The organism is Vibrio pelagius (genome assembly GCF_024347575.1).
In the GTDB taxonomy this organism is placed as follows: Bacteria; Pseudomonadota; Gammaproteobacteria; order Enterobacterales; family Vibrionaceae; genus Vibrio; species Vibrio pelagius.
Genome location: NZ_AP025503.1, coordinates 3,056,591 through 3,114,261 on the forward strand (window position 1 = coordinate 3,056,591; position 57,671 = coordinate 3,114,261).

General features: G+C 46.8%; 42 protein-coding genes, 3 tRNA genes and 6 rRNA genes (2 of these 51 running past the window's edge). 18 read left to right on the forward strand and 33 right to left on the reverse strand.

The window, feature by feature from the left end; all coding sequences use genetic code 11:
* From vsple_RS13655 to lptM, 8 genes are all read right to left on the reverse strand, one after another.
* Nucleotides 1–1,432: the 5' portion of a bifunctional diguanylate cyclase/phosphodiesterase gene (locus tag vsple_RS13655; protein WP_261882253.1), read on the reverse strand. Its footprint begins 1,049 nt before the window's first position; the window shows 1,432 of its 2,481 coding nt (coding positions 1–1,432); it begins with the start codon at nucleotides 1,430–1,432; the stop codon falls past the left edge of the window.
* A 203-nt stretch (nucleotides 1,433–1,635) separates the two neighbouring features.
* On the reverse strand, nucleotides 1,636–4,131 hold the full coding sequence (locus vsple_RS13660; RefSeq protein ID WP_261882254.1) for a bifunctional diguanylate cyclase/phosphodiesterase: 2,496 nt from the start codon (nucleotides 4,129–4,131) through the stop codon (nucleotides 1,636–1,638).
* Between the two features lie 159 nt (nucleotides 4,132–4,290).
* Nucleotides 4,291–5,007, reverse strand: coding sequence for a 5-amino-6-(5-phospho-D-ribitylamino)uracil phosphatase YigB (gene yigB / locus vsple_RS13665; protein ID WP_261882255.1), 717 nt, complete (start codon nucleotides 5,005–5,007; stop codon nucleotides 4,291–4,293).
* 9 nt (nucleotides 5,008–5,016) lie between these two features.
* On the reverse strand, nucleotides 5,017–5,949 hold the full coding sequence (gene xerC, locus vsple_RS13670) for a tyrosine recombinase XerC (RefSeq protein WP_261882256.1): 933 nt from the start codon (nucleotides 5,947–5,949) through the stop codon (nucleotides 5,017–5,019).
* Nucleotides 5,915–6,616 (reverse strand): DUF484 family protein, encoded by a 702-nt coding sequence (locus vsple_RS13675; protein WP_261882257.1) that lies wholly within the window; start codon nucleotides 6,614–6,616, stop codon nucleotides 5,915–5,917. The genes xerC and vsple_RS13675 overlap by 35 nt, the downstream gene beginning before the upstream one ends.
* 29 nt (nucleotides 6,617–6,645) lie before the next feature.
* Nucleotides 6,646–7,476 (reverse strand): diaminopimelate epimerase, encoded by an 831-nt coding sequence (gene dapF / locus vsple_RS13680; RefSeq protein ID WP_261882258.1) that lies wholly within the window; start codon nucleotides 7,474–7,476, stop codon nucleotides 6,646–6,648.
* An 11-nt stretch (nucleotides 7,477–7,487) separates the two neighbouring features.
* The gene (gene lysA, locus vsple_RS13685; protein WP_255229618.1) at nucleotides 7,488–8,741 is read right to left on the reverse strand and encodes a diaminopimelate decarboxylase; all 1,254 of its coding nucleotides are present in this window, start codon (nucleotides 8,739–8,741) and stop codon (nucleotides 7,488–7,490) included.
* 48 nt (nucleotides 8,742–8,789) lie between these two features.
* Nucleotides 8,790–8,906 carry an LPS translocon maturation chaperone LptM gene (gene lptM / locus vsple_RS22030; RefSeq protein ID WP_408063558.1) on the reverse strand — a complete coding sequence of 39 codons (117 nt, stop codon included), beginning with the start codon at nucleotides 8,904–8,906 and terminating at the stop codon, nucleotides 8,790–8,792.
* A 75-nt stretch (nucleotides 8,907–8,981) separates the two neighbouring features.
* On the opposite strand from lptM, the gene cyaY reads away from it, so the two are divergent.
* A complete protein-coding gene (cyaY, locus tag vsple_RS13695; protein WP_032553345.1) occupies nucleotides 8,982–9,296 on the forward strand; it encodes an iron donor protein CyaY in 315 nt (104 codons plus the stop codon).
* A gap of 66 nt (nucleotides 9,297–9,362) precedes the next feature.
* Here cyaY and vsple_RS13700 read toward each other — a convergent pair whose 3' ends face one another.
* Nucleotides 9,363–11,891, reverse strand: a complete 2,529-nt coding sequence (locus vsple_RS13700) for a class I adenylate cyclase (protein WP_261882259.1) — start codon at nucleotides 11,889–11,891, stop codon at nucleotides 9,363–9,365.
* A gap of 342 nt (nucleotides 11,892–12,233) precedes the next feature.
* Between vsple_RS13700 and hemC the strand changes: the two genes are divergently transcribed.
* The 5 genes from hemC to vsple_RS13725 all read left to right on the forward strand — a co-directional run bounded on the left by hemC (nucleotide 12,234) and on the right by vsple_RS13725 (nucleotide 16,790).
* Nucleotides 12,234–13,172: a hydroxymethylbilane synthase gene (hemC, locus tag vsple_RS13705; protein WP_255229613.1), complete on the forward strand. Its 939-nt coding sequence runs from the start codon at nucleotides 12,234–12,236 to the stop codon at nucleotides 13,170–13,172.
* A gap of 2 nt (nucleotides 13,173–13,174) precedes the next feature.
* Entirely contained in the window at nucleotides 13,175–13,903 is a 729-nt protein-coding gene (locus vsple_RS13710) for a uroporphyrinogen-III synthase (RefSeq protein WP_261882260.1), read from the forward strand.
* Between the two features lie 19 nt (nucleotides 13,904–13,922).
* Complete coding sequence (locus vsple_RS13715) at nucleotides 13,923–15,143, forward strand: uroporphyrinogen-III C-methyltransferase (protein ID WP_261882261.1); 1,221 nt, start codon at nucleotides 13,923–13,925, stop codon at nucleotides 15,141–15,143.
* Entirely contained in the window at nucleotides 15,143–16,324 is a 1,182-nt protein-coding gene (locus vsple_RS13720; RefSeq protein WP_261882262.1) for a heme biosynthesis protein HemY, read from the forward strand. The genes vsple_RS13715 and vsple_RS13720 overlap by 1 nt, the downstream gene beginning before the upstream one ends.
* Before the next feature lie 133 nt (nucleotides 16,325–16,457).
* Nucleotides 16,458–16,790: a c-type cytochrome gene (locus vsple_RS13725; protein ID WP_261882263.1), complete on the forward strand. Its 333-nt coding sequence runs from the start codon at nucleotides 16,458–16,460 to the stop codon at nucleotides 16,788–16,790.
* 730 nt (nucleotides 16,791–17,520) lie between these two features.
* Here the strand turns inward: vsple_RS13725 and vsple_RS13730 are convergent.
* The 15 genes from vsple_RS13730 to trxA all read right to left on the reverse strand — a co-directional run bounded on the left by vsple_RS13730 (nucleotide 17,521) and on the right by trxA (nucleotide 34,629).
* Nucleotides 17,521–17,597, reverse strand: a tRNA-Asp gene (locus vsple_RS13730).
* Between the two features lie 41 nt (nucleotides 17,598–17,638).
* Nucleotides 17,639–17,754: ribosomal RNA gene (gene rrf, locus vsple_RS13735) — 5S ribosomal RNA — on the reverse strand.
* A gap of 118 nt (nucleotides 17,755–17,872) precedes the next feature.
* Nucleotides 17,873–20,763, reverse strand: a 23S ribosomal RNA gene (locus vsple_RS13740).
* 333 nt (nucleotides 20,764–21,096) lie between these two features.
* Nucleotides 21,097–21,172, reverse strand: a tRNA-Ala gene (locus vsple_RS13745).
* A gap of 40 nt (nucleotides 21,173–21,212) precedes the next feature.
* Nucleotides 21,213–21,289: transfer RNA gene (locus vsple_RS13750), tRNA-Ile, on the reverse strand.
* A 66-nt stretch (nucleotides 21,290–21,355) separates the two neighbouring features.
* Nucleotides 21,356–22,907 (reverse strand): 16S ribosomal RNA (locus vsple_RS13755).
* A gap of 345 nt (nucleotides 22,908–23,252) precedes the next feature.
* Nucleotides 23,253–23,368 (reverse strand): 5S ribosomal RNA (rrf, locus tag vsple_RS13760).
* A 119-nt stretch (nucleotides 23,369–23,487) separates the two neighbouring features.
* Nucleotides 23,488–26,378: ribosomal RNA gene (locus tag vsple_RS13765) — 23S ribosomal RNA — on the reverse strand.
* A 362-nt stretch (nucleotides 26,379–26,740) separates the two neighbouring features.
* A 16S ribosomal RNA gene (locus tag vsple_RS13770) occupies nucleotides 26,741–28,292 on the reverse strand.
* The 16S, 23S and 5S rRNA genes sit together here with 3 tRNA genes alongside, the layout of an rRNA operon.
* Nucleotides 28,293–28,796: 504 nt before the next feature.
* Nucleotides 28,797–29,510, reverse strand: a complete 714-nt coding sequence (gene fre, locus vsple_RS13775; protein ID WP_150895980.1) for an NAD(P)H-flavin reductase — start codon at nucleotides 29,508–29,510, stop codon at nucleotides 28,797–28,799.
* A gap of 20 nt (nucleotides 29,511–29,530) precedes the next feature.
* Nucleotides 29,531–29,800, reverse strand: a complete 270-nt coding sequence (locus tag vsple_RS13780; RefSeq protein ID WP_261882264.1) for a 2Fe-2S iron-sulfur cluster-binding protein — start codon at nucleotides 29,798–29,800, stop codon at nucleotides 29,531–29,533.
* Complete coding sequence (gene ubiD, locus vsple_RS13785) at nucleotides 29,797–31,641, reverse strand: 4-hydroxy-3-polyprenylbenzoate decarboxylase (RefSeq protein WP_261882265.1); 1,845 nt, start codon at nucleotides 31,639–31,641, stop codon at nucleotides 29,797–29,799. The genes vsple_RS13780 and ubiD overlap by 4 nt, the downstream gene beginning before the upstream one ends.
* Nucleotides 31,642–31,737: 96 nt before the next feature.
* Entirely contained in the window at nucleotides 31,738–32,733 is a 996-nt protein-coding gene (locus tag vsple_RS13790; RefSeq protein WP_261882266.1) for a hypothetical protein, read from the reverse strand.
* Between the two features lie 113 nt (nucleotides 32,734–32,846).
* Entirely contained in the window at nucleotides 32,847–34,106 is a 1,260-nt protein-coding gene (gene rho, locus vsple_RS13795) for a transcription termination factor Rho (protein WP_032552271.1), read from the reverse strand.
* A 196-nt stretch (nucleotides 34,107–34,302) separates the two neighbouring features.
* Entirely contained in the window at nucleotides 34,303–34,629 is a 327-nt protein-coding gene (gene trxA / locus vsple_RS13800; RefSeq protein WP_032552270.1) for a thioredoxin TrxA, read from the reverse strand.
* Between the two features lie 111 nt (nucleotides 34,630–34,740).
* Here trxA and rhlB point away from each other — a divergent pair, with 111 nt between their 5' ends.
* The gene (gene rhlB / locus vsple_RS13805) at nucleotides 34,741–36,051 is read left to right on the forward strand and encodes an ATP-dependent RNA helicase RhlB (RefSeq protein WP_032552269.1); all 1,311 of its coding nucleotides are present in this window, start codon (nucleotides 34,741–34,743) and stop codon (nucleotides 36,049–36,051) included.
* A 6-nt stretch (nucleotides 36,052–36,057) separates the two neighbouring features.
* Entirely contained in the window at nucleotides 36,058–37,551 is a 1,494-nt protein-coding gene (gene gppA / locus vsple_RS13810) for a guanosine-5'-triphosphate,3'-diphosphate diphosphatase (RefSeq protein ID WP_261882267.1), read from the forward strand.
* Between the two features lie 92 nt (nucleotides 37,552–37,643).
* On the opposite strand, the gene vsple_RS13815 is transcribed toward gppA, so the two are convergent.
* The 3 genes from vsple_RS13815 to recQ all read right to left on the reverse strand — a co-directional run bounded on the left by vsple_RS13815 (nucleotide 37,644) and on the right by recQ (nucleotide 40,716).
* Nucleotides 37,644–38,315, reverse strand: a complete 672-nt coding sequence (locus vsple_RS13815; protein ID WP_261882268.1) for a 7-cyano-7-deazaguanine/7-aminomethyl-7-deazaguanine transporter — start codon at nucleotides 38,313–38,315, stop codon at nucleotides 37,644–37,646.
* A gap of 232 nt (nucleotides 38,316–38,547) precedes the next feature.
* A complete protein-coding gene (locus tag vsple_RS13820; protein ID WP_150870696.1) occupies nucleotides 38,548–38,847 on the reverse strand; it encodes a DUF3630 family protein in 300 nt (99 codons plus the stop codon).
* 30 nt (nucleotides 38,848–38,877) lie between these two features.
* On the reverse strand, nucleotides 38,878–40,716 hold the full coding sequence (gene recQ / locus vsple_RS13825; protein WP_255229605.1) for an ATP-dependent DNA helicase RecQ: 1,839 nt from the start codon (nucleotides 40,714–40,716) through the stop codon (nucleotides 38,878–38,880).
* Between the two features lie 180 nt (nucleotides 40,717–40,896).
* On the opposite strand from recQ, the gene rarD reads away from it, so the two are divergent.
* The 4 genes from rarD (at nucleotide 40,897) to ggt (ending at nucleotide 45,295) form a co-directional block, all read left to right on the forward strand.
* A complete protein-coding gene (rarD, locus tag vsple_RS13830; protein ID WP_255229604.1) occupies nucleotides 40,897–41,805 on the forward strand; it encodes an EamA family transporter RarD in 909 nt (302 codons plus the stop codon).
* 85 nt (nucleotides 41,806–41,890) lie between these two features.
* Nucleotides 41,891–42,685, forward strand: coding sequence for a helix-turn-helix domain-containing protein (locus vsple_RS13835; RefSeq protein ID WP_261882269.1), 795 nt, complete (start codon nucleotides 41,891–41,893; stop codon nucleotides 42,683–42,685).
* A gap of 98 nt (nucleotides 42,686–42,783) precedes the next feature.
* Nucleotides 42,784–43,446, forward strand: coding sequence for a LysE family translocator (locus vsple_RS13840; protein ID WP_255229602.1), 663 nt, complete (start codon nucleotides 42,784–42,786; stop codon nucleotides 43,444–43,446).
* Between the two features lie 91 nt (nucleotides 43,447–43,537).
* A complete protein-coding gene (gene ggt / locus vsple_RS13845; protein ID WP_261882270.1) occupies nucleotides 43,538–45,295 on the forward strand; it encodes a gamma-glutamyltransferase in 1,758 nt (585 codons plus the stop codon).
* Between the two features lie 730 nt (nucleotides 45,296–46,025).
* Here ggt and uvrD read toward each other — a convergent pair.
* Nucleotides 46,026–48,203 carry a DNA helicase II gene (gene uvrD, locus vsple_RS13850; RefSeq protein ID WP_261882271.1) on the reverse strand — a complete coding sequence of 726 codons (2,178 nt, stop codon included), beginning with the start codon at nucleotides 48,201–48,203 and terminating at the stop codon, nucleotides 46,026–46,028.
* 265 nt (nucleotides 48,204–48,468) lie between these two features.
* Between uvrD and vsple_RS13855 the strand changes: the two genes are divergently transcribed.
* The 4 genes from vsple_RS13855 to vsple_RS13870 all read left to right on the forward strand — a co-directional run bounded on the left by vsple_RS13855 (nucleotide 48,469) and on the right by vsple_RS13870 (nucleotide 50,889).
* Complete coding sequence (locus vsple_RS13855; RefSeq protein WP_255229599.1) at nucleotides 48,469–48,729, forward strand: BufA1 family periplasmic bufferin-type metallophore; 261 nt, start codon at nucleotides 48,469–48,471, stop codon at nucleotides 48,727–48,729.
* Nucleotides 48,730–48,801: 72 nt separating this feature from the next.
* On the forward strand, nucleotides 48,802–49,665 hold the full coding sequence (gene bufB / locus vsple_RS13860) for an MNIO family bufferin maturase (protein ID WP_261882272.1): 864 nt from the start codon (nucleotides 48,802–48,804) through the stop codon (nucleotides 49,663–49,665).
* On the forward strand, nucleotides 49,659–50,420 hold the full coding sequence (locus tag vsple_RS13865; RefSeq protein WP_261883173.1) for an HvfC/BufC N-terminal domain-containing protein: 762 nt from the start codon (nucleotides 49,659–49,661) through the stop codon (nucleotides 50,418–50,420). Before bufB ends, vsple_RS13865 begins: the two co-directional genes overlap by 7 nt.
* A gap of 10 nt (nucleotides 50,421–50,430) precedes the next feature.
* On the forward strand, nucleotides 50,431–50,889 hold the full coding sequence (locus tag vsple_RS13870; protein WP_261882273.1) for a DoxX family protein: 459 nt from the start codon (nucleotides 50,431–50,433) through the stop codon (nucleotides 50,887–50,889).
* A gap of 69 nt (nucleotides 50,890–50,958) precedes the next feature.
* Here the strand turns inward: vsple_RS13870 and tsrA are convergent, their stop codons facing one another.
* Both tsrA and vsple_RS13880 read right to left on the reverse strand, forming a co-directional pair.
* Complete coding sequence (gene tsrA / locus vsple_RS13875) at nucleotides 50,959–51,240, reverse strand: H-NS-like global regulator TsrA (RefSeq protein WP_032552254.1); 282 nt, start codon at nucleotides 51,238–51,240, stop codon at nucleotides 50,959–50,961.
* Between the two features lie 104 nt (nucleotides 51,241–51,344).
* A complete protein-coding gene (locus vsple_RS13880; RefSeq protein WP_261883174.1) occupies nucleotides 51,345–52,490 on the reverse strand; it encodes a multidrug effflux MFS transporter in 1,146 nt (381 codons plus the stop codon).
* A 151-nt stretch (nucleotides 52,491–52,641) separates the two neighbouring features.
* On the opposite strand from vsple_RS13880, the gene vsple_RS13885 reads away from it, so the two are divergent.
* A complete protein-coding gene (locus tag vsple_RS13885; RefSeq protein WP_255229596.1) occupies nucleotides 52,642–53,583 on the forward strand; it encodes a LysR substrate-binding domain-containing protein in 942 nt (313 codons plus the stop codon).
* 204 nt (nucleotides 53,584–53,787) lie between these two features.
* On the forward strand, nucleotides 53,788–55,578 hold the full coding sequence (locus vsple_RS13890; protein WP_261882274.1) for an aminopeptidase P family protein: 1,791 nt from the start codon (nucleotides 53,788–53,790) through the stop codon (nucleotides 55,576–55,578).
* Nucleotides 55,579–55,707: 129 nt separating this feature from the next.
* Here vsple_RS13890 and thiH read toward each other — a convergent pair whose 3' ends face one another.
* The 3 genes in view from thiH to thiS are tightly spaced (at most 20 nt apart) and all read right to left on the reverse strand, a layout consistent with a single transcriptional unit that may run on beyond the window.
* Nucleotides 55,708–56,820: a 2-iminoacetate synthase ThiH gene (gene thiH, locus vsple_RS13895; RefSeq protein WP_261882275.1), complete on the reverse strand. Its 1,113-nt coding sequence runs from the start codon at nucleotides 56,818–56,820 to the stop codon at nucleotides 55,708–55,710.
* A 20-nt stretch (nucleotides 56,821–56,840) separates the two neighbouring features.
* On the reverse strand, nucleotides 56,841–57,608 hold the full coding sequence (locus vsple_RS13900; protein ID WP_261882276.1) for a thiazole synthase: 768 nt from the start codon (nucleotides 57,606–57,608) through the stop codon (nucleotides 56,841–56,843).
* A 4-nt stretch (nucleotides 57,609–57,612) separates the two neighbouring features.
* Nucleotides 57,613–57,671, reverse strand: the final stretch of a protein-coding gene (thiS, locus tag vsple_RS13905) for a sulfur carrier protein ThiS (RefSeq protein ID WP_261882277.1). Its footprint extends 196 nt past the window's final position; only the last 59 of its 255 coding nucleotides appear in the window; the start codon falls outside the window, past its right edge; the stop codon is at nucleotides 57,613–57,615.

Here is a 57,671-nt window from a genome sequence, read left to right on the forward strand (position 1 = left end):
GAGTCAATGAGCTTTGAAAGTGATCACTCAAGTCATTGAGCAGCTTATCTCCCACGCGATAACCGTATTTCTCATTAATCTGACTAAATGTCGTGATCTTCAGGGTAAGCAAATGGCTAGCACCACTCATTCGAGCCAACCTTTCGCGCAACACACTTCGGTTGGGTAAGCCAGTACGACGATCAACACGATAACTAGCCGTTAGAGCGTTGGCCTGCTGCTGAATTTTATTAACCATACTGTTGTTCATGTCATCGACATCCATTAAGGCATTGCGAATCAATGAAAACAACGGTGAGATATTGCTAGCAGGCTGACTACTTAACTGGCGGCAACTAGCGTTGTCGCCTTCACTCAGTGCCATATAAGTTAGGCTATGATGCAACAGGCGTTGCTGGCCTTGCTCATAGAACAGTTCACCCATGCAGTAGACACCGTAAGTGTCTGTCAATTTCTGGAAGATCTCGACCTCTTGATTTCCTTCAATGAAATCCAAACGAGAGGTGCAGTTATAGACAAAAAAGCATTCAGGTGAGTGTAAAGCCGTTTGCTCAACCTCCAACCTCACCTGCTCTAAAGTCAATGAGGGGTGATCGTAGCAAAAGCGCACCTCTTCACCGACTTGAAATTCACCACTGAATTCCATCTCTCCGTTTTCAGCAATCTTGATCGGTAAGTAGATATTCTGTTGTTTTGGGTCACCAACCATCAAAGGGAAGTTATTCAGTTGTTCGAAAGGGACTTCGAGACCATCGGCTAGATAGCGATTATAAAGCTCCCTAATGGGTACGCCATCCAGTTGAATCAAACGATGACCTTGTGCTGCGGTAACACGAAAGGTTTTGCCAATTGGGTTCCACTCGGTGAAATAACCTCGATTTACAACAAGCTTCTCACTGTGTAGCGCAGCCATCACATAGGCGCCTTGATAACAGCGTCCGTTCCTCATCACCCAACGTCCAGATGGGGTTATGGTCGATGCACCTCCACAGATTGGAATATTCAGAGCAGAACGATCAAAGGCATAAAAGAGGTTGTTTTTATCAAATGTCAGACAGTCAGCAAAACAGATTGCGGTTTGCGTACCATCGTGGCACTCCAGATGACGTAACATATCATCGCTATCACGAATCAAATCATCACTGTATGAAACCGTGGCGGAGCTTATGGTTGTCGAAGAGAACCAACTAAAGACCACCAGCAATCCTTGGTGCCTTAGCTCGCCCCTATCAATAAAATGTTCTGCACTGCAGCCGATGGAAGTACAGTCAGGGAAACGCGCGTGAATAATCTGGCACGCAGACTCCACTCTCTCTTGCTCAAAAGAAGAGAAAACCTGGACCAAAAGCGTATCGCTCGTTCGGAAACTCACAGTCTCTAACTCAACTGCAAGCTGCTTTAAATCATCTATAAAGAGAGAAAATGACTGCATAACCACATTAATCACTGCATTAATGACTCGTTATTGTGCTGATTATCGATAAGTCTTGCACGTATTAGTTACTATCACCCTGTGAGATCTGTGAACTCAGTAAAAGGTGGTTCCCTAATAAATCATAGAGTATGCAGCGAATTTCTCGATAACTGTATGCACATCACACTGTGTAGTGGGAGCATTTAATCGAAACATGTTCGTTAGAACAAACGTTTAGGTTCACCAAAGTAATAGCCTTGCAGGTAGTCAATGCCCATCTCTTCCGCTAGTTCACACACCTGTTGATTGTGAACAAACTCCGCAACCGTCTTAGCATTAAACACCTTACATAACTTGACCAACTGAGCGGCAATACTGCGCTGTTTTGGGTCTTTATCAATGTTACGGATCAGGCTACCATCGAGCTTAATGATCTGCGGTTCTAATTTGATGATTTCATCAATGTTAGAGTAACCAGAGCCAAAGTCATCAACGATAATTCGAGCACCCAAAGTTCTGAAGTGATCACACACTTCAATCATTCGTCCGTAATCTTTGATCTGCTCAGACTCCAGCACTTCTAAACCTAGCCTTGTTGGGTCGTTCATACCTTGAATCGCCGCCTCTAGAATCATCAAGGTTTTATCACTCAATAGATCTTGTGGTGACAAATTAATCGAGAATGCACCCTGCTTGTCTGCCATATAACCAATCGTGTTCTTAATCATATGACGACTCAAGCGCGTGTAGAGATGCGTGTCAGCAATGATAGGCAGAAACTTACCTGGAGGTACTATAGCCCTGTCGTCCATAATGCGTACCAAACACTCTTGGCTCACCTCTTGATGACTGCCCGCAGCGACGATAGGTTGTGTGTAAGTGATGATATTCTGACTTAAAATGGCACGACTCACACAAGAGAGCCAACCCAACTGGTCTTTACGGTCTTCTTCACTGACCTGAATGTCTTTGGCGTTAGTAATATGGGTATTGTTACGCACCCCATAGCGCCGTGCTTCAATGGCTTTTAGCAGGATCTCTTCACCAGTATCTTCAGTAAAGTCACAGCGGCTAGCAAAGCCACCACACAGCGACACTGAGAGATAATCTACATCAGCTAAACCGTAGGGTTCAAAGTTGATGTGCTCGATGTCATCGGCAAACTGAGCAAAACGGTATTTAATCCGCTCACTTTCTACCTTTGCATCAAAAATGATCGCCCACTCACCGATACCAATACTAAACAGTTCGACTCGCTCAAGAGAGTCTTGCTTCACATTGTTATGCAGTCGCTCAATAAAATGATTAGAGAGGTCTCTTAGCAGTTGGTCACCCACTTGGTAACCATACTTTTCATTCACTTGGTGGAAATTAGTCAGCTTTAAGGTGAGCAGATGCTCCGAACTCTTGATGCTATTGAGCTGCTCTTTAAGCACAATACGATTTGGTAAACCAGTACGCGAATCTACGCGATAACTTTCAGTAAGACGGCGCGCCTGTTGATGAAGCTTCTTCTCCATCTGGCTGTTCATATGGTCAAGATCAGCCACGGCATTTCTCACCAAATTAAGCAGTGGCGACACCATCGAATCAGTGTGAGCACCCGTTCGACTGTATTCAATCAACTCATGGGATTCACGCATCGCGACGTAGGTCAGGCTATGGTGTAAGATCTCTTGTTGAGTATCCGTTCGATACAACTCACCCATGCAGTAGGCACCGCATGCATCAACAATCCCTTCAAACGGCTTGAGTTCAGTTCGACTATCAATGAACTCTAATCGTGAAACACAGTTATAGATCATCACCGATTCCGGCTGGTGCATCGCCAGTACTTCCGCACCATGACGTACCTTTTCTGCCGTTAGTGACGGATGGTTATAGCAGAATTGAGCCTCTTCACCGACTTGCCAAGCACTATCAAATTCAATACTGCCATCATCATTGATTCGCAATGGAGTCGAGATCCCCTTCTTTTTGCCTGATTCACGATACAGTGGGAAGCTCATTAACTGACTAAAGGGGATGTCTTTACCATCGGCGAGATAGTGCTTGAACACGTCAATCGCGGGCTTATCATTGAGGCTGTACAACCGACGTCCCTCCGCACGAGTTACCTTAAGCTTCATGCCGATCGGATTCCACTCAGAATAAGCGCCCGACCACACCTTCAAATTGGGATTATGCAGCGCCACTGCAACACAGGCGTGCTGATAGGTCTGGCCGTTATACATCACCCATCGCCCATAAGTGTTCTCATGGCACAAACCACCAGCAACTGGCACTGAATAAGGCAGTGTGTCAAAGCCGGAATAGATTGGGTAGTCACAGCCCTCGACTTGGTCACAAATGCTGATAACGGTTTGGCTGATCTCAGTCAGGTTCAGTGCGTTAACTAGCGCTAATCCATCCAGCCCAGTTTTGCCGCTAAATGGTACAATAGTAGAACTTAGCGTCGTCTCTTCAAACTCACTAATCATCAACAAGCTGCCGCAGCTTACCTGACGGTTATTGTGAATAATATGCTGAGCGCTCTGACCTATTAGAGTCGCATCTTTGAGGTAAGTCAGTGTGATATCGGCTAGACGGCTCGCTGATTGACTGGAAAGTGTGGAGTGTAACTGGATTAGGTACTGCTTCTTGGCATGCCACTCTTTTTGTTGCAGATAGGATTCTAAGGACTCCTCAGAGGTTACGAGAAAAGTATAGGTATGCATGCCAAGCCTTGTTGTAATCGTATTAAGAGAGGACAACGGCTTTAGTGGATATTAATACGATGAAAGCAGCTGCCGATTAAAAAAGCTTCAATAGCTTCTTAAACGGCAGTTAATGTAGCAAGACCCTACAATAAATGCGACATAAGCTTATTGTAGCGATTAAATTAGTCGCATAAGATCTCGTAATTGTGAAATTTCGATATCAGGCAACACACGAGCTTTCGATGCTTGCTGAATATTCATATTTTTATCATTAAACCAGCACGCCTGATAGCCACTGACTTTAGCGCCGTAAACATCACTCACTAAGTGATCACCAACATGCAAAATATGTTCAGCTTTAATGCCTAGATGCTCTTGTGCTTGATTAAACATATCTGGGTATGGCTTGGCTCTACCATCAGGCCCAGCTTTCAATATCAACTGGAAGTAATCTCCTAGCCCAATTTTATGTGGGTCAACGTTACCGTTAGTGATTGCGACTAAAGGCAGTTTTTCACGCAAGGCTTGCATCACGCGATGCGTCTCTTGAGGGACATCGACTTGGTTTCTCAGCCACAACGCATGCTCAATACCCGACTTAGCCGCTGCTGTCGCCTGCGCTTCTGCGTAACCAAGCTGCATCAATCCTTGTTTGATCTGCGTTTCACGCCACAAAGTGACATCATGCTTTAGCTCAGGATTGGTCTGTGCAACTTGGACCTTCACTTGATGCCACTCATTCAGCGACAAAGAAGACGACACTGGATGCTCAGTGAACAGCCAATTCGCCATCTCCTTTTCCACTTTCATGATCACAGGCCAGTTATCGTAAAGCGTATCGTCTAGGTCAAACGTCATCGCCTTAATTGGGTTCAATCCACGGTAGAGTTGCATCAGTGCCTCTTATTCTTTGCTTCTTTTACGAGCTCTTGGGTGCGCCTGATCGTACGCTTGTGCCAAGTGTTGAAAGTCCAAGTGAGTATAGATTTGGGTTGTTGAGATGTGTTCATGCCCTAAGAGCTCTTGAACCGCCCTTAAGTTCTGACTGGATTCCAGTACATGAGTCGCAAACGAGTGACGAAGCTTGTGTGGGCTAATGTGACTAGCCACCGCCTGCTTCTTACCCCACTCTTCCATACGCTTCTGAACACTGCGATGCGAAATACGCGTACCGAGCTTAGAGACAAACAGTGCAGGCTCTCCAGGTGCGGCAAATTCACCACGCACTTTAAGCCATTTCTCAACACACTCTTTAGCCTGACCAGAAAAAGGTGCCTTACGCTCTTTATCACCCTTACCGATAACTCGAATCTCACCCTGACGCGCCTGAATATCTTTCAGATTGATGCCCACCAGTTCGGCAAGACGTAGACCTGCACCGTACATCACCTCCATCATGGCGCGATCACGAATCGCCAAAGGATCGCTTTCATCGACCTCAAGCAGCTGCCCTACTTCATCGACATCAAGGTTCTTGGGTAACGGACGCTGCTTACGCGGTGCTGATACGCCCTTGGCTGGGTTTGCCGAGATCTCACCTCGCAGTACCAAGAAATCAAAGAAACTGCGTAATGAGGAGAGGCGTGTCGCTAAGCTGCTCGCCTTAATCCCTTCACGCATGCCTTTACTGGCTAGCTGGCGCACCCATGCAGCGTCAACTTGCTGCCAGTCTTTAAGACCTAGAGTCACTAATTGGGCTGCCATGGTTTCTAGCTGCTGTTTATAATTGCGTTGCGTGTGCAGGCTCAGACCTTTCTCGCTTCTTAGGTATTCATAGAAGCGAGAAAGTGGTTTTTGAAGACTATTGGGAAGAGGTGTGTTGGGCTCTAGGCTCATTATCAATCTGCCAAGGTAAGGTCTCTGCCATATGAGCAACAACGAGTGCTAAATGACGCAAGAAAAGGGTGTCCATGTAGGGCTGAAAGTGACCACCATCTTCACTAGAGAAGGCCAGCAACCCAATCGGAGACTGTTTTGCCAATGGTAGCACTACATACGATCCTAGCTCAGGAGCCGATTGTTCGCCAAATAGGTCTTGGCGATCGGTCTTTCTCAAACGCCCAAGATACGCATCTTTCCCATTAAGGTGGTTCAACGAGAATTTCGCGTAACCCTCATCACTAAGCTGATAGAAACCGCTCTGAGAAAGAATACGCACATACGCTTTCAAGCCAAGTTCAGTCGCCTTCTGCTCTACCGCTTTGATCACCTGCATGAAGTCACGACACTTCAGTACTTGATCTTGCAGTGCCATAAACTCATAAAAGGTTTTATCGTTATTGGCTGCCAGTGACATTAAGCTGGTGATCTCTTCTTCAAGCTCTTCAATGCGCTGTCGCTGACGCTTCAACTGCACTTCGACCAAAGAGACAGCACCCTGCTCTACATTGTTAATCGCCAAGCGATCCACCAGCTCTTTCCTATCTTGGAAGAAATCTGGGTTATCACGCAAATATTCAGCAACCACTTCTGCCGTTAGCGCATCGGCTTCTACGTAAGACAAAACCTATCCTTATTTATTATTCATGGTGATCAGCAAGAGAGCTGACCATCAAAGACGTGTGTTGCAGGTCCAGTCATAAACAGTGGTTTACCTGGCCCTTGCCAACTGATCTGAAGATCACCGCCCGGTAGACTCACTTTAACGTTGCTAGACAGCAAGCCCTGAGTGATACCGACAGCGACCGCACCACATGCACCGCTACCGCACGCTTGGGTCTCACCCGCACCACGCTCGTAAACACGTAAGCGAACTTCGTCACGTGTTACTACCTGCATAAAGCCTGCATTGACACGTTCAGGGAAACGCTCATGAGACTCCAGCAGTGGTCCAAGAGTATCGACATCCGCAGTATCTACGTCATCGACGACTGTGACCACATGTGGGTTGCCCATGCTAACTGCACCACAGAATAGTGTGTGTTCGTCGGTACGCAGGATGTAGGTTTTCTCTGGCTGTTTGGCTTTGAAAGGGATCTTACTTGGTTCGAACTCAGGCACGCCCATGTTAACCGTGATCTGATCGTTCTCTTCAATCTTGAGAACCATCTTACCTTTCTTGGTACTCACGTTAATACTGTACTTGTTGGTCAGCCCTTTCATTCGCACGAAGCGAGCAAAACAACGAGCACCGTTACCACACTGTTCGACTTCACTGCCATCGGCATTAAAAATACGATAGTGGAAGTCCGTCTCTGGGTCGTACGGAGCCTCAACCACCAGCAGTTGGTCGAAACCAACACCGGTATGACGATCCGCCAAACGGCGGATCAAGTCTGGAGAGAAGAAGATGTTTTGAGTAATGCAGTCCACGACCATGAAATCATTGCCCAAACCATGCATTTTTGAAAAGTGGAAGTGCATAACGCTTAAACTTACTCCGGAAGAATGTTTTCAAGTTCCCACAAGCTCGTTAGCTCTTCACGCTGACGAACAAGGTGAGTTTTATCGCCATCAACCATCACTTCTGCTGCACGTGAGCGAGTGTTGTAGTTCGATGACATCACGAAGCCATAAGCACCTGCAGAACGCACCGCTAGGAGATCGCCCTCTTCAAGAACAAGCGCACGATCTTTACCTAGGAAATCACCAGTTTCACAGATAGGGCCCACTAAATCATAAGTCACTGCCTCACCTTCTCGAGGAACAACAGGGACAATGTCTTGCCATGCTTGATATAGCGCAGGACGCATCAAGTCGTTCATCGCAGCATCGATGATGGCAAAGTTCTTATGTTCAGTCGGTTTTAGGAATTCGACTTTTGTTAATAATACACCAGCGTTAGCCGCAATCGCTCGTCCAGGTTCGAAAATCAGCTCTAGATCAGCATGATTATCCAGTCGAGCCAGCAGTGCCTTCGCATAATCTGATGGTTGAGGTGGTAATTCGTCACGGTACACAACACCTAGACCACCACCAACATCAAGATGCTTAATATTAATACCATCAGCACGCAGTTGGTCGATCAGAGCCAACAAACGGTCCGTCGCATCAATAAAAGGTTCAATATCTGTCAGCTGTGAACCGATATGACAGTCGATACCGTGAATCTCGAGGTTCTCTAACTGCTGAGCAAACGCATACACGGCTGGCGCACGATCAAAGGCGATACCAAATTTGTTGTCACGTAGACCAGTCGAAATATAAGGGTGAGTATTTGCATCAACATCTGGGTTAATGCGCAGAGAAATAGGCGCCTTTACACCAAGCTCGCCAGCAACTTTATTTAGGCGTTCTAGCTCAGGCTCTGACTCAACGTTAAAACACTTAATCTTCAACTCAAGCGCACGCTTCATCTCCGCAGCTGTTTTACCCACTCCCGAGAACACAACCTTAGCTGGATCACCACCCGCTGCAATAACACGTTCCAGTTCACCACCAGATACAATATCGAAGCCAGAGCCCAATCTTGCCAATGTATTTAGTACACCTAGGTTAGAGTTTGCTTTTACGGCATAGCAAACCAAGTGAGGGTGCTCACCCACAGAAGAGTCGAACGCATTCCAGTGACGTTCTAGAGTGGCGCGAGAGTATACGTACAGTGGCGTGCCGTATTGCTCTGCCAGTTGTGAAAGTGCGACGTTTTCAGCCCAAAGCTGGCCATCATCCTGATAGTTGAAGTAATCCAAAATTCTTATCCCTTATCCGTTACGATTGCTACTACATTGTTGATTCACTTATTGCGATTGTTCATTTTGCTGCGCATCATCAGGTAAGTAGAGCGGACCAGTTTGACCACAGCCCGAAAGACCCATAACAGACAACATAAACAGAGCGGTAATTAACTTTTTCATTTTGCATATCGTGATTATTAACTCAATGCCCCCTATAATCGCACCACACTCAAGAAAAGCAATAGGATAGAAAGGATGAACGATACTGAATTTCATCAGCTAGTCGATATACAGATGCAAAACATCGAAGAAGCGATCGATGAATCAGAGGCAGACATCGATTATGAAGTAACTGGCAACGTGATGACGCTAGAGTTTGAGGACCGTAGCCAAATCATCATCAACCGCCAAGAACCAATGAAAGAGATCTGGTTAGCTTCTAAGTCAGGTGGCTTTCACTTCAAGTTGATTGAAGACAAATGGACATGCTCAAAGACAGGCATGGAGCTATTTGAAATGGTGAAAACTGAGTGTGAGAAGCACGCTGGTGAAGAGATCGACTGGGTTTAATCTAGCAATGGATACCCCAAAGCGACCAATGTAAAAAGGAGCGACTCAGTCACTCCTTTTTTGTTGCTAAACGTTAGCGATCTTAGAATTACGCGAAGAGAGCGTGGCATCGTTGCGATAAGGCACCACGTAAGACTGCCCATCATCGGGGTGAACAATCTGATAATACTGAGGAAGATTAAAATTAATCAGCTTCGACGCCACCTTAGAGTCATCTTTCACAGAGGTGTAGAAAGAGTTCACACTCGCAATCATCTCATCTTTCTGCCCACTGTATTGGTGGTAAACCTCAACCTGATTCGACTCATCTAACACGTAGATATTGAAGCCTTTATCGGTATCTTCAAAGAAGAACTGAATCAAACCCTCACTAGCAAAGCCATCCACCACTTCTGGTAGTTGGTACTCTTGCTCTTTATCCAGCATTAGCAACGGCGAGCCTTTGAGCTTATTGGTTGAAATACTGCGATAGAAATCGACCGAGTTTTCTAACATCTGCACAGATACGCCACGACGCTCGAAGAACAGACCAAACATCTTGTTCGCCAAACGAATCGCTTTGAATCGACGACGCTTCTCTTGCTCAATCGGTTTCAAGCGCAGGTCAATACACTCTGCCAACAGTTGGTAAACCATATTACGAATCACGCCGCGTAGGTTTTTGCTGTAACAGAACACATCCACCGACTCTGGTGGCAGCGCATCTTGGTGCATCTTACCCAATACTGTTTTTAGTGCGTCAAGCATTGCCGTCTCACCTTGGAAATGAAGCGTTCTCACTTCATGCCAGGAGTTACGGTAAACCAAATCGACACTACCCACTAGGCTCTGGCCTTCTTCACCAAAACTGAAGATATCTGCACTCTTCAAATCAACTTTTAAAGCGCGAGCACTCAATTCTGAGGTTGGGTCGTTCTCAAAGTTAATGAACATCGCCAACTGGCTGATCTCACACGGGCTCGCCAGTGCTTGCATACTTGGACGGCGCTTGCGTAGTGAGAAGGTATTACGCAGGTCGCTCACCATCTGATAGAACTTATCGATATCAATGTGGGCATCACGAACCACAGAATGCAGACGTGTTGATTCGGTGATCAATCCATTAAAGAACGACCACGCAACCAACTTACTCAAATACTCATGGTGCTCAAGCGATGGTTGACCAAGAATTCGATGTGCAATCAGCGGCTGCTTATACAGATACCAACCCGCTTTGTTGGTTTGGCCCTGTCTTACCTCAATAAAGCTCAGATCGGGCTCATGTAGATCAGGAGAAATCTGAGGGTTTAGAAGTGTGACCTTACCCGGCAGTACCTCAAACGCCGCATACAGCTTGCGAGCAAGAATACTGATGTCTTGAGGGCTGATTGCTGAAGTGATGTCGTTGCGACGTGCAAACTGAATCAGATTACGGTAGCTAAGCATCAACGCATCTAACAGGGCGTGGTGTACAACTTTAACTTGTTCAACCTTCCAGTTACGACGGTTATCCAGCTCAACGATGGTCTCATGATCCCAATTCCAAGCTTGAGTCATCTCAGTTAACGCTTCACGACGCCAAGCTACCGAGCCAGCTCCCGCTTCACGCGACAACTTCTCATGAGTTTTGAGATAGAAACAGCGGCGAACAAGATCGAGACGCGTGTCATCGTTAATGCGTTCAAGGTAACGAGTGACCTTCTCAAGCATCAGATAGTAGCTGTCCATCCCATATAGGTCTGGTTCATCAGCAAAGAAACGACGCTTAGTATCGATACTCAAAAGTTGAGTGTGTGGGTACTCCCACGAGTATGCCTCTAACAGGATCGCTTTTAACACCGATTTGTACGGAGAGTCGATACTCTTATACAGCTGCCACAGGTTAGAGCCGAAGTACTCTTCCGCTGGAATTCGGTTCAATTTGCCGAAATCAATCCACTGAGAGCAATCAATGTAACCCTTGTTACAAAGGTCATGGACATACTCGTCGTAACACTCTTCCATTTCTGGAGGAATGATCTGCCAAAGTAGGCGTTGGCCAGCCAAACGCACCGCCGAACGGTAGAACTCATCCAGCAGCAGTAGATGCTGAGAAGAACCGCAGTTATCACCGGTCATCTCTTCGGAATAGTTCGAGCGGAAGCGCTGCTCATCCATTAGGAAGAAGTTAGCTTCAACGCCAAGCGTCTGAGCCCAATCGGTGATCAATAGACACTTGTTGGTCAAACTATCGCGAGCACCACCATCCATATCCGGTGATACACACACCCAGATATCAAGGTCACTCGAAGTACTTTGACCAATAGAAGATGTACTACCCATGGTGTAGAGACCAAGGATCTCAGGGTTATTCGTTTCGGTGAGCTTACCGCCTAACGTCAGCTCGGTATCTTCGACAAATTGCTTTTGGAATTCATTAGGCGTGAAGCTACGAATTCCAAAAGGAACTTGTTGGTCATAAAAACCAGGCATCATTGGGTGATTGTAGTGAAGCAGTGCAGGGATAAGATGGAATACGCGCTGACTTTGCAAATCCATCAACGCCAACGCACGATCAATGCGCTGTTGATTTAGATTATCCAATCGCTGAATCAAAGTCTGAGTGTATGCCTGCAAGGTAAGTCCTTGGTTGAGATTAAATGCACTTCTGTTTAGTTACTGAACGAAAGCAACAACAAAACGTGATCAATTTAACACTTTTACCTTTAATGGTAAAGCAAAGCTGACGATGCTGCCACCTTTGTTCATCTAGGTAAAACGCTAAATCCACGGCATGGTAGTGTCCTCTTTATTGACTATTTCTAATAATAGCCCATGTTTCAAATGAGATACTAATCACACTATTTTGGTGAAGTAATGAAATTCCTTTATCTATCAAAGCTCGCAATGATCTAACAGTAAGAATTTTCATCACAGAGTGTTAGGATTAGTCTATTACAGACTCATATCGGAATCACCATGACACAATCAACTCCAATCCGTATCGCCACTCGAAAAAGCCCACTTGCTCTTTGGCAAGCCTACTTTGTAAGGGATGCCCTTCAAGCTGCGCACCCTGGTTTAGAAGTTGAGTTAGTGACCATGGTTACTAAAGGCGACATCATTCTCGATACACCGTTGGCGAAAGTTGGCGGTAAAGGCCTGTTCGTAAAAGAGCTTGAAGTCGCGATGCTAGAAGGCCGTGCAGACCTTGCGGTTCACTCAATGAAAGATGTACCGGTCGACTTCCCTGAAGGCTTGGGTCTGGTGACGATCTGTGAGCGTGAAGACCCACGCGACGCTTTCGTATCTAACACCTACAACAACATTGATGAGCTACCTCAAGGTGCTGTTGTTGGTACATGTAGTCTGCGCCGTCAGTGCCAACTTATGGAGTCTCGCCCAGATCTTGTAATCAAAGAGTTGCGCGGCAACGTTGGCACGCGCTTAGGCAAACTCGATGATGGCCAATACGACGCAATCATCCTTGCTGCCGCAGGCCTAAAACGTCTAGAGCTAGAAGAGCGTATCCGCAGCTTCATTGAACCAGAACAGTCTCTTCCGGCTGTTGGTCAAGGCGCTGTTGGTATCGAATGTCGTTTGGATGATGAACGATTAATCAAACTGCTAGAGCCGTTAAATCACCAAGATACGGCTGATCGCGTACTGTGTGAGCGTGCAATGAACCTAACTCTAGAAGGCGGTTGTCAGGTGCCAATCGGTAGTTACTCACTACTCGACGGTGATGACATCTGGTTACGTGCACTTGTTGGCGAACCAGACGGTTCAAAAATGGTACGCGGTGAAATCAAAGGCCCACGTAAAGACGCAGAAGCACTTGGTGTTAAGCTTGCCAATCAGCTTCTTGATGATGGTGCACGTGAAATCCTAACCAAGCTTTACGCTGACCAAGACTAATCATGACGGTGTTGGTAACTCGCCCTGGTCTTGAAGGGCAAGCGCTTTGCCAACAGCTAGTGGATGATGGAATCACTGCGATCCATCATCCACTGATTCGCATCGTTGACAACTCTCCCTCCGAACCGCTTTCTGATCTGTTACAAAGCAGCGATATTATCATTGCTGTCAGTCAACACGCCGTGACCTCGGCTCAACGAATTCTCGCACAAAGTAACCAAAGTTGGCCCAGTTCCGCTCTATATCTTGGCGTTGGTCAAAAAACCGCGCACATTTTAAGCAAAGCTTGTAAACAAAAAGTAAACTACCCACAAGTGAGTGATAGTGAGCACCTTCTTAAGCTACCAGAGCTGAGAAACGTGCAAAAAAAGGCGATCTTAATACTGCGTGGAAACGGTGGTCGCGAGCTTATACGCGAATCTCTAGTCAATCAGGGAGCACGAGTCTCTTATTGTGAGACCTACCGTAGAGAATATATTCCGATAAAGCACCACAATACTTACCCTCTATGGGTTGAACAAAAGATTTCAAAAATTGTCATCACCAGTCAGGAGCAATTGGAATACCTTACCGCCAATGCACCTGATGAGTATTCGAATTGGCTTTTCACAAGACATCTGTTTGTCCCAAGCCAACGCATTGCAGAACGAGCCCAACAGCTTGGGTATTCAACAGTTACGAATACGACAAGTGCGACAAACCCAATATTACTGGCTGCTCTCCAGCCTTAGCTAGAAACAGGAAATAAGCATGACAAGCAAAAAAAATAATGAGCATATTGAACCTGAAAAAAGTCCAGAAACTCAGCCAGTAGTTCAAGATGATGTTGTCTCTGAGAGTTCAGAAGAGGTAAAAACAGAGACCCCAAAACCAGAAGAGCCACAAACCAAGTCTGAAGTTACATCGGAAGAAAATGAGCTAATCGCCAAAGCTGAAAAACAAGGCAAACGCGGCGTTAAGTTTGGTGCGATTGCCATCGCAATCTCTATTATCTTCAGTGGCGGTATCGCTTTCCAAATGCAGCAAAAAAATGCTGAATACTCGGCGCAAATTGCATCCCTTCAATCTCAGTTGGAAAATACCCAATCGGCCGTTAACAAAGACCTACAAGCTGTGAAGCAAGAGACCATTCAAGAGGCGTCTCAAGCTGTGCAAAAAACACAGGTTGTACAAGCTCAACAAGAGCAAAGCATTCAAAGCCTGCAGCTTGCTGTCGCTGACGTGAAAGGTCGCAGACCAAATGATTGGTTACTTGCAGAAGCAGACTACCTAGTAAAACTAGCAGGGCGCAAGTTGTTCTTAGAGCACGACGCTGTCAGTGCAACTAAATTAATGGAAAGTGCTGACCAACGCATTGCGGCACTGAACGATCCAAGTCTAGTGTCACTGCGCCAATCTATGGCGAACGATATTACTAAGCTTCGCACTATCCCACTGATCGATCGTGACGGCTTAGTGCTACGCCTAACCAGCCTGCAACAACAAGTCGACACTCTACCGCTGGCAAATGCAATCTTGCCTGAAGCACCAGAACAGACAAAAGAAGTGGTTTCTGGTGACATCAACGACTGGCAAACCAACCTGATGACTTCACTAAAAGATTTCTCAGGCAACTTCATCACTTTCCGTAGCCGTGATGGTGATGTAGTACCCCTACTTTCTCCAGAGCAACACTTTTACTTAAGAGAAAACATCAAAGGTAAACTTGAGACAGCAATCCGCGCGGTTTACAAAGAGCAAGGTGACATCTATACCGCTGCACTAGAAACGGCAAACGAGTGGTCAACAGCATACCTGAACCAAGACAACAACTCGGTCATCGAGTTTGAGAAAGCCATCAAGCAACTGAGCGAACAAAACATCACGGTAAAATACCCAGTGAAGCTTGAGTCTCAAAGCTCTCTTTCAGATGTCATTCGTGACCGTCTACGTCGTGAAGTCACGACAATGACGAGCAAGGAGGAGCAATAATGATTCGTTGGATATTTCTTTTCTTAGTCCTTGGTGCCGGTCTATTTGTCGGTACACAGTTCTCAGGACAACAAGGTTACGTTCTGATCTCTATTGCCAATAAAACAATAGAGATGAGTGTGACTACCTTGGTTATCTTTGTTATCGCGCTATTAGCCGCACTCTTTGGTCTTGAGTACCTATTTAAGAAGATGGTATACGCAAGTTCTACCACGTGGAACTGGTTCAGTGTGCGTAAGCAAAAACGTTCACGTCGTTACACCAATGAAGGTATCGTTAAACTGCTTGAAGGTGATTGGAAAGGCGCGGAGAAAAAAGTAACGCGCTGGGCTAATCACCACGACATGCCGCTACTCTGTTATCTAGTGGCGTCACAAGCAGCACACGAGCAAGGCAATAAAGATGAGCGTGATAAGTACATCGAACTTGCTAGCCAACAAGAGAACTCTCAGCTTGCTGTTGAACTAACTAAAGCTAAGCAGCAGATCAGTGAGAGAAACTTTGAAGCTGCGTTTGATACTCTGTCGACCCTAAAAGGCACCTATCCAAGCAACACTGCTGTTCTTGGTCTATTAAAGACAACTTACGTTGAGCTGAAGTTATGGCAGCCTCTGATTGAACTGACGCCTAAATTGGTTAAAAGCAAGCTAATCACAGCTGAAGAACAAGTCGCGTTAGAGCAAAAAGCACAATGTGGTCTACTGCACGATGTCGCCAAACAACAGGGTAGCGAGGGGCTTATCAGTCACTGGAATAAGCTATCTCGCAAGCAAAAACAAAGTACACACCTTGTCTCTTGTTTTGTTAAACAGTTAATTGCTCGTAAGGCAGACTCAGAAGCATTCACCGTCATCAAAGAGAACATTGCTAAGAGCGAATCAAACGAGCTGTACACATTACTTCCAGAACTTAACCTAGCCGACCACCACCCAGTGGTTGTTATGCTAGAAAAAGCAGTGAAGAAAGATGATAGCAACGCAGAAGCCCACAGTGCTCTGGCGCAGTTCTACCTAAGAGAGCAAAAGTGGACAGAAGCGCAAGCACACTTTGAAAAAGCGCTAGAGTTGCGTTCTAACGTTTCAGATTATGGTTACCTGTCTGATGCTCTTGAGAAACAGAACCTAACCAAAGCTGCCCATGAGGTTTCACGTAAGGCTTTAGGCTTAGTGAAGTCAGCATAGCAAACGTAAAGACAACACCATAAAGCCGATGCTGAGATGCATCGGCTTTTTTGTACATTTCATTCAGATAATATTCATACCACCTATCGTACTCTTACTTCATTCCCAAATTACACCATGAGTGAGAGTCATCATGTCAAAGTTCGCCACCCTATTACTTACTAGCTTTATTGGCATCAATACATACGCAGCTAACTTAGATATAGAAGCTGGTGAGAACTCCTATAAGACTCTCTGCGTGTCCTGCCATGGCGATCTTGGCCATGGTGATGGTATTGCGGGAAAAGCGCTCCCAGAGCAGCCCTCGAACATTTATGATGGTTTAAATTCTTGGTTTGAAAGCGAAGCAGAACTCATCGACACCGTGTTAAATGGTAATGAAAGTATGCCCGCTTGGAATTCCGTCTTAAATGAGAAGGATGTAAAAGATATCTTTGCCTATATCGAAAAGATAAATAGCAAGTAACCCTTGGTTTACTACCTAACCATTACTGGGTGTTTTACTTCTTACGCGACTAATCTATCTTTGAAATTTACTCTATATATCTGTAAGAGTTTAGATTCCCTACTCCTTCCTTCGTCAGTCTAGGGAATGACGACGACTTTACTATTAGTTAAAGCGCTAAGCAGAAAGAGAGTCTAGCTGAGAACTAGGTGGAATATGTGGCTTAGAAATGGCGAGCTACCATATGTATAGATTGTATAGACGCCAACAATCACAGCTATATCTAAATCTAAAGATACTCCTTAATACATAATATGGTTCTTAAGTGGCTGGGATTTGTTAGTCGAATCCCCAAATAACTCTCCCTAGAAACGACAAAAACCTAGTCGCAAGACTAGGCTTTCTAACAAATGGTGGAGTGGCCTTGGTTGCGGACAACGGGTAAACCTTTTGCGGGACTCTTTCGACCGAAGGGTGAATACAATAATTCAAACGTAAAAAAGCCCAAGCAGTTATACTTGGGCTTAGTATAAGTGGCGGAAGGCTGGGGTCGCAAGCGACCGGGACTCGTTGGTCGAAGACCAAAATACCTATCCCCAGAAACGACGAAAGCCTAGTCGTAAGACTAGGCTTTCTGATAAGTGGCGTAGTGGCCGGGGTTGCGGGCAACCGGGACTCTTTCGACCGAAGGGCGAATACAGTTATTCAAACGTAAAAAAGCCCAAGCAGTTATGCTTGGGCTTAATATAAGTGGCGGAGTGGACGGGACTCGAACCCGCGACCCCCGGCGTGACAGGCCGGTATTCTAACCAACTGAACTACCACTCCGCAGTGGTAAACACGTCTTTAGACGTGGTTCCAAAATTAAAGCCTGGCGATGTCCTACTCTCACATGGGGAAGCCCCACACTACCATCGGCGCTATTGCGTTTCACTTCTGAGTTCGGCATGGAATCAGGTGGGTCCACAACGCTATGGTCGCCAAGCAAATTCTTTCTTCTCTGATTTTCTTTCAGAAAAGTAATCTGGAAAGCTGTTTCTTGTTCTCTCAAACTCATTCAAGCGTTTGTATCTTTGAGTCCATCAAAACCCCTTGGGTGTTGTATGGTTAAGCCTCACGGGCAATTAGTACAGGTTAGCTCAACGCCTCACAGCGCTTACACACCCTGCCTATCAACGTTCTAGTCTTGAACAACCCTTTAGGACGCTTAAAGCGCCAGGGAAGACTCATCTCAGGGCTCGCTTCCCGCTTAGATGCTTTCAGCGGTTATCGATTCCGAACTTAGCTACCGGGCAATGCCATTGGCATGACAACCCGAACACCAGAGGTTCGTCCACTCCGGTCCTCTCGTACTAGGAGCAGCCCCCTTCAATCTTCCAACGCCCACGGCAGATAGGGACCGAACTGTCTCACGACGTTCTAAACCCAGCTCGCGTACCACTTTAAATGGCGAACAGCCATACCCTTGGGACCGACTTCAGCCCCAGGATGTGATGAGCCGACATCGAGGTGCCAAACACCGCCGTCGATATGAACTCTTGGGCGGTATCAGCCTGTTATCCCCGGAGTACCTTTTATCCGTTGAGCGATGGCCCTTCCATTCAGAACCACCGGATCACTATGACCTGCTTTCGCACCTGCTCGAATTGTCATTCTCGCAGTCAAGCGGGCTTATGCCATTGCACTAACCTCACGATGTCCAACCGTGATTAGCCCACCTTCGTGCTCCTCCGTTACTCTTTGGGAGGAGACCGCCCCAGTCAAACTACCCACCAGGCACTGTCCGTAATCCCGATTCAGGGACCAACGTTAGAACATCAACACTACAAGGGTGGTATTTCAAGGACGACTCCACCACATCTAGCGACGCGGTTTCAAAGTCTCCCACCTATCCTACACATGTAGGGTCAATGTTCAGTGCCAAGCTGTAGTAAAGGTTCACGGGGTCTTTCCGTCTAGCCGCGGGTACACTGCATCTTCACAGCGATTTCAATTTCACTGAGTCTCGGGTGGAGACAGCGTGGCCATCATTACGCCATTCGTGCAGGTCGGAACTTACCCGACAAGGAATTTCGCTACCTTAGGACCGTTATAGTTACGGCCGCCGTTTACCGGGGCTTCGATCAAGAGCTTCGACCGAAGTCTAACCCCATCAATTAACCTTCCGGCACCGGGCAGGCGTCACACCGTATACGTCATCTTACGATTTTGCACAGTGCTGTGTTTTTAATAAACAGTTGCAGCCACCTGGTATCTGCGACTCTCGTCAGCTCCATCCGCGAGGGACTTCACCGATAAGAGCGTACCTTCTCCCGAAGTTACGGTACCATTTTGCCTAGTTCCTTCACCCGAGTTCTCTCAAGCGCCTTGGTATTCTCTACCCGACCACCTGTGTCGGTTTGGGGTACGATTCCTTACAATCTGAAGCTTAGAGGCTTTTCCTGGAAGCATGGCATCAATGACTTCACCACCGTAGTGGCTCGACATCGTATCTCAGCGTTAAGAAAGTCCGGATTTACCTAAACCTTCCGCCTACGTACTTGAACCTGGACAACCGTCGCCAGGCCCACCTAGCCTTCTCCGTCCCCCCATCGCAATTGTAAGAAGTACGGGAATATTAACCCGTTTCCCATCGACTACGCCTTTCGGCCTCGCCTTAGGGGTCGACTTACCCTGCCCCGATTAACGTTGGACAGGAACCCTTGGTCTTCCGGCGAGGGAGTTTTTCACTCCCTTTATCGTTACTCATGTCAGCATTCGCACTTCTGATACCTCCAGCAGCCCTTACAGACCACCTTCAACGGCTTACAGAACGCTCCCCTACCCCGCACACTAAAGTGTGCAGCCGCAGCTTCGGTGTATAGCTTAGCCCCGTTACATCTTCCGCGCAGGCCGACTCGACCAGTGAGCTATTACGCTTTCTTTAAATGATGGCTGCTTCTAAGCCAACATCCTGGCTGTCTGAGCCTTCCCACATCGTTTCCCACTTAGCTATACTTTGGGACCTTAGCTGGCGGTCTGGGTTGTTTCCCTCTCCACGACGGACGTTAGCACCCGCCGTGTGTCTCCCGGATAGTACTTACTGGTATTCGGAGTTTGCAAAGGGTTGGTAAGTCGGGATGACCCCCTAGCCTTAACAGTGCTCTACCCCCAGTAGTATTCGTCCGAGGCGCTACCTAAATAGCTTTCGGGGAGAACCAGCTATCTCCAGGTTTGATTGGCCTTTCACCCCTAGCCACAAGTCATCCGCTAATTTTTCAACATTAGTCGGTTCGGTCCTCCAGTTGATGTTACTCAACCTTCAACCTGCCCATGGCTAGATCACCTGGTTTCGGGTCTATATCCAGAGACTGAACGCCCAGTTAAGACTCGGTTTCCCTACGGCTCCCCTAAACGGTTAACCTTGCCACTGAATATAAGTCGCTGACCCATTATACAAAAGGTACGCAGTCACACCACGAAGGTGCTCCTACTGCTTGTACGTACACGGTTTCAGGTTCTATTTCACTCCCCTCACAGGGGTTCTTTTCGCCTTTCCCTCACGGTACTGGTTCACTATCGGTCAGTCAGTAGTATTTAGCCTTGGAGGATGGTCCCCCCATATTCAGACAGGATATCACGTGTCCCGCCCTACTCGATTTCACTGATTATGATGTGTCGGTTACGGGGCTATCACCCTTTATTGCGGCACTTTCCAGAGCCTTCACCTGCATCATTAAAAGCTTAAGGGCTAATCCAATTTCGCTCGCCGCTACTTTCGGAATCTCGGTTGATTTCTCTTCCTCGGGGTACTTAGATGTTTCAGTTCCCCCGGTTTGCCTCTTGCTGCTATGTATTCACAACAAGATACTTACTTATGTAAGTGGGTTTCCCCATTCGGAAATCCCAGACTCAAAAGGTTTTTACTACCTAATCTGGGCTTATCGCAAGTTAATACGTCCTTCATCGCCTCTGACTGCCAAGGCATCCACCGTGTACGCTTAGTCACTTAACCATACAACCCGAAGAGGTTTCGAGTTGATGACTGTTTGCTTTCACTTTTCAAAGTGAAGACAAAATAGCAACCAAGGTTTTTGGTTGTAACAAGAAGGGTTAGTTCTTATTACGTGTTTGCCGGACTCAATGGTGAATCAATGTAAACATTGATTCGAATACAAGACACTTGAATGTGTTTGTGTTGTGTTTATCTAATAAAAGATAAACATTGAGAACTTTTAATTTGATTTAAATAACTCTGTTATTTAAATCAGTCAGCTTTCCAAATTGTTAAAGAGCAAGTTTCTTTCGAAACCATGTTTAAAAACACTATCGCTAATGCGCTTAAAGATGGTGGAGCTAAGCAGGATCGAACTGCTGACCTCCTGCGTGCAAGGCAGGCGCTCTCCCAGCTGAGCTATAGCCCCAACGAAATCGATATTGACCGCTATCTCTGGGAAAAGATAGTGGTGGGTCTGAGTGGACTTGAACCACCGACCTCCCGCTTATCAGGCGAGCGCTCTAACCAGCTGAGCTACAGACCCAATATCGTCTCTTAACTTTCTAAACCGTATCAATCTGTGTGGACACTTATCGTGAATATCTTCGTATAAGGAGGTGATCCAGCCCCAGGTTCCCCTAGGGCTACCTTGTTACGACTTCACCCCAGTCATGAACCACAAAGTGGTGAGCGTCCTCCCGAAGGTTAAACTACCCACTTCTTTTGCAGCCCACTCCCATGGTGTGACGGGCGGTGTGTACAAGGCCCGGGAACGTATTCACCGTAGCATTCTGATCTACGATTACTAGCGATTCCGACTTCATGGAGTCGAGTTGCAGACTCCAATCCGGACTACGACGCACTTTTTGGGATTCGCTCACTCTCGCAAGTTGGCCGCCCTCTGTATGCGCCATTGTAGCACGTGTGTAGCCCTACTCGTAAGGGCCATGATGACTTGACGTCGTCCCCACCTTCCTCCGGTTTATCACCGGCAGTCTCCCTGGAGTTCCCACCCGAAGTGCTGGCAAACAAGGATAAGGGTTGCGCTCGTTGCGGGACTTAACCCAACATTTCACAACACGAGCTGACGACAGCCATGCAGCACCTGTCTCAGAGTTCCCGAAGGCACCAATCCATCTCTGGAAAGTTCTCTGGATGTCAAGAGTAGGTAAGGTTCTTCGCGTTGCATCGAATTAAACCACATGCTCCACCGCTTGTGCGGGCCCCCGTCAATTCATTTGAGTTTTAATCTTGCGACCGTACTCCCCAGGCGGTCTACTTAACGCGTTAGCTCCGAAAGCCACGGCTCAAGGCCACAACCTCCAAGTAGACATCGTTTACGGCGTGGACTACCAGGGTATCTAATCCTGTTTGCTCCCCACGCTTTCGCATCTGAGTGTCAGTATCTGTCCAGGGGGCCGCCTTCGCCACTGGTATTCCTTCAGATCTCTACGCATTTCACCGCTACACCTGAAATTCTACCCCCCTCTACAGTACTCTAGTTTGCCAGTTTCAAATGCAGTTCCGAGGTTGAGCCCCGGGCTTTCACATCTGACTTAACAAACCACCTGCATGCGCTTTACGCCCAGTAATTCCGATTAACGCTCGCACCCTCCGTATTACCGCGGCTGCTGGCACGGAGTTAGCCGGTGCTTCTTCTGCAGCTAACGTCAAGAAATGCCGCTATTAACGACACCCCCTTCCTCACTGCTGAAAGTACTTTACAACCCGAAGGCCTTCTTCATACACGCGGCATGGCTGCATCAGGCTTGCGCCCATTGTGCAATATTCCCCACTGCTGCCTCCCGTAGGAGTCTGGACCGTGTCTCAGTTCCAGTGTGGCTGATCATCCTCTCAGACCAGCTAGGGATCGTCGCCTTGGTGAGCCATTACCTCACCAACTAGCTAATCCCACCTAGGCATATCTTGACGCGAGAGGCCCGAAGGTCCCCCTCTTTGGCCCGTAGGCATCATGCGGTATTAGCCATCGTTTCCAATGGTTATCCCCCACATCAAGGCAATTTCCTAGGCATTACTCACCCGTCCGCCGCTCGACGCCGTTATCGTTCCCCGAAGGTTCAGATAACTCGTTTCCGCTCGACTTGCATGTGTTAGGCCTGCCGCCAGCGTTCAATCTGAGCCATGATCAAACTCTTCAATTTAAGATTTTGTTGACTCAATGAATACTGATTCTATCTAACGATAGTGAATTGACTGTGCTAAGACCGAAGTCTTAATTGGTCACTCAGTTCATTGAAATCATTTTGATTCCTAAGAATCAATTTTTGATATTCATCAACGAGTGCCCACACAGATTGATAGGTTTAAATTGTTAAAGAGCTTTGCTATCAACGCTTTAGCGCTGAAGCGGATGCGTATAATACGCGATTGACTCTGTAAGTCAACATAAAACTCTAAAAAAGATTAGAACTTTATGGTGACTTGCTTAGTGACTAAGCAAAGTCGAACCTTTTGTCTTCACTTTTGAAAAGTGAAAATAAATAGGAGCCTGGCGATGTCCTACTCTCACATGGGGAAGCCCCACACTACCATCGGCGCTATTGCGTTTCACTTCTGAGTTCGGCATGGAATCAGGTGGGTCCACAACGCTATGGTCGCCAAGCAAATTCTTTCTTCTCTGATTTTCTTTCAGAAAAGTAATCTGGAAAGCTGTTTCTTGTTCTCTTCAAACTCATTCAAGCGTTTGTATCTTTGAGTCCATCAAAACCCCTTGGGTGTTGTATGGTTAAGCCTCACGGGCAATTAGTACAGGTTAGCTCAACGCCTCACAGCGCTTACACACCCTGCCTATCAACGTTCTAGTCTTGAACAACCCTTTAGGACGCTTAAAGCGCCAGGGAAGACTCATCTCAGGGCTCGCTTCCCGCTTAGATGCTTTCAGCGGTTATCGATTCCGAACTTAGCTACCGGGCAATGCCATTGGCATGACAACCCGAACACCAGAGGTTCGTCCACTCCGGTCCTCTCGTACTAGGAGCAGCCCCCTTCAATCTTCCAACGCCCACGGCAGATAGGGACCGAACTGTCTCACGACGTTCTAAACCCAGCTCGCGTACCACTTTAAATGGCGAACAGCCATACCCTTGGGACCGACTTCAGCCCCAGGATGTGATGAGCCGACATCGAGGTGCCAAACACCGCCGTCGATATGAACTCTTGGGCGGTATCAGCCTGTTATCCCCGGAGTACCTTTTATCCGTTGAGCGATGGCCCTTCCATTCAGAACCACCGGATCACTATGACCTGCTTTCGCACCTGCTCGAATTGTCATTCTCGCAGTCAAGCGGGCTTATGCCATTGCACTAACCTCACGATGTCCAACCGTGATTAGCCCACCTTCGTGCTCCTCCGTTACTCTTTGGGAGGAGACCGCCCCAGTCAAACTACCCACCAGGCACTGTCCGTAATCCCGATTCAGGGACCAACGTTAGAACATCAACACTACAAGGGTGGTATTTCAAGGACGACTCCACCACATCTAGCGACGCGGTTTCAAAGTCTCCCACCTATCCTACACATGTAGGGTCAATGTTCAGTGCCAAGCTGTAGTAAAGGTTCACGGGGTCTTTCCGTCTAGCCGCGGGTACACTGCATCTTCACAGCGATTTCAATTTCACTGAGTCTCGGGTGGAGACAGCGTGGCCATCATTACGCCATTCGTGCAGGTCGGAACTTACCCGACAAGGAATTTCGCTACCTTAGGACCGTTATAGTTACGGCCGCCGTTTACCGGGGCTTCGATCAAGAGCTTCGACCGAAGTCTAACCCCATCAATTAACCTTCCGGCACCGGGCAGGCGTCACACCGTATACGTCATCTTACGATTTTGCACAGTGCTGTGTTTTTAATAAACAGTTGCAGCCACCTGGTATCTGCGACTCTCGTCAGCTCCATCCGCGAGGGACTTCACCGATAAGAGCGTACCTTCTCCCGAAGTTACGGTACCATTTTGCCTAGTTCCTTCACCCGAGTTCTCTCAAGCGCCTTGGTATTCTCTACCCGACCACCTGTGTCGGTTTGGGGTACGATTCCTTACAATCTGAAGCTTAGAGGCTTTTCCTGGAAGCATGGCATCAATGACTTCACCACCGTAGTGGCTCGACATCGTATCTCAGCGTTAAGAAAGTCCGGATTTACCTAAACCTTCCGCCTACGTACTTGAACCTGGACAACCGTCGCCAGGCCCACCTAGCCTTCTCCGTCCCCCCATCGCAATTGTAAGAAGTACGGGAATATTAACCCGTTTCCCATCGACTACGCCTTTCGGCCTCGCCTTAGGGGTCGACTTACCCTGCCCCGATTAACGTTGGACAGGAACCCTTGGTCTTCCGGCGAGGGAGTTTTTCACTCCCTTTATCGTTACTCATGTCAGCATTCGCACTTCTGATACCTCCAGCAGCCCTTACAGACCACCTTCAACGGCTTACAGAACGCTCCCCTACCCCGCACACTAAAGTGTGCAGCCGCAGCTTCGGTGTATAGCTTAGCCCCGTTACATCTTCCGCGCAGGCCGACTCGACCAGTGAGCTATTACGCTTTCTTTAAATGATGGCTGCTTCTAAGCCAACATCCTGGCTGTCTGAGCCTTCCCACATCGTTTCCCACTTAGCTATACTTTGGGACCTTAGCTGGCGGTCTGGGTTGTTTCCCTCTCCACGACGGACGTTAGCACCCGCCGTGTGTCTCCCGGATAGTACTTACTGGTATTCGGAGTTTGCAAAGGGTTGGTAAGTCGGGATGACCCCCTAGCCTTAACAGTGCTCTACCCCCAGTAGTATTCGTCCGAGGCGCTACCTAAATAGCTTTCGGGGAGAACCAGCTATCTCCAGGTTTGATTGGCCTTTCACCCCTAGCCACAAGTCATCCGCTAATTTTTCAACATTAGTCGGTTCGGTCCTCCAGTTGATGTTACTCAACCTTCAACCTGCCCATGGCTAGATCACCTGGTTTCGGGTCTATATCCAGAGACTGAACGCCCAGTTAAGACTCGGTTTCCCTACGGCTCCCCTAAACGGTTAACCTTGCCACTGAATATAAGTCGCTGACCCATTATACAAAAGGTACGCAGTCACACCACGAAGGTGCTCCTACTGCTTGTACGTACACGGTTTCAGGTTCTATTTCACTCCCCTCACAGGGGTTCTTTTCGCCTTTCCCTCACGGTACTGGTTCACTATCGGTCAGTCAGTAGTATTTAGCCTTGGAGGATGGTCCCCCCATATTCAGACAGGATATCACGTGTCCCGCCCTACTCGATTTCACTGATTATGATGTGTCGGTTACGGGGCTATCACCCTTTATTGCGGCACTTTCCAGAGCCTTCACCTGCATCATTAAAAGCTTAAGGGCTAATCCAATTTCGCTCGCCGCTACTTTCGGAATCTCGGTTGATTTCTCTTCCTCGGGGTACTTAGATGTTTCAGTTCCCCCGGTTTGCCTCTTGTTGCTATGTATTCACAACAAGATACTTACTTATGTAAGTGGGTTTCCCCATTCGGAAATCCCAGACTCAAAAGGTTTTTACTACCTAATCTGGGCTTATCGCAAGTTAATACGTCCTTCATCGCCTCTGACTGCCAAGGCATCCACCGTGTACGCTTAGTCACTTAACCATACAACCCGAAGAGGTTTCGAGTTGATGACTGTTTGCTTTCACTTTTCAAAGTGAAGACAAAATAGCAACCAAGGTTTTTGGTTGTAACAAGAAGGGTTAGTTCTTATTACGTGTTTGCCGGACTCAATGGTGAATCAATGTAAACATTGATTCGAATACAAGACACTTGAATGTGTTTGTGTTGTGTTTACTGTTCTTAATAAATAAGAGCAGATAAACATTGAGAACTTTTAATTTGATTTAAATAACTCTGTTATTTAAATCAGTCAGCTTTCCAAATTGTTAAAGAGCAATAATAGCTCGAAGCTTACGCTTCAAAACCATCAATCTGTGTGGACACTTATCGTGAATATCTTCGTATAAGGAGGTGATCCAGCCCCAGGTTCCCCTAGGGCTACCTTGTTACGACTTCACCCCAGTCATGAACCACAAAGTGGTGAGCGTCCTCCCGAAGGTTAAACTACCCACTTCTTTTGCAGCCCACTCCCATGGTGTGACGGGCGGTGTGTACAAGGCCCGGGAACGTATTCACCGTAGCATTCTGATCTACGATTACTAGCGATTCCGACTTCATGGAGTCGAGTTGCAGACTCCAATCCGGACTACGACGCACTTTTTGGGATTCGCTCACTCTCGCGAGTTGGCTGCCCTCTGTATGCGCCATTGTAGCACGTGTGTAGCCCTACTCGTAAGGGCCATGATGACTTGACGTCGTCCCCACCTTCCTCCGGTTTATCACCGGCAGTCTCCCTGGAGTTCCCACCCGAAGTGCTGGCAAACAAGGATAAGGGTTGCGCTCGTTGCGGGACTTAACCCAACATTTCACAACACGAGCTGACGACAGCCATGCAGCACCTGTCTCAGAGTTCCCGAAGGCACCAATCCATCTCTGGAAAGTTCTCTGGATGTCAAGAGTAGGTAAGGTTCTTCGCGTTGCATCGAATTAAACCACATGCTCCACCGCTTGTGCGGGCCCCCGTCAATTCATTTGAGTTTTAATCTTGCGACCGTACTCCCCAGGCGGTCTACTTAACGCGTTAGCTCCGAAAGCCACGGCTCAAGGCCACAACCTCCAAGTAGACATCGTTTACGGCGTGGACTACCAGGGTATCTAATCCTGTTTGCTCCCCACGCTTTCGCATCTGAGTGTCAGTATCTGTCCAGGGGGCCGCCTTCGCCACTGGTATTCCTTCAGATCTCTACGCATTTCACCGCTACACCTGAAATTCTACCCCCCTCTACAGTACTCTAGTTTGCCAGTTTCAAATGCAGTTCCGAGGTTGAGCCCCGGGCTTTCACATCTGACTTAACAAACCACCTGCATGCGCTTTACGCCCAGTAATTCCGATTAACGCTCGCACCCTCCGTATTACCGCGGCTGCTGGCACGGAGTTAGCCGGTGCTTCTTCTGCAGCTAACGTCAAGAAATGCCGCTATTAACGACACCCCCTTCCTCACTGCTGAAAGTACTTTACAACCCGAAGGCCTTCTTCATACACGCGGCATGGCTGCATCAGGCTTGCGCCCATTGTGCAATATTCCCCACTGCTGCCTCCCGTAGGAGTCTGGACCGTGTCTCAGTTCCAGTGTGGCTGATCATCCTCTCAGACCAGCTAGGGATCGTCGCCTTGGTGAGCCATTACCTCACCAACTAGCTAATCCCACCTAGGCATATCTTGACGCGAGAGGCCCGAAGGTCCCCCTCTTTGGCCCGTAGGCATCATGCGGTATTAGCCATCGTTTCCAATGGTTATCCCCCACATCAAGGCAATTTCCTAGGCATTACTCACCCGTCCGCCGCTCGACGCCGTTATCGTTCCCCGAAGGTTCAGACAACTCGTTTCCGCTCGACTTGCATGTGTTAGGCCTGCCGCCAGCGTTCAATCTGAGCCATGATCAAACTCTTCAATTTAAGATTTTGTCGACTCAATGAATACTGATTCTATCTAACGATAGTGAATTGACTGTGCTAAGACCGAAGTCTTAATTGGTCACTCAGTTCACTGAAATCATTTTGATACCGAAGTATCTGTTTGCCTTTGCTTATAAAAGCGAAAACAAACTTAGTGATATTCATCAACGAGTGCCCACACAGATTGATAGGTTCTAATTTTTAAAGAGCTTTACTTTTTTGAGGCTTACCGCCTCAAAGTGGACGGCCATTCTAGCGAATTAACATTCAGTGTCAAACACTTTTTGAAAATTAATTTCTTTCGAATTTTCGTCTTACTGATTACTGCTGAAGCCTTGTGGCGTCTGCCGTGTCAGTGAGGCGGCATTATAGAGAGACTCTGGAACTTGGCAACTACTTTTTCATAAAAATTGAATAAATAAGGGTTAACTGCCTAATAGTTCATCAAAACAAAAAAAAGAGAGCATTTCTGCTCTCTTTTTGAACGAATTAATACGCTTTTAGTTAGATAAATGCGTAGGCATCAGCATACATATGCTCGCGCTTCGCATCTTTTTTCTCAGTAAATTGCTCTCTTGCAGCGCCAGCCATTTCAAAACGACCTGCAATATAGATGTCATAATCAGCTAGAGACTCAAAGTTATGATTAATTGCTTCTAGCACATTACCCGTTTGACCACTCCATGCTGCTGGTGCGTCTTCTACTACTGGCACGAAGTGAACATTGCTGTGCTTTTCTGCAATCTCAGTTAGCTCTGCTTTCGCGTAAAGCTGGCGCTCATCTTTAGCACCCCAGTACAGGTGAATTTCTTTTTGGCTGTTCTGAGCGATGCAGTGATCAAGAATAGAACGTACGTAGCTGAAACCAGTACCACCAGCCACTAGTAATAGTGGACGATCACTCTCTTCTTTTACCCAAGCGTCACCGTGAGGTGCATCGATCGCGATATCACCGTCTTCTGCGAGTGCTTTCTGCATTGCTTCTACTACTTCAAGAGCGTAAGCGTTATGTTCTGCGGCACCGATATGTAGCTCTAGTTCACCTTCGTGACGGCAAGGGCTGCTCGCAATTGAGAATGGGCGCTTATCTTTCTCGCCCATCTCTACCATAAGGTATTGACCAGCTTTAAATGCTACTGGTGTTTCTGGGTGAAGTAGAATCTGGTACGTGTTACACGCCAACGGCTCGATAGACTTCACTTTACATTTAATTGTCATGCTATTCCTCTCACAGACCTTTAATCAGCAAAGGTCAGGGCTAAATTACTTTCTGCTATTGCTTGGCAAGCGAAGATCCACCCTTGTTGCTGCTCTTTCTCTGTAAGCATTGGCTCAAGGTGGTAACTGACTTGCCCTTCTAGTTTTTTGCACATGCACATCGCACAAGCGCCGACTTGGCAACGGTTGGGGAAGTTAATATTGCTGTTGAGCGCAGCATCCAACACCGTTTGCCCTTTTTCTATATCGAAGGTGATATTTTCTGGATACAAGACTACTTGGTAGCTCATAAGATTCCTAGTTGTCCCCAGATACTATCAACTTTTTCGACAATCTTTGGATCTTTTGTAATGGGTGTACCCCATTCACGTCGACACTCTTGACCTTGAATCTTATTCGTCGCATCCAATCCCATACGAGACAGTGAAGAAGGTTGTGATTCAAAAATCGTATCGCGCGCCGGATCCATTCGCGTGGTAATCGCCCAGATAATATCGTTCCAATCACGAACATTAACGTCGCCATCACACACAATCACGAACTTGTTATCCGCAAACTGCTGCCAGATGGTTTCCATCACTTCTTTTGCATGATGCGCCTTCGCTTTCTCAATCGAAACCACGACCATACTGCTATTGTTATTTTGCAGATGGATATCGATGATTTCTGGGTGAGTTTGCTTAATCTGTTGGAGTGCTTGCTCGCATACCGGCTTGTCTTCACTTACTGCAGAAGCTTCAGGAGACAGTTCAAGCTCGGCATCCCACTTCTTGGTGATATCCAGCCCCATCTTTGAGCCTAAGCCAACAACTGGAGATGCAAAGTCGAGAGAATCAATAGGCGTGCTCTCTATCATCAATGTGTCACGCTTAGGACTCATATGCTCAGCCATCGCTGCAGTGACTTCAGACCAATCACGTGCATTAACACTCTCATCGCATACCAGTACAAATTTGGTGTACATGAACTGACGTAAGAAAGACCATACCCCCATCATCACGCGCTTTGCATGACCTGGGTACTGTTTCTTCATGGTCACTACTGCCATTCGGTACGAACATCCTTCAGGCGGTAGGTAGAAATCTTCTATTTCAGGGAACTGCTTTTGCAGAATTGGCACGAACACTTCGTTCAGCGCCACACCTAATACTGCAGGCTCATCTGGCGGACGGCCTGTGTAGGTGCTGTGATAAATAGGGTCTTTACGCATGGTGATATGAGTAATGGTAAACACATGGTGTTTTTCTTTCTCATTGTAGTAACCCGTATGATCACCATATGGACCTTCATCAGCAAACTCATTCGGGTCGATATAGCCTTCCATCACAATCTCTGCGCTGGCTGGCACTTCTAGATTATTACTAATCGATTTAACCACTTCCGTTTTACTACCACGCAGCAGACCAGCAAACGCGTACTCAGAGAGCGTATCTGGCACTGGTGTTACTGCACCTAGTATGGTGGCTGGATCTGCGCCAAAAGCAACTGATACTGGGAATGGCTTACCTGGATTTGTCTCCATCCAGTCTCGAAGATCGAGTGCTCCACCTCGGTGAGCAAGCCAACGCATGATGATCTTGTTCTTACCTATCTTCTGTTGACGATAGATACCCAAGTTTTGGCGTTTCTTATTTGGCCCGCGAGTAACCGTCAAGCCCCAAGTTAATAGAGGAGCAACGTCATCTGCCCAACAGCTCATTACCGGAACTTTATCGAGATCAACCTCGTCACCCTGCCAAACGATCTCTTGGCACGGCGCTTTACGCAAGCGCTTGGCTGGCATATTTAAGACTTGTTTAAAGACCGGTATTTTTTCTATCGCATCTTTAAAACCTTTAGGCGGCTCTGGCTCTTTAAGATAAGCCAGTAACTTACCTACTTCGCGTAACTCTTTAACATCCTGACGCCCCATACCGATAGCCACACGCTCTGATGTACCAAATAAGTTGGTCAACACAGGCATGTTATAGCCAATTGGGTTTTCGAATAGCAATGCAGGACCACCAGCGCGTAATGTACGATCACTGATCTCTGTCATTTCATAATCGGGGTCGACAGGGTGAGAAATGCGCTTTAGCTGACCAATCCCTTCTAGGTGATCGATAAAGTCGCGTAAATCCTTATAACTCATAGGGCTTCTAATGCTGATTAATCTGCAAGCAGTATAACAAAAAGGGGCATCCTGAGATCCCCCTTTTTAGTAAGGTTATTGCGAGGTAAAACCCAGTTACGGTAGCACTTTCTGGATTACAGAGCTTTTCACTTGTGGGTTATCGTTAACTAAGTCTTGTAGCCAACCCGTGTGACCTTGTTTGGCTAACTCACGTGCGACCAACGAAGCGTCGTCTGCTATCGCCATGCGAGAGACTAGAAATGCTTTTACCTCTTCCGAAAGTGGGTTCACTCTTGTGAGTAAGGTGATCGCTTCTTCTTTCAGGCGTGGGTTCTTAGTCGCTGCCATCACCTGTTCTAATGCAAAAGGTTCTTTGCTTTGTGCTAAGCGCACGAGCTCTGCTTGACTATGATAGTCGGCTTTCATCTTCCACAGGATTTGATAGACCTCAGGGTCTTCGCTGACTTGTGCCAAGCGCACTACCACTTCGGTTGATGGCAGCCAACTTACAATTGGCGACTCGGTCAACTGTTTCGTTAGGTAATTGACCGCCTCTGGAGACAAACTATCAAGCTCACGAACCAGTAATGCTTCACGCGTTTGAACTTGATGCTCTCCCCCTGAGAGCCACGACCTTAAGTCGAGATCTTTATTTTCCGCATTTAATACAAACACCAAGGTACTTTGGTCTTCGCGGAACTGTTTGATAAGACGACTAGCAATGGATGGATAGTTGAATGCCGGAACCGTAAATTCATAACCATCCCCACGTTCTAAAACTTGGTAAGTGGGTGTAATAGCCAGCTGTTGCTCTACAAAGATCGACATCTTGGGGGTGAGAGCTATATCTAGCTGCTCTATCTTTTTGAGCAATTGGTAACGAGCCACCTCTTGCTGGGGAAAGGTAAGACGTTCAAGGGCAAATCGCAACGAATTCACTTCATCGCGCATCACTAATTCTAGAAACTCTGAGGTCTTTTGTTTTACTTGGTCATTCTCCAGCCACATTTCGACTGTTTGAGGAGACATCTCTGTCGCGAATGATGTGCTGACAGGTGTAAATAACAGTGAAGTAGACAGGAGTATTGACGACAACAGTCCATGTTGCATTTTAACTTCCTTGTAACACTTTTGGTTATTCTGCAATCTACTCACCAAAAATGCAAATAAAAAGCGCTACCAGTGGCAGCGCTTCATAAGCGTTCTAGATAACGATATCAAACTTATTGACGACGCATTGCATCAAAGAACTCATCGTTGGTCTTCGTCATCGCTAGCTTGTCTATTAGGAATTCCATTGCATCGATTTCGCCCATTGGGTGAACAATCTTACGTAGGATCCACATCTTCTGCAGCTCATCGTTCTTCGTCAGTAGTTCTTCACGACGAGTACCTGAACGGTTGAAGTCGATTGCAGGGAAAACACGCTTCTCAGCGATCTTACGGTTCAAGTGGATTTCCATGTTACCTGTACCCTTGAACTCTTCGTAGATAACTTCATCCATCTTAGAACCAGTATCAACCAGTGCTGTTGCTAGGATAGTCAAGCTACCCCCCTCTTCTACGTTACGTGCCGCACCGAAGAAACGCTTAGGACGGTGTAGCGCGTTGGCATCCACACCACCAGTCAGTACTTTACCTGATGAAGGTACTACGGTGTTGTATGCACGTGCTAGACGAGTAATAGAGTCAAGTAGGATAACCACGTCTTTCTTGTGTTCAACAAGACGTTTCGCTTTCTCGATAACCATTTCTGCAACTTGTACGTGGCGAGATGCTGGCTCATCGAAAGTCGATGCAACTACTTCACCTTTAACTAGGCGTTGCATCTCGGTTACTTCTTCTGGACGCTCATCGATAAGAAGTACCATTAGCTCACACTCTGGGTGGTTGTGAGCAATGCTTTGTGCAATGTTCTGAAGCAACATTGTCTTACCCGCTTTAGGCGGAGCAACAATCAGACCACGCTGACCTTTACCAATTGGTGATGCAAGATCTAGTACACGTGCTGTGATGTCTTCAGTAGAACCATTACCGCGCTCCATAACCATACGCTCGTTAGCGTGAAGAGGGGTAAGGTTTTCAAATAGGATTTTGTTACGAGCGTTGTCTGGTTTGTCGTGGTTTACCGTATTTACTTTAAGCAGTGCAAAGTAGCGTTCGCCATCTTTTGGTGGGCGAATCTTTCCGGCAATTGAGTCGCCAGTACGTAGGTTGAAACGACGAATCTGACTTGGCGATACGTAAATGTCGTCAGGACCAGCTAGGTATGAGCTGTCTGCGCTACGCAGGAAACCAAAACCGTCTTGCAGAATTTCTAGAACACCATCACCGAAGATGTCTTCACCACTTTTCGCGTGTGCTTTAAGGATAGAGAAGATAATGTCCTGTTTTCTTAGACGAGCTAGGTTTTCTAGGCCTAGGCTTTCGCCAAGTTTAACAAGTTCAGATACAGGTCTGTTCTTCAGTTCTGTAAGATTCATTGTGGTGGATGCTTGTTTAGTCAAAATAAGATCTGTTTTCTAGTTAAGAGGGATTCGGTCACAGGATCGACCAAGAAGAGAAATTTGTTCAATTAACGTGCGATAAATTATCACTAAAACTAAGCCTAGTCTATAGCTTAGAAAAAACAAAACCGTGCATTTGTTAACTGCACGGTTTCTTTTTATTGCTTGCCTATTATAGGTTCGCGTCTAGGAACTCTTTTAGTTGAGTTTTAGACAGAGCACCAACTTTAGTTGCTGCTACGCCACCATCTTTGAAAAGAAGTAGCGTTGGAATACCACGGATACCAAACTTAGGTGGTGTACCCGCGTTTTGGTCGATATTCAGTTTACCGATAGTGAGCTTGCCTTCGTACTCGTCGGCGATTTCATCAAGAATCGGCGCAATCATTTTACATGGACCACACCATTCCGCCCAAAAATCAACAAGAACCGGGCCTGCAGCGTTGATTACGTCGTTATCAAAACCTTCATCAGTAAGCTGCAAAATCTTATCACTCATCTTCCACTCCAATGTGTTTTTTAGAACTGGTTGGATGATAACCAGTAAATAGATGCCCTATTGGAATGTATTTACTTTCGTATTGCAAGCTTAAGCTGATATTCTATAGCTATGAAAAAGACGCATATCACAGAGCAAAAGTTCGCCGATTTGGATTTAAACGCCCAAGTCATTGAAGGATTGGAGAAAAAAGGGTTCGAATATTGTACCCCGATTCAAGCCTTGGCGCTGCCGGTACTGCTCACCGGCCAAGACATCGCAGGCCAGGCCCAAACGGGCACTGGTAAAACGCTCGCGTTTCTTACTGCTACCTTTAACCACCTGCTAAATACGCCTGAACACGAAGGTCGTAAGCCAAATCAGCCTCGTGCGATTATTATGGCTCCGACGCGCGAGCTAGCGATTCAGATCTTTAACGATGCTGAGCCTCTTATCGCAAGTACTGGTATTAAAGCGGCACTTGCCTACGGTGGCGAGAGCTACGATAAGCAGTTAGCTAAGCTAGAAGACGGTGTAGACGTTCTGATCGGCACTACAGGCCGTATCATAGACTTCTACAAGCAAAAGGTATTTAACCTAAACCACATCCAAGCAGTTGTACTGGATGAAGCAGACCGTATGTTCGATCTTGGTTTCATTAAAGACATCCGATTCTTGTTCCGCCGTATGCCTGAGCCAAAAGATCGCTTGAACATGCTGTTCTCTGCGACGCTTTCATACCGCGTACAAGAGTTGGCGTTTGAGCACATGCACAATCCTGAGCATGTTGTGGTTGAGCCTGAGCGTAAGACAGGTCACCGCATCAAAGAAGAGCTGTTCTACCCATCAAATGAACACAAGATGGCGCTGCTGCAAACGCTGATCGAAGAAGAGTGGCCTGAGCGTGCAATCATCTTTGCTAATACTAAGCACAAGTGTGAGTCTGTATGGGGTCACCTAGCCGCTGATGGTCACCGTGTTGGCCTACTAACGGGTGATGTACCTCAGAAGAAGCGTGAAAAAATCCTTGAGCAATTCACTAAAGGGGAAGTTGACCTACTGGTTGCAACTGACGTTGCGGCACGTGGCCTACACATTCCTCAAGTAACTCACGTATTCAACTTCGACCTACCGGACGATTGTGAAGATTACGTTCACCGTATCGGTCGTACTGGCCGTGCTGGTGCAAGTGGTCACTCAATCAGCTTCGCTTGTGAAGATTACGCAATTAACCTTCCAACAATCGAAGAGTACATTGAGCACGCAATCCCAGTTTCTGACTACGATGCTTCGGCACTTATTGAAGATCTGCCAGCACCATTGCGCCTGCGCACGCGCAACCCGCAACAGCGCCGCTCAAACAACGGTGGTTCTCGTAACGGCAACCGTAAGCCGAACCAAAACCGTCGCCCACGCCAGCCGCGTCATAACAAGGAAGCTTAAACGCCTATGACTCAAACAGTGTCACCCCCGCTATACGCTGCTATCGACCTCGGGTCGAACAGTTTTCATATGCTCGTTGTGCGTCATATCGATGGCAGCGTCCAAACCATGGCCAAGATTAAGCGCAAAGTTCGTTTAGCTGCCGGCTTAGATGAAAATAATGCTCTTAGCTTAGAGGCTATGCAGCGAGGTTGGGATTGTTTGAGTCTCTTTGCTGAGCGACTTCAAGATATTCCTACTGAGAACATCCGTATTGTGGGTACTGCTACCCTGCGTACCGCAACCAATGTGGATATTTTCTTAGAAAAAGCAAACCAGATTCTTGGTCACGACATTAATGTTATCTCTGGTGAAGAAGAAGCTGCGACTATCTATAAAGGCGTAGCGCACACTTCGGGTGGCAGCGGTCGTCGTTTAGTCGTCGATATTGGTGGCGCAAGCACCGAGATGATTATCGGTGAAGGTTTCTCTGCCAAAGCACTAACTAGCCTAAAAATGGGCTGCGTGACATGGCTTGAGCGCCACTTTAAAGATCGCCAACTGACGGCAAGCAACTTCGAGCACGCAATTGATGCTGCTAAAGCGACACTAGAGCCAATCCTAGAGAGCTACACCAAGCTAGGTTGGGATGTGTGTGTGGGTGCGAGTGGCACAGTACAAGCTTTGCAAGAGATCATGCTAGCGCAAGGCATGGATGAGGTGATCACTCATGCCAAGCTTAAGCGTCTGCAAAAGCAAGCGATGATCGCCGAACGTTTAGAAGAGCTAGAGATAGAAGGTCTCACTCTAGAGCGCGCTTTGGTATTCCCAAGCGGCCTTTCTATTCTGATTGCAATCTTTGAACTGCTTGAGATCGACTCAATGACACTGGCCGGGGGCGCACTGCGTGAAGGCCTAGCCTATGAGATGGTCGATGAGCTGCGCCAAGATGACATTCGTGCACGTACGGTTGCGAGTGTTCAATCTCGCTACCAGATGGATACCCAGTACGCTGAGCAAGTTTCTCAGTTGGCTGAGTCTCTTTACCAACAGGCTGGCAGCAGTGAGTGGATTGCAGAGCCTCAAGCTCTCGTCATGCTACAAACCGCCGCCAAACTGCACGAGATTGGTCTCACTATCGACTTTAAAAAGGGTGGTGAGCATAGCGCTTACTTACTTCAGCATCTCGATTTGCCAGGCTTTACTCGCGCACAGAAGCACTTCCTTGGCGAGCTAAGCCGTCGCTACCGCGAGCAGTTAACATCATTACCAGAACAACATGCAATTTCAGGTACCAGCGCTAAGCGTGTACTGCGCTTGTTGAGACTGGCTATTCTGTTAACTCACCGTCGTAACCCAGAGCTTGAGCCACAAGTGACGCTTTCTGCCGATGGCGACAACTTAACAGTGACCATCGATAAGCAGTGGCTTGCGAGTAATCCGCTTACTGCAGCCGAGCTAGAGATTGAAGCCAACCGTCAAACCGACATTGGATGGCCACTGACCATCGCTGAGTCATAACGGCTTAATTGCGATTTATACTAAAAAGGCCCTCACATTCGAGGGCCTCTGTTTATCTAATTCACCGTTGATACAGTGATTCAATACTTCACCTAAGCGTTCACACCAGTTGCTTTAAAGCTAGGGTTAACCGCTGTCAGTTTCTTCACGATGTAGTTCAGTAGAACACCGTACATCGGTACGAACAGACCTAAGCTGATCACCAACTTAAAGCCATAGTCCACCAGAGCAATCTCAGTCCAATGTTCAGCCATGAACGGATCTGGGCTTTGATAGAAAGCAATCGCAAAGAAAGCGATGGTATCAATTGCGTTACCGAATAAGGTTGAGCATGTTGGTGCAATCCACCACTGCTTCAGTTGGCGCAGACGGTTAAATACGTGCACATCAAGAATCTGACCCAGCAGATACGCCATAAAGCTTGCTGCTGCGATACGAGCCACAAACAAGTTAAACTCGCCAAGCTGTGCAAAGCCTTGGAACTGACCTTCGAAGAACACAACCGATAAGAAATACGATACTGCTAGTGCGGGTAGCATCACCAAGAAGATGATTTTACGCGCTAACTGAGCACCGAAAATACGTACGGTCAGGTCGGTCGCTAGGAAAATAAACGGGAAAGTGAACGCACCCCATGTGATATGCATACCGAAGATGGTGAAAGGCAGCTGAACAAGGTAGTTACTTGATGCAATAATGATCAGGTGGAATAGAACTAGCAGGGCTAGAGCTTTGCGCTGTTGCGCAGGGGTAAAGTTACTCATGCGGTACCTTTTTAGTTTGGTTTGGGGGTGAGGGAACCCAAATCGAGTGACTTATTCATTTATCATGAACAAGGCTCTTACCAATAATGTGAATAAAAAAATCTGTTTAACTTTGCTCTATTGAGCGGCGGGCGATTATACATTAATCAATTTTGACTGCAATGAGAGGAATAAACGCAAACGTTTATCCCTAACATTTCTTCATTTCAGTAGTAATTCCGTGGGAGTAGAATTAGAAGCCACGTTTAAACAGAGAAGCCAGATAATCGAACTCTTCTCGACTCGCCTCTGGGCTCAGAGACTCAAACCAGACTGACTCGCTGTAATGTTCTGACTTCAGGAACAACTGACACCCTTCAAAATCCACCAGCCAAGAGTGCATATCCGCATCCCACTGCTTTTCAATCACACTGGCAGAAAGCAGCGCAATTAGCTTCTCTCCTAATTCCGGAAAGGTGTCAAAGTCAAAGCTTGGCGTGGTAATCAGCAGTCGCCCTTCTTCAGCAAGATATTCTCTCAGTCCAAATTCCATTTTACTTCTCTATTTATTATTTTCGGGACGTTAACCGTGGTTAGTAATGTGTTCTTGAATCAAGTCAAGGAACGGATCGGCATATTTGTCCAACTTACGCTGGCCAACACCATTAACTGCTAGCATCTCACCGTAAGAGGTTGGCAAAATTTCCGCCATGTCAATCAGTGTGGCATCACTGAAGACAACATAAGGCGGCAAGCCATCTTCATCGGCAATCGACTTACGTAGCTTGCGCAGCTTAGCAAATAGCTTCTTATCGTAATTCTTGCTGCTGAGTTTATCCGACTTCGCACTACGCGCAGCAGTATCCAGACGTGGCACTGCCAATTCTAGCGTCATTTCTCCGCGTAGCAGCGGGCGCGCTTCTTCAGTCAGCTGCAACGTAGAATTACGGGTAATGTTTTGGAACAACAATCCTTTATGAATTAACTGACGGAAGATACTGATCCAGTAGTCATGACTATGGTCACGACCAATACCGTATGTAGAAAGCTTGTCATGGCCGTTGTCGCGAACACGAATGTTCTGCATACCACGCATCACTTCAACTACATATCCCATACCAAAAGATTGATTTACTCGATAGACACATGACAACGCTTTTTGCGCCTCTTCGGTGGCATCAAAGTGCTTGGGTGGATCAAGGCAGATATCGCAATTGCCACATGGCTTTTCACGATACTCACCAAAATAGTTAAGTAGTACCTGACGACGACAGGTTTGCGCCTCAGCAAAGGCGCTCATCGCATTAAGCTTATGAGTTTCGACCTGCTTTTGCGGGCCGTCATCTTTCTCATCCAACATGCGGCGTAGCCAACCCATATCTGCTGGGTCGTACAGCATCATCGCTTCGGCAGGCAGACCATCACGCCCTGCTCGACCCGTCTCTTGATAGTAGGACTCGATGTTTCTTGGGATGTCGAAATGCACCACAAAACGAACATTGGGTTTGTTGATACCCATGCCAAAGGCTACGGTCGCTACGACTATCTGAATATCATCACGCTGAAACGCTTCTTGAACATAAGCGCGTTCGTCCGTATCCATACCAGCGTGATAGCCCGCAGCACGAATGCCGTTGTTACACAGCTTCTCGGTGACCATCTCGACCTTCTTGCGGCTACCACAATAGATGATGCCGCAATTACCGCGCTGGGTTTCAAGGTAACGCACCACTTGAGAAACCGGTTTGTGCTTCTCTACCAGGTTATAGCGGATATTAGGACGGTCAAAGCTGCCTAAGTAGGTGTGAGGATCCACCAGCTGCAAGCGCTGAATAATGTCTTTACGTGTCGCATCGTCGGCGGTTGCCGTCAATGCCATATAAGGGACATGAGGAAAATATTGTTTAAGCTGACCAAGTGATGCGTATTCTGGGCGGAAGTCATGACCCCATTGTGAGATACAGTGCGCTTCATCCACCGCGATCATCGATAATGGTAAACCTTGCAGGCGCTCAATGAAATCACGCATCAATACGCGCTCAGGTGAAACGTAGACCATCTTTAATTGGCCTGAGTTCATGCGATTAAAGACGGAAATTAGCTCTTCACGTGGCATTGAGGAGTTGATGCACTCCGCCGCCACACCATTGGCCTTGAGTTGGTCCACTTGATCTTTCATGAGCGAAATCAGTGGCGAGATAACTAATGTGAGCCCCTCACGCACTAACGCGGGAATTTGGTAACAGAGCGACTTACCACCACCAGTTGGCATAATCACTAAGCTATCTTGCCCGGACACCGCCATATCGATCACCTCTTGCTGACCATCTCTGAACTCTTGATAGCCGAACACCTCCTCAAGCACGCTTTGAGCGCTGATGGTGGTACTGGTGGTTTGTTCTGCAATCAAAGTAGCGGTCATTGGGTATCCTAATCGCGGGGTTAAATAAGCTCGCTCAGCAGTAAAGCGAGGCGACACATTGTAGAGGGGAATGGTGGTGAATAAAACCGCAAATTATTAGGTGAAACAGTCTAACGCTCCTATACTGACCAACTCTCTTTATAAATCTTATTCATAAGCACTTTGTGCCAGAGATAATTCATGACACCAGAACAACAACAGCGTACACGCCAAGGTATTTTGCTTGCGATTGGGGCGTATACGATGTGGGGCATTGCGCCTATATATTTCAAATCGTTAAGTGAGGTTTCTCCGTTAGAGATCCTGAGTCACCGTGTAGTTTGGTCTTTTTTCTTACTCGCTTTCCTACTACACCTTGGCCGCAGCTGGCGAAATGTTCGCGACACACTGACCTCCAAGCCGAAAATGACTTATTTGGTTGCCACCTCTCTATTGGTCGGTGCCAACTGGTTAATCTTTATTTGGGCGGTCAACGCCAACCACATGCTCGACGCTAGTCTAGGGTATTACATCAACCCGTTAATCAATGTGGTACTTGGTATGATCTTTTTGGGCGAGCGTCTCAGAAAGTTGCAGTGGTTTGCGGTTGGCTTAGCCACGATTGGTGTTTTAATTCAGATTGTCGCGTTCGGTTCTATCCCTGTGGTGGCGATCGCCCTCGCCTTCTCCTTCGGTTTCTATGGCTTGTTAAGAAAGAAAGTCAGCCTCGAAGCACAAACCGGCCTGTTTATAGAAACCTTAGTGATGCTACCTGCTGCTGCCATCTACTTGCTGTTTATCGCGGATAGTGCAACATCGGACTTAGCGGCGAACCCAATGACGCTCAATCTACTGCTGATCGCTGCTGGTATCGTTACAACCTTACCTCTGCTTTGCTTTACAGGCGCTGCAACACGACTCAAGTTATCAACGCTCGGTTTCTTCCAGTACATTGGCCCAAGCTTGATGTTCTTATTAGCGGTTCTCATTTATGGCGAAGCCTTTACGACAGATAAAGCCGTCACCTTTGCCTTCATTTGGGGCGCACTGGTGATCTTCAGCTTTGATGGACTGCGCCACAACAAAAAAAGCAAACGCACTCAACAGTGATGTGATCGTTTTTTACAAGACAATTTAGAAATACAGAGATAAGCTTGGTTGGATTGATGATAATTTAACCAAGCTTTTTTATACCATGGATAAAGTCCACTACTACTCAACCCCCACTGAAGATATCAGCCTGATCCAAGCTCAATACCAAGAGTTTGCCTTTCAGCGCCACTATCATTTGGACTTTCACATTGGTTTGATTACCCAAGGGCAGCAAAAATTCGTCTATAAGGGGACTAGCCATCATGTGGGTGCGGGTCAGGTAGTAATCATGCCACCAGATGAACTGCATGATGGTCACTCAAAACTGGATTCAGGCTATCAAGTAAGCGTTTTTTCGGTATCTCCTCAATGGTTTCAAGATCTTGCGGATCCCGACCAAAACGGTCACGCATTGAGCTTTTCGGAGCTGATCCTTTCTGATCACGCCACTTTTTCACAACTGCGCAACCTGCATGGCTTGCTCATCAATCAAAATATCAGTCAACTCGCCCAAGATTGTCTCCCTTTTGAAGGGTTTTCGACGATTGTGGATCGTTATGCCAAGTTTGGATCCAAAACTGAAACTCAATTAGGTAATCAATCTATCGAAACACTGAAAGAGTACTTAATGGAAAACCTAGACCAGGCAGTACGTTTAGAACAGCTTTCTGAACTATGTGACCTATCAACCACGCAGTTCCAACGCCACTTTAAGAACAAAATGGGCATGACACCTTACGCTTGGCTAAGTCGTTTACGTATGGAGCAGAGCATGAGGCTCATCAAATCAGGAGTGTGTGGTACTGAAGTAGCGCATCAGGTTGGTTTCTACGACCAAGCTCACTTTTCAAAGGCGTTCAAGACAACCTTTGGCGTTCCGCCCTCACAAATTAGCTAAGTGTTGATTATTTACAATTGCTCTGTGTGAGATCTAGGTAAGCTAACCCATATACCAACAACAGTTAGAATCTAGCTAAGCGTTATCGAGATTAGACAATGAACGAAATCACCATCCTTATCACCCTAGCCTCAATTCATTTTATTGCCTTAATGAGCCCCGGCCCAGACTTTGCGCTTGTGGTCCAAAATGCCACGCGCCACGGTAGGCAGACAGGCTTATACATCGCGCTAGGTTTATCGTGCGGGATCTTACTTCACTCACTGCTGAGCCTGACGGGTATCAGTTACCTGGTCCACCAGCAACCAACTCTATTTGCGATTATCCAGTTAGCCGGTGGTAGCTACTTACTTTACTTAGGCTACGGTGCTCTTAAAGCGACATGGGCAACGATTCAAAGCCATGACGACGACAATCAAGCGCTCAACTCGAAAGATCTTATTCTGACCAACAAACGTGAGGCTTTCTCTAAAGGCTTTGCCACTAACATCCTCAATCCAAAGGCGTTAGTGTTTTTTATCAGCTTGATGTCGAGCTTAGTCCCTGCAGATATGTCTCTGTCTGGCAAAGGTTTTGCGCTACTAATCCTGTTTGGTCTATCGCTATTTTGGTTCTCACTATTGGCTTGGATGCTTTCTACTAAAGCACTTCAGAAAAAGCTGCATGAAGCGACCGTCTATATTGACGGCTTGTGTGGTGTACTATTTAGCATGATAGGTTTAAGTATCTTATGGCAATCAGCGTCATCATTGATCGCCTAAATTAGAATCAAGGTTACAATTCGTTAACAACGTACTGGCTAAATATCGTTTCCACTGCCAATCTAGCTCTGCATATGAAAAGGAGAAGATCATGCAGTGGAAAACAAAACTAACAACCCTCGCCACTTCTACCCTACTTTTTGCCTCTCATGTCAGTTGGGCAAATCAAGCTGCCGATTCCGTCGCCCCAGAACAAAGTAGTGGTTTAGAAACCAAGCAACTCGTCAAAGCCAACGATTGGATGGTCACAGCAGCCAACCCATTGGCAACACAAGCAGGCGCTGACGTACTTGCGCGTGGTGGTAACGCAGTAGACGCCATGGTTGCGGTGCAGCTAATGCTTGGCTTGGTTGAACCACAATCGTCTGGAATTGGTGGGGGTGCCTTCCTTGTCTATTTTGATAACGAAGCCAAACAGCTAAAGACCTACGATGGCCGCGAGACTGCACCACTAGATGCGACCCCTCGCCTGTTCCAAGACGAAAATGGAAAGCCCCTTAAATTTTACGATGCCGTTGTTGGTGGCCGTTCGGTGGGCACACCGGGTACTGTTCAATTGTTATGGGATACTCACCAGAAATACGGCAAGTTGGAGTGGGCATCATTGATAGAGCCCGTCGCTCAATTGGCGAAAAAAGGCTTTACCATCAGCCCACGCTTAGCGACATTGATTGCCAATGATCAACAGCGCCTTAGCCGCTTTGCCACCACTAAAGCTTATTTTTTTAATGCCGATGGCAGCCCAAAGAGCGCAGGAACTCTTCTTAAAAACCCAGAGTACGCCGCAACACTAGAGGCCATTGCTAAAGACGGCGCCAAAGCGTTTTATCAAAGTGAAATATCTGCTGATATCATCAAAACAGTACAAACCGCTAAGGGGAACCCTGGTGTCTTAGCGCAAAAAGACTTCGACGCTTACTCCATCAAGCAACGCGAACCAGTATGTTCCGCTTATGAGAGCTACGATATCTGTGGCATGGGACCACCAAGTTCAGGTGCCCTCACCGTCGGTCAAATCTTAGCGATGACCGAGCAGTTTGATCTCAAATCTTGGGGACCAAACGATGCAAAATCTTGGCAAGTGTTAGCAGACGCTTCTCGCCTAGCCTTTGCAGACCGTGGTATGTACATGGCAGACCAAGATTACGTACCAATGCCAACACAGGGGTTAGTAAACACTGACTACCTTAAAGAGCGTGCGCAGCTCATCACTGCAGGAAAAGCATTAGAAAGCGCGCCATCAGGCACGCCACCTTGGGATCACGCGATGCAAAGAAGCCAAGATATCTCGATTGAGCTTCCTTCCACCAGCCACTTTAATATCGTCGATAGCGATGGCAATGTCGTGTCCATGACCACTACGATTGAGAATGCGTTTGGCTCGCGCTTAATGGTGAGAGGCTTCCTACTTAATAATGAATTAACCGACTTCTCATTCAAAACTCATAACGATGGTAAGCCTATTGCTAACCGCCTAGAACCGGGCAAGCGTCCACGCTCTTCGATGGCGCCAACCATCATTATGCAAGATGACAAGCCTTACATGGCGATTGGCTCTCCGGGTGGCAGCCGCATCATAGGTTATGTTGCACAAGCAATCATCGCTCACACACAGTGGGATATGGATATTCAGCAAGCGATCAACCAACCACACTTCCTAAATCGTTTTGGTACCTTAGATCTAGAAAAAGGTACCTCAGCCGAAAACTTCAAACCTGAGCTAGAAAAGATGGGATTTGAAGTCAATATTCGCGATCTTAACTCTGGTTTACACGCTATTCGCATCACTAAAGATGGTTTAGAGGGGGCAGCAGACCCTCGTCGTGAAGGTGCAGCGATAGGTAAATAGTCGGTTATTACGCCTTTTTACTCGCTGCTTTGTGAGAGATCTCTTACAAAGCAGTGAGTATATATCGATATTTCACTAAGAAAACTAGTAACAATAGAACCTAAACCATTGAAATTAAACAATGCGTATATTTTATCATCAATATTACTGTAAGAAATTTGAGTTTCGACCATTGCTGATAAATTGGGGATCGGTAATATGAATGGTGTCGGAAGGATGCTGACACGGAACAGGAAAACACCAAGGACTTGGTTATCTTCAGGATGAAGATTCGATTACTCAGGATGAATAATCGGCACGGATAGCGAAATAGGACATTGAATGGACGCAATAGTAACTAGGATGGTTGCTACTAAGGAAAGACAATGGACACCTCTGGACGAGGAAAGGACTGAACATCAGGATGATGTAAGGGACACCGCTCAAGGAACAAGTGACGCGCGCTAACGAGGATTGTTGGCAGATCAGGATAAGATCAAGGACACCGCTAGGAAGGCGACGAAAGGAATACGCTGAAGGATAACAGCACACTATCATGGATTAGATGCATGGAGCACACTTAGTAGCCGGATTGCTGCGAGTAAGACTATAGACCCCGATGAGCGCAAGCTCTCGGGGTTTTTCTTTATCTGCTGTTTATCGCCTTTCTGGGTACTCAACCTAAGTATCGCTCAACAAAAAAGCCACCCAAAGGCAGCTTTTCATCAACTCTTTCAAATCTGTCTAGCGTTTAACCTAGCTTCTCCAAACGAGCGTAAGCAGTCACCAGCCATTTGATCCCTTCACCATTGAAGGCCACCTGAACTCGGCTCTGTGGACCACTGCCCTCAAAGTTGATAATGGTACCTTCACCAAACTTAGGGTGTTTAACACGTGAACCTAAGCTAAAACCAGTTTCGTTGAAGTTCTCTTTGACTGCGGTTTGTCCAAAGCGACCACTGCTTGCTGGGCGACTCACCTGTGCTTTCATTCGTACTTCATCAAGACAAGTTTCAGGCAGTTCACGAATGAATCGCGATGGCTTGTGGTACTTGTCTTGTCCATACAGGCGACGCATTTCTGCGTAGGTGATATAGAGCTTTTCCATTGCACGCGTCATACCTACGTAGCAGAGACGACGCTCCTCTTCCAAGCGCATCGCATCTTCGGCAGACATCTGGCTCGGGAACATTCCTTCTTCGACACCAACCATAAACACCATTGGGAACTCAAGACCTTTAGCACTGTGCAGAGTCATCAATTGAACAGCGTCATCAAACTCATCAGCCTGACCTTCACCCGCTTCCAGTGCGGCATGAGTCAAAAATGCCGTCAGCAAGCTCATCTCTTCGGCTTCTTCTGGCTTCTCGAATTGACGAGTCGCCGTTACTAGTTCTTCCAAGTTCTCAATACGTGCCTTCGACTTCTCGCCTTTTTCTTGCTCATACATAGCAAACAAGCCAGACGACTTAATCACGTGGTCAGTCTGTTCATGCAGGCTCATCTCGTGAGTATCATCTTCTAGTGCGTTGATAAGCTCGATAAATCGGCTCAATGCCCCTGCTGCTCTGCCCGCCAAAACTTGTTCTTCAAGAAGCGCGATACTCGCCTGCCACATCGTCGCGCCACGATCGCGTGCAGCAAAACGAATGGTCTCTAAGGTTTTATCACCCATACCGCGCGTTGGCGTATTCACCACACGCTCAAAGGCTGCGTCATCATTGCGGTTAGACATCAATCGCAGATAGCTCAGTGCATCTTTGATCTCCTGACGTTCGAAGAATCGCATGCCGCCGTAGATACGGTAAGGTAATCCACCTTGAATCAAAGCTTCTTCGAGTACACGAGACTGGGCGTTGTTACGATAAAGCATCGCCGTATCATTCAGCGCGCCGCCCTTATCTTGCCACTCTTTAATTTTGCTCACCGTAAAGCGCGCTTCGTCGAGCTCGTTGTAAGCGGAATAAACCGAGATAGGCTCACCATCGTTGCCGTCCGTCCACAGCTCTTTGCCCATACGTTCAGTATTATTCGAAATCAATTCGTTCGATGCTTGCAGAATGGTTTTGGTTGAGCGGTAGTTTTGTTCCAAACGAATGGTGGAGGCACCTGGAAACTCATCTAAGAACTTTTGGATATTCTCAATTTTAGCACCGCGCCAGCCGTAGATTGATTGGTCATCATCGCCGACGATCATCACTCGACAGTCAGGACCTGCCATCATGCGCAGCCATGCGTATTGAATGTTGTTGGTATCTTGAAATTCGTCGACCAAGATATGCTTGAAACGCGCTTGGTAGTGTTCACGAATGTGCTTCTTATCACGCAGAAGTTCATGACAACGCAGCAAGATCTCAGCAAAATCGACCAAGCCCGCACGATCACACGCCTCCTGATACGCAGCATAGATCTTAAGCCAGGTCTTGGTGACTGGGTCATTGTAGGAATCGATATGGCTTGGACGTAAGCCTTCATCTTTCTTGCCATTGATCCACCAAGAAGCCTGTTTCGCTGGCCACTGCTTCTCATCGAGATTTTGCGCTTTAATCAAGCGGCGCAATAGACGAATCTGATCATCAGAGTCAATGATTTGGAAGTCTTCTGGTAATTTTGCATCTAAGTAGTGAGCGCGTAAAACACGGTGGCAAATCCCGTGAAAGGTGCCGTTCCACATACCTGAAGAGCTACCCATCATCAGCTCATCAATACGACCACGCATTTCAGCGGCCGCTTTGTTGGTAAAGGTTACCGACATAATCGAAAACGGCGATGCCTGCTCTACGGTTTGCAGCCAAGCGATACGGTGCACCAGCACTCGCGTTTTACCACTGCCTGCTCCCGCTAAGATCAGCAAATTTTCTAAGGGTGCAGCCACTGCCTCACGCTGCTTGTCGTTGAGGCCATCGAGTAAAAGCGAAGGATCAATCATTTGGGTTTGCTCACTACTGGGTATTTATACATAAAAGTTGATTATAACCTAAACACAGTGCGCAGTTTAGGAGAATAAGAAGAAAAAACATCCAAAAATAAGCTATTAATAATCATAACCTTACCCCCTAATGCATCACTCACTTCTATATTTCTTCGGTTGTTTTGAAATTATTTCTTAGTTCTTCCTATCCTTTTTACTAAGCAAGTTAACAAAACCTTAACCTGCTCAATGTAAATAACAATTAAGTCTAGAGGGAATGACTATGAAAAATTCTAATCTTGCTGTAACCGCTGCAATCACAAGTGTACTAGCGTTTGGTGGTACTGTCTTAACTTCAGCTCCGGCAGAAGCGGCAGCGAAAGAGAAGTGTTATGGCGTGTCTAAAGCTGGTCAAAATGACTGTGCGACTAAAACAAGCTCATGTGCTGGTACAGCAAAAGAAGATAACCAAAGCGATGCATTCGTTGTCGTACCTAAAGGGCTTTGTGACAAGCTTGCTGGCGGTAGTACTCAATCTTCGTAATACCCGTTATCAACCAGGTGAGCATGCTCATCAGCTCACCTGGATTGTTCCACCCACCTAAGGAGAATACCTGTGGCTCATCCTCTACACCCGCTGGCAGGCGTGGGTTTAAGAACACCTCACTTAGACTATTTTAGCCACAACTCTAATAAGGTCGACTGGTTAGAGATCCACAGTGAGAATTACTTCTCCCCAAATACAAAAGCAACTGAACAACTCAGGGCGATTCGACAAGACCATGAGATTAGCTGCCATGGCGTAGGTTTATCACTGGGCTCTGTGGAGCGTATCAGTCAGGAGCACTTGTTCCTGCTCAAACGCCTAATCAGCGACATTCAGCCATTTTTAGTATCAGACCATCTAAGTTGGAGCCAAACCGGTGGCTATCATTTCAATGACCTATTGCCACTGCCTTATACCGAAGAAGCACTCGATGTGTTTTGTCGCAATGTACTCGAGGTTCAGGATGCTCTGCAAAGGCCCTTGCTGATTGAAAACCCTTCGAGCTATCTGGCATTCAAACACTCGACGATTCCAGAGTGGCAGTTCCTTGCTGAAGTTCAAAAACGAACTGAGTGCCGATTGCTGCTCGACTTCAACAATATTTTTGTCTCTTCGTTCAATCATCAATTCAGTTGTGACGACTACCTCGAGGGAATTCCGGCCGATGCAGTGGACGAGATCCACCTTGCTGGTTTTACTAAGAAGCAGCTAGAAGATGGTGAGATATGGATAGACACCCACAGTAAGCCGGTTTGTGATGAAGTGTGGCAACTCTACAAACAATGGCTTATGACACACGGCGCGCGGCATACATTGATCGAATGGGACCTAGATATCCCAGAGCCTGAGGTGTTGCTTAATGAAGCTGAAAAAGCCAGCCACCTACTGCATCACTATCAAAGTGCAGAGTCATTACGAGGCCAAGCATCATGAGTTCCTTAGCTGAAATACAACAAGCATTTGGTGATGCGCTCCGTTATCGAGGTGATGATTCACTGTGTCAGGTCGTTAGCGATCACTTCTCAGATAGCCAGAGGCTACAAATCTATCGTAACAACTATGTGATTGGTGTGAGTGATGTACTTGCGGCTACCTATCCTCTTGTCCAAGCCTTGGTTGGTGAAGAGTGTTTCGCCCAATTGGCACGTCATCATGTGCTTAGTACGCCACCTCAATCGGGTGATATAACAGAGTACGGAGAAGGCTTTGATGAGGTCGTTAAGCACTTTCCAGCGGTTGTCGAAGCCGCTCCTTACCTGACAAACATGATTCAGTACGAGTGGCACAAAGATGCGCTAATGCGTGCCGAATCAAAACCAGCGACGACAGGACAATATCCACTGGCGGCTCTCTCTGCAATTCCAGAGCATCAGCATGCTGAGTTGGTGTTTCACTTGCTTCCAGACATTGTCTTGCTCAACTTCGATTATCAAGTGCTGACTTTAGAACAAGCCATCATCAATAACCAACTCGACGGACTCAATATCGCCCAACCGGAATTTGCTGTCTTACAGAAAATAAATAACCATACCTTGGAGCCTCATATCGTGACGTCAGAAGTCTTCCAGCTTCTGCAAGCCTTCCAAGCCCAACAAATGCTCGCTGATATCGACCCAATACTGCTAGCCCATCTTAATGATGTCTTGGCGCTCAATATCATCTCTGGATTTTCTATTAGCGGTAAATAGGAGAAATAAAATGGATAACGACACCGTGACCAACATAATGGCTCAGTACGATAGCCTCGTTGATAAGTTCCAGGCCCTGTTTGTACCAGCGTTACTGCTGTTTTGTCGCCTATGGGTTGCTTGGGTCTTCTTTAATTCCGGGCTGACCAAGATTGCCACTTGGGATAGCACTCTGTTTCTGTTCGAACTCGAGTATCAAGTCCCGCTCATTCCTTGGGAAATGGCGGCCTATCTGGGTACAGCTGCCGAATTGATTCTTCCAGTGTTTATTACATTAGGCTTATTAAGTCGACCTATGGCGGTTGTCTTATTCGCATTTAATGTAATTGCTGTCGTCTCATACCCAGTACTTTGGGAGCAAGGTTTCTACGACCATCAACTGTGGGGGTTAATGATACTGATTGTGATTGTTTGGGGTGTGGGTCCATTCTCACTTGATCGTATCCTAAAGCAGCAGTTTCGAGGCTGACCTCCACATCTCAAGATCAAAAAAACCACTCGTTTGAGTGGTTTTTGTTTACCAAGTAACATCACACCATTACTTGTTCAGAAATGCCTGTAGATCTTCTGCAGAAATGCCTTGCTCTACCATCTCTTTTGCTAACAGTTGAACTTGTTCACCTTTACGGTCTTCAATCACACTCTGAAATTGGAACACAATATCGCGTAGTGTGTTAATTGGAACCTGCTTTGCAGCGCTGCGAATACGCTCACCACTTTGGTTACCAAGCTCGTTCAGCAATTTTCCAAACATGACCTTTTCAGGGGCGTCTTCCATTTGTTCTAAGACACGTGCCATTTCGTAGGTTGTTAATGACATTACAGTATTATCCGTTGTGATACTCACATTTTAATGAACGATAAATATACCATGTTTTAACGATGGAGAAACTGTCCATCTGTATAATTTGTCATCCAATTGACTTACGCCTGCTTAAGGACGCCATGCCACGATTTTCCAGCCTTACCAAACAGTACAAATAGTGCTGGAACAATCAGGAACATCTGCAATGCAATCATCACTTGTGGTTCTAATTGCAGTCGCTGCATAGTACCTACCAACAAGCCAGAACCACTCATCTGGAACAGACCTAACAGCGCAGCGGCTGTACCCGCTCGATCACCAAATGGTTCTAATGCTTTACCAGCAGATGCGCCAAGAATCCATGCAAAACCAACTGAAGATAAGAAGATTGGGAACATAAACGATAATGCTGTCACTTGGTTTGCCAGTACCAACATCAATACGCCTGCTAAGCCCAATAAAAGAATACCCACTACCAGTGTCTTATAGGTGCCACAACGATCCATGAACTTAGGTGCCGTGAATGCCGCAATGATATTGAACGCTGCATTAATACCAAACCAGAAAGTAAACTCGTTCATGCTCAAGCCTAGGTTTTCCATCAACACCACTGGCGCAGATGTTACATAAGCTAAGATTACAGCCATTGCCATCAAGCACAACGAAGCATGGAAGATAAACGATGGCGTCTTAAGTACTGACCAATAACGCTCAAACTTAAATACCGCAACCTTCTCTGTCGCTGGATTGGTCTCTTTCATCTGGAAAAACAGAATCGCACCGACAATCACTGCAAACCCAGCCATAAAGCTGAAATTGGATCGCCAGCCAAACTCTTGGGTTAGCCAACTTCCTAAAATAGGTGCCAACGCTGGAATAAAACAGATAGCACCATTTAGGTAGCTGATCATCTTGCCACTTTTTTCAGGACCAAATAGATCGCGAACTGTTGCAAACGCAGCAACGGAGGTTGCACACGCCCCCAATCCTTGAAGCAGTCGAGCCATCAACATCATATCAATAGACTGAGCGGCCCACGCCAAGCAAGCGCTCACTGCATAGATGCTGATACCGCCAAGGGCAACAGTTCGGCGACCTAATTTGTCCGCTAGGGGGCCAGCAAATAGTTGACCAACGCCCATCGCGAATAGGAACCAGGTAATGGTGTCTTGAGCTAATGCATGTTCCACGTGGAACGTCTCTGAAATTTGAGGTAAAGCTGGTAAGTAGATATCGATAGCCAATGGACTAAAAAGAACAAGCATTGCCAATAATGCTACTTGCAACTTACTCGGGGATGAATGCACAGACACGAGATTTTCCTAGTTGATAAATGATGGTGAGAATCATAACCAACTAAAGATATGAACAAAAATGGCTTATACTCATTACCATTATTCCCATATGGAAAATCTTATGAATCTCGAAAAATTATCTCGAATTGATCTCAATTTGCTGGTTTGCTTGCAGGTTCTCCTTGAAGAACTTAGTGTCACCCGCACAGCCCATCGGCTCTGTCTTAGCCAGTCGGCAGTCAGTAAATCATTGGCAAAATTAAGAGAACAATTCGACGACCCACTATTTACACGTAGCGCTCATGGCCTGCGCCCGACGCCCAAAGCAGTATTTCTGAAGCCGCGTTTGGAAAACCTGATTAACCAACTTGAAGTGCTGACACAACCCGAAACTTTTACGCCTTACAATAGTGATCATAGCTTCCACATTGCCGCAGTTGAAAGTGTCTACCCACTTATCCTGCCGCACTTTCTGCCAGCGATTTTCCAACAAGCGCCACATGTCAACATCAATACGCATGCGTGGTCAGAGCAAACTTTCAAAAAGCTTCAGCTTGGCGAACTCGATATCGGTTTAACCGGGAAAGACATCGACATTAATGACGCGCGGCTCACCATGCTGCCACCCGATGATATCTGTGAACAAGAGATCTACCGAGATGCTCAGATGTGTGTTCTGAGGCGTAACCACCCAGCGCTTGAACAAAATTGGGACCTGGAAACCTATCTATCACAAAGGCACGTTCAAGTAAGATGCGATGGTAACGATCGCTGGTTGCTTGACTATAAACTTGCTGACATTGGCCGACAGCGTGATATCGCCATCTCTGTTCCCGATTTCAACAGTGCGGCAAGTCTGTGTACTTACACCGATTTTGTCTTCACCGCTCCGAGTCATTTTACTTATCTTGTTGCAAAACAGATGGATCTCGTTGTGGTACCACTGCCCTTGGAGTTTCCTCCGATGGCATACACTCTGTTCTGGCATAGAGACAGAGAGAATGACCCAGCACTGACTTGGTTGCGAGATATCATCAAAGAAAAAACCCTACACCTTAGATAAAAATGACGTACGCCGTTTGCTCTCTTGCGATAAAATGAGTAGCTTAGCTGTTGATAGTCCTTTTTGGCTCATCTTTGGCCAGTTGTATTCCAGCTCAATTGAAATATCGACCTTGTTCAGTTGACCTATGTCTTGCTGTAAGCAGATGGATACAGCACCCACACCTGAGCATCAAGGAGCGATAATTTGAAGGAATAAACACAGATGCATAACGATACCCAAAGCCGCGTGAATGCAATTCGCGAATGGCTAGCAAAACACAATATTGATGCCCTACTTGTCCCACACGAAGACGAGTACTTGGGTGAATACGTACCGGCTCACAATGAGCGCCTGCATTGGCTAACAGGCTTTACTGGTTCTGCGGGCGCTGCTGTTATCACCAAAGACAAAGCTGCAATGTTTGTCGATGGTCGCTACACGGTACAAGTGACAAAACAGGTACCTGCCGAACTTTTCGAATATCGTCACCTGATTGAAGAGCCTGCTCTTGATTGGATCAAAGAACAGCTGGCTCAAGGTGCATCTGTTGCTATCGACCCTCGAATGCACAACTCAGCATGGTTAGATGTTGCACAAGCTAAACTAGCTGGTGACATTGAACTTAAGATCTTAGAAAGCAACCCTATCGATGAGCTGTGGAGCGACCGCCCTGCTCCTATTGTTTCTGAAGTACGCCTAATGCCAACAGACGCTGTTGGTCAATCAAGCGAAAGCAAGCGTCAAGAGATCGCAGAACTTGTAAAAAAAGCAGGAGCTGATAGTGCCGTTATCACTGCACTAGACTCTATCTGTTGGTTGCTCAATGTTCGCGGCCTAGATGTATCACGCTTACCTGTTCTTCTGTCTCACGTAATTCTTCATGCTGATTCTAGCGTTGAGTTCTTCTTAGACCCAGCACGCATCCCTGCTGAATTCGCTGCGCATGTTGGAGCGGATGTTACTGTTCACCACCCAGAAGCACTTCAATCTCGTTTAGAAGTCCTAACAGGCAAAAATGTTCTTGTGGACCCAGCAACCAGTAATGCGTGGTTTAAGCTAGTGTTACAAAACTCGGGCGCTAATGTAGTCAGCAAAGCGGATCCGTGCCTAATGCCAAAAGCAGCAAAAAATGCGGTAGAAATCGCGGGTATGAAAGCATGTCATGTTCGCGATGGTGTTGCGATGACTCAGTTCTTATGTTGGTTAGATGCCGAAGTTGCTGCAGGTAACCTACACGATGAAGCAACGCTATCTGATAAGTTAGAGGCTTTCCGTCAGCAAGATCCAACACTGATGGACTTAAGCTTTGATACAATTTCTGCAGCCGGTGGTAACGCAGCAATGTGTCACTACAACCATGAGAATCAACCTGAACCAGGTAAGCTTGAGCTTAATACCCTTTACCTTGTCGATTCAGGCGGTCAGTACCTAGATGGCACAACCGATATCACTCGCACCATTGCGATCGGCCAACCATCACCAGAGATGATCAAGCAGTTCACCTTGGCACTGAAAGGTCATATTGGTGTGGCTCGCGCTCGCTTCCCGAAAGGCACACGTGGTTACCAGATCGATACCCTAGCTCGTCAGCACCTTTGGGCTGAAGGCTACGACTACGATCACGGCACAGGTCACGGCGTAGGTCACTTCCTAAGTGTTCATGAAGGCCCAGCGAGCATTTCGAAGAAGCAAATTGATGTACCGCTAACCGAAGGTATGGTGCTATCTAATGAGCCTGGTTACTACAGAGCGGATGCCTTTGGTATTCGTATCGAGAACCTAGAGCTCGTGGTTGAAACGCCAACTCAAGGTGACTTCCCTGTTCTGTCATTTGAATCACTAACACGCTGTCCAATCGACAAGCACAACATCAATGTTGATATGCTAACGCGTCCGGAATTAGCGTGGTTAAACGACTACCATCAGAAAGTGTGGGATGACATCAGTCCGTTAGTTGAAGGTGATGTGAAAGAGTGGCTACGTGCTGCGACTCTACCGGTAGCACACTCATAGAGCACCACTACTTGCACTTCCATAGTTAGATACACAAAGGCTCTTCATCGAAGAGCCTTTTAATTAGGTTTACCTAACCATTTTCATTTATTCTTTTGTATGTTTCACGTGAAACACTATCAAAATTGGTTAACCAGAATACGCTGAATGCCAATCACGCCATACAGGGTCAAACCCCTTGGCACGGATCATATCCTCTACCGATGCTGCACTACGTTCATCACTGATCTCAAACTGCTCCAGTTCAACGTCATCCATCGCATAGCCCCCAGGTTGAGTTTTCGATGCGGCAGACATTGAAGTGATCCCAAGAGGAAGCACGTTATCTCTAAATGCAGGGGCTTCTCGTGTCGATAATGACAACTCAACTTCTGGATTAAGTAAGCGATAAGCGCAAATCAACTGTACCAACTGTTTGTCCGTCATCACTGATTTAGGCTGCAAAGCCCCTTCGCAAGGACGCAAACGTGGAAATGAGATCGAATAACGCGTTTGCCAATACGTTCGCTCCAAATAATCCAAATGCGCAGCGACATAAAAACAGTCAGTTCGCCACTCCTCCAACCCTATCAAAGCTCCGATACCAATTTTGTCGATGCCTGCTTTAGCCAGACGATCAGGCGTATCAAGGCGATACTCAAAGTCTGTTTTGTTGCCACGTAGATGGTGTTCGCCATAGGTAGATGGATGATAGGTCTCTTGATAAACCATCACAGCATCGAGACCTAGAGTTTTAAGTTCTGCATATTGCTCCTGGTCGAGAGGCTGCACTTCCATCGCAAGGTAGTTAAACTGGTCCTTAATCATTGGCACCATTTCACGGAAGTATTTCATTCCTACTTTGGTTTCATGCTCACCGGTTACCAACAACACGCTATCAAACTTCATTGCCTTAATAGCATCGATTTCAGCAGAGATCTCATCGCGGTCGAGTGTCTTGCGCTTAATTCGGTTTTCCATCGAAAAGCCACAGTAGGTACATGCATTGGCACATAAGTTCGACAGGTACAATGGTATGTACAAAGACATGGTATTGCCAAATCGCTTGCGCGTAAGTGAATACGACAACTGTGCCATCTGCTCGAGATAAGGCTCTGCAGCAGGAGAGATAAGAGCCTTAAAGTCCTCTAAATCACGCTTTGGTTTATTCAATGCGCGTTCAACATCACTCGCTGTTTTGGCATAGATCGACATCGAAATATCATCCCAATTGAGCTTGTTAAACTGGTCCACGAAACTCATAGCTAATCCTCGTCGATTTGTTACATCTCATCTAAGAATGAAGTAAGTGGGCTCGAAGCCACTGCGTGAGAGACCTTGCCGGCCAGACCAGACTCATACGCCATTCGACCAGATTCAACGGCTAACTTGAATGCTTTCGCCATAGCAACCGGGTTGCTCGATGCGGCGATCGCCGTGTTTACTAATACGGCATCTGCACCCATTTCCATCGCACGGCCAGCGTGCGAAGGTGCACCGATACCGGCATCAACAACAACAGGAACGTTCGCTTGGTCAATAATAATCTCTAAAAAGTCATGGGAGACGATGCCTTTATTCGAACCGATTGGCGCTCCTAATGGCATTACCGCGGCACAACCCACCTCTTCTAAGCGTTTACACAACACTGGATCAGCATGACAATAAGGTAGAACAATAAACCCTTCACGAACCAACTGCTCTGCAGCTGCGAGTGTTTCGATAGGATCTGGCATTAAGTATTTTGGGTCAGGGTGAATCTCTAACTTCAACCAATTGGTTCCTAGTGCTTCTCGAGCAAGCTGGGCAGCAAACACCGCATCTTTGGCATTTTTGGCGCCTGAAGTGTTTGGTAGTAGACTGACTCCAGCTTCAACCAAGGGTCTTAAGATGTCGTCTTGCTGGTCGTTAACATCTACACGCTTGAGGGCCATAGTTGCAAGTTGAGAACCTGACGCTTGTATCGCTTCAGCCATTAAATGGCTATTGGCGAACTTTCCGGTTCCGGTAAATAGTCTTGATTCAAACTTCTTATCTCCGATATGTAGCATGTCGTTATCCCCCTGCTATTGCTTGAAACAGAGAGATGCTATCTCCCTCACTAAGTAACGTGC

Excerpts from the sequence above, each read along its gene's own strand:
- rarD (WP_255229604.1), top strand. The coding sequence starts at position 40,897 with ATGACACCAGAACAACAACAGCGTACACGCCAAGGTATTTTGCTTGCG.
- vsple_RS13725 (WP_261882263.1), top strand. The coding sequence starts at position 16,458 with ATGTCAAAGTTCGCCACCCTATTACTTACTAGCTTTATTGGCATCAAT.
- cyaY (WP_032553345.1), top strand. The coding sequence starts at position 8,982 with ATGAACGATACTGAATTTCATCAGCTAGTCGATATACAGATGCAAAAC.
- rhlB (WP_032552269.1), top strand. The coding sequence starts at position 34,741 with ATGAAAAAGACGCATATCACAGAGCAAAAGTTCGCCGATTTGGATTTA.
- vsple_RS13885 (WP_255229596.1), top strand. The coding sequence starts at position 52,642 with ATGAATCTCGAAAAATTATCTCGAATTGATCTCAATTTGCTGGTTTGC.
- lptM (WP_408063558.1), bottom strand. The coding sequence starts at position 8,906 with ATGAAAAAGTTAATTACCGCTCTGTTTATGTTGTCTGTTATGGGTCTT.
- thiH (WP_261882275.1), bottom strand. The coding sequence starts at position 56,820 with ATGAGTTTCGTGGACCAGTTTAACAAGCTCAATTGGGATGATATTTCG.
- vsple_RS13840 (WP_255229602.1), top strand. The coding sequence starts at position 42,784 with ATGAACGAAATCACCATCCTTATCACCCTAGCCTCAATTCATTTTATT.
- vsple_RS13710 (WP_261882260.1), top strand. The coding sequence starts at position 13,175 with ATGACGGTGTTGGTAACTCGCCCTGGTCTTGAAGGGCAAGCGCTTTGC.
- vsple_RS13780 (WP_261882264.1), bottom strand. The coding sequence starts at position 29,800 with ATGAGCTACCAAGTAGTCTTGTATCCAGAAAATATCACCTTCGATATA.
- trxA (WP_032552270.1), bottom strand. The coding sequence starts at position 34,629 with ATGAGTGATAAGATTTTGCAGCTTACTGATGAAGGTTTTGATAACGAC.
- vsple_RS13870 (WP_261882273.1), top strand. The coding sequence starts at position 50,431 with ATGGATAACGACACCGTGACCAACATAATGGCTCAGTACGATAGCCTC.
- vsple_RS13815 (WP_261882268.1), bottom strand. The coding sequence starts at position 38,315 with ATGAGTAACTTTACCCCTGCGCAACAGCGCAAAGCTCTAGCCCTGCTA.
- vsple_RS13855 (WP_255229599.1), top strand. The coding sequence starts at position 48,469 with ATGAAAAATTCTAATCTTGCTGTAACCGCTGCAATCACAAGTGTACTA.
- vsple_RS13720 (WP_261882262.1), top strand. The coding sequence starts at position 15,143 with ATGATTCGTTGGATATTTCTTTTCTTAGTCCTTGGTGCCGGTCTATTT.
- uvrD (WP_261882271.1), bottom strand. The coding sequence starts at position 48,203 with ATGATTGATCCTTCGCTTTTACTCGATGGCCTCAACGACAAGCAGCGT.
- vsple_RS13790 (WP_261882266.1), bottom strand. The coding sequence starts at position 32,733 with ATGCAACATGGACTGTTGTCGTCAATACTCCTGTCTACTTCACTGTTA.
- ggt (WP_261882270.1), top strand. The coding sequence starts at position 43,538 with ATGCAGTGGAAAACAAAACTAACAACCCTCGCCACTTCTACCCTACTT.
- ubiD (WP_261882265.1), bottom strand. The coding sequence starts at position 31,641 with ATGAGTTATAAGGATTTACGCGACTTTATCGATCACCTAGAAGGGATT.
- vsple_RS13900 (WP_261882276.1), bottom strand. The coding sequence starts at position 57,608 with ATGCTACATATCGGAGATAAGAAGTTTGAATCAAGACTATTTACCGGA.
- vsple_RS13835 (WP_261882269.1), top strand. The coding sequence starts at position 41,891 with ATGGATAAAGTCCACTACTACTCAACCCCCACTGAAGATATCAGCCTG.
- hemC (WP_255229613.1), top strand. The coding sequence starts at position 12,234 with ATGACACAATCAACTCCAATCCGTATCGCCACTCGAAAAAGCCCACTT.
- dapF (WP_261882258.1), bottom strand. The coding sequence starts at position 7,476 with ATGCACTTCCACTTTTCAAAAATGCATGGTTTGGGCAATGATTTCATG.
- yigB (WP_261882255.1), bottom strand. The coding sequence starts at position 5,007 with ATGCAACTCTACCGTGGATTGAACCCAATTAAGGCGATGACGTTTGAC.
- xerC (WP_261882256.1), bottom strand. The coding sequence starts at position 5,949 with ATGAGCCTAGAGCCCAACACACCTCTTCCCAATAGTCTTCAAAAACCA.
- vsple_RS13715 (WP_261882261.1), top strand. The coding sequence starts at position 13,923 with ATGACAAGCAAAAAAAATAATGAGCATATTGAACCTGAAAAAAGTCCA.
- tsrA (WP_032552254.1), bottom strand. The coding sequence starts at position 51,240 with ATGTCATTAACAACCTACGAAATGGCACGTGTCTTAGAACAAATGGAA.
- gppA (WP_261882267.1), top strand. The coding sequence starts at position 36,058 with ATGACTCAAACAGTGTCACCCCCGCTATACGCTGCTATCGACCTCGGG.
- vsple_RS13890 (WP_261882274.1), top strand. The coding sequence starts at position 53,788 with ATGCATAACGATACCCAAAGCCGCGTGAATGCAATTCGCGAATGGCTA.
- rho (WP_032552271.1), bottom strand. The coding sequence starts at position 34,106 with ATGAATCTTACAGAACTGAAGAACAGACCTGTATCTGAACTTGTTAAA.
- fre (WP_150895980.1), bottom strand. The coding sequence starts at position 29,510 with ATGACAATTAAATGTAAAGTGAAGTCTATCGAGCCGTTGGCGTGTAAC.
- vsple_RS13820 (WP_150870696.1), bottom strand. The coding sequence starts at position 38,847 with ATGGAATTTGGACTGAGAGAATATCTTGCTGAAGAAGGGCGACTGCTG.
- recQ (WP_255229605.1), bottom strand. The coding sequence starts at position 40,716 with ATGACCGCTACTTTGATTGCAGAACAAACCACCAGTACCACCATCAGC.
- vsple_RS13660 (WP_261882254.1), bottom strand. The coding sequence starts at position 4,131 with ATGCATACCTATACTTTTCTCGTAACCTCTGAGGAGTCCTTAGAATCC.
- vsple_RS13880 (WP_261883174.1), bottom strand. The coding sequence starts at position 52,490 with ATGCTTGTTCTTTTTAGTCCATTGGCTATCGATATCTACTTACCAGCT.